This is a genomic window from Bradyrhizobium sp. UFLA05-125, from assembly GCF_059803515.1.
Genome location: NZ_JBANBJ010000032.1, coordinates 1 through 57,308, shown reverse-complemented (window position 1 = coordinate 57,308; position 57,308 = coordinate 1). Strand labels below are relative to the sequence as shown.

Here is a 57,308-nt window from a genome sequence, read left to right as displayed (position 1 = left end):
CGAAGAATCCCTCGCGGTTCGGCCGCGGCGCGATTGAAGGCGTAGCTTCGCCGGAGAGCGCCAACAACGCTGCGGCGCAGACCTCCTTCATCCCGCTGCTCACGCTCGGCATCCCGCCGAACGCGGTGATGGCGCTGATGGTCGGTGCGATGACCATTCACGGCATCGTGCCGGGCCCGCAGGTGATGCAGAAGCAGCCGGACCTCGTCTGGGGCATGATCGCCTCGATGTGGATCGGCAACCTCATGCTGATCATCATCAACCTGCCGCTGGTCGGCATCTGGGTACGCCTGTTGCGCGTGCCCTATCGGCTGATGTTCCCCTCGATCGTGATCTTCTGCGCGATCGGCATCTACTCGGTGAACAACGCGCCGGTCGACGTCATTCTCGCAGGCGTGTTCGGCCTCGTCGGCTACTGGCTGATCAAGCACGATTTCGAGCCGGCCCCGCTGCTGCTCGGCATGGTGCTCGGACCGCTGATGGAGGAGAACCTGCGCCGCGCGCTGCTGATCTCGCGCGGCGACTGGAGCGTGTTCGTGACGCGTCCGCTCTCCGCCGTGCTGCTCGCGATCGCGGCCGCCCTCCTGGTGCTCACGGTTTTGCCGGTGTTGCGCGCCAAGCGCGACGAGGTGTTCACGGAATCGGAGAATTGAGGCCGGCGGTTGCCAACTTGGCCAGTACTATCAAGAAGGTAGGGCAGGGGCGGGACGCAAGTTCCGCCCCTTGTCGTTTGTCGGCGGAACGCTCACTTTTCCGGGTATAATCTGCGCGAAGCAGCGAATCGCTGCTGTCGCAGCACGGGGCTGGCCGCTAAGTTCGCCGTCCCCCCAAAAGGCCCATAGCGCACGCATGCACCAATATCAGGACCTGCTCGAGCGGATTCTCTCAGACGGCGTCGAGAAGCGCGACCGGACCGGCACCGGCACGCTGTCGGTGTTCGGCCATCAGATGCGCTTCAACCTTGCGGCCGGCTTTCCGATGCTGACCACCAAGCGGTTGCCGCTGAAGGCGATCGTGCATGAGTTGCTGTGGTTCCTCAACGGCGACACCAACATCAAATATCTGCGCGACAATGGCGTCACCATCTGGGACGAATGGGCCGATGCCAACGGCGATCTCGGCCCGGTCTACGGCCATCAGTGGCGCTCCTGGCCGACGGCCGACGGCCGCAGCATCGACCAGATCGCCAACGTCGTCGACATGATCAAAAAGAACCCGGACTCGCGCCGGCTGATCGTCACCGCCTGGAATCCGGCCGACGTCGAGAAGATGGCGCTGCCGCCATGCCACCTGCTGTTCCAGTTCTATGTCGCGAATGGCAAATTGTCGTGCCAGCTCTATCAGCGCTCGGCCGACGTCTTTCTCGGCGTACCCTTCAACATCGCCTCCTACGCGCTGCTCACGATGATGGTCGCGCAGGTCACGGGGTTGAAGCCCGGCGACTTCGTGCACTCGCTCGGTGACACGCATCTCTATTCCAATCACCTGGAACAGGCGCGGCTGCAACTGACGCGGACGCCGCGTCCGCTGCCGGTGATGCGGATCAATCCGGACGTGAAGGACATCTTCTCCTTCCGCTTTGAGGATTTCGAGCTCGTCGGCTACGACCCGCATCCGCATATCAAGGCGGAAGTCGCAGTATAGATGTCGCTCAACATCCGCCGCGCGCGCCCAGGCGAGGCCGGGCTCGTTCTCTCCTTCATCCGCGAGCTTGCCGAGTACGAGAAGCTCACGCACGAGGTGGACGCGACGGAAGCGATGATCGCGGAGGCGCTGTTCAGCGCGAACCCGCGGCTCTTTTGCGCGATCACCGAATGGAATGGCGAGGCTGTCGGGTTCGCGGTGTGGTTCGTGAATTTCTCCACCTTCAGTGGCCGCCACGGCATCTATCTCGAGGACCTCTACGTGCGACCGTCGCATCGCGGCAAGGGCATCGGCAAGGCGCTGCTTACTTATCTCGCGAAGGACTGCGTCGAGAATGGCTGGTCGCGGCTGCAATGGGCGGTGCTGGACTGGAACGCGCCATCGATCGCGTTCTACAAGTCGCTCGGCGCCGTCATGATGGATGACTGGACGCTGTGCCGCGTCACCGGTGACGCCTTGACGCGGCTTGCAGGGAAGGCGCCCTGATGGAGATCGTCTTCGTCGTCGCCATCGCGGAGAACGGCGTCATCGGCGCCGGGAATGCGATCCCGTGGCGGCTGAAGTCCGACATGCAGCGCTTCAAGGCACTCACCATCGGCAAGCCCGTGGTGATGGGCCGCAAGACCTTCGAGTCGCTGCGCCGGCCGCTGCCCGGTCGCACCAACATCGTCATCACCCGCGATGTGAGCTTCCGCGCGGCGGGCGCCGTCGTGACCACGTCCTCGGCGGACGCCTATGCGATCGCACGTGGCGATGCCCTGCGGCGCTCGGTCGCCGAGATTGCGGTGATCGGGGGGGCCGAAATCTATCGCCAATGGCTCGATCGTGCCGATCGCCTCGAAGTCACCGAGGTGCATGCGCGGCCCGAGGGCGACACTGTTTTCGAGATCAACAAGGCAGAATGGGAGGAGGTCGCGCGTGTCCGTCATCCGGCCGCAGGCGACGACAGCGCCGATTTCTCCTATGTGACATATCGTCGGCGGCCGCAACATTAACCGCTTTCACCAATGTTTACATTGACATTTCCCCAGCGCGGCATAGCTCGGAGGCGGTCAGGCGTGCGTTGTAAGGGGGCAAAGCGTCCCCTATAAAGCCGGACCGGACAAAGCGGGCGGGGGCAATTCCAGACCCTGCCGAGGAGACTGTCGAATGCCGTGGAAGAATCAGGGCGGTGGCCCGTGGGGCTCGGGCTCGAAAGGGCCATGGGGCACAGGCCCGCAACCGGTCGGGCCGCGGCCGCCGGATCTGGAAGACCTTCTGCGACGCGGCCAGGACCGGCTCCAGCAGCTCCTGCCCGGCGGCTATTTCAGCGGCCTCGGCATCAGCGTCATCGTGCTGTTCATCGTCGCGATCTGGCTCGCCTCGGGCTTCTTCCGCGTGCAGTCGGAAGAACTCGGCGTGGTCCTGCGCTTCGGCAAGCATGTGCGCACCGTGCAGCCGGGCTTGAACTACCATCTGCCCTATCCGATCGAGACGGTGCTGCTGCCCAAGGCGCTGCGTGTCTCGACCATTTCCATCGGCATGACGCTGATCGATGATCCCTCCCGCCGCGGCCGCACCATCCGCGACGTGCCGGAAGAGAGCCTGATGCTGACCGGCGACGAGAATATCGTCGACGTCGACTTCACCGTGCTGTGGCGCATCAAGCCCGACGGCGTTGGCGACTTCCTGTTCAACATCCAGAACCCCGAGGGCACCGTGAAGGCGGTCGCCGAAAGCGCGATGCGCGAGGTGATCGGCCGCTCGCAGATCCAGCCGATCCTGACCGGCGCCCGTAATACCACCGAGCAGGGCGTGCAGGAATTGATGCAGAGGACGCTCGACGGCTACGGCTCCGGCATTCTGATCACCCAGGTGCAGATGCAGAAGGTCGACCCGCCTGCGCAGGTCATCGACGCCTTCCGCGATGTGCAGGCCGCGCGCGCCGACCTTGAGCGCAAGCAGAACGAGGCGCAGACCGATGCCAATCGTATCGTGCCGGTAGCCCGCGGCCGCGCGGCGCAGATCCTGCAAGACGCCGAAGGCTATAGGGAACAAGTGATCGCCGAGGCCAAGGGCCAGAGCGCGCGGTTCTTGAAGGTGTACGAGGAATACAAGAAGGCGCCGGACGTGACGCGTGAACGAATCTATCTGGAGACGATGGAGCGCGTGCTCGGCGGCTCGGAAAAGCTCGTCTATGACGGCGCCGCGACGGGACAAGGCGGCGTCGTGCCCTTCCTCCCGCTCAACGAGCTGACGCCGAAGCGGCCGCCGGCCACCTCCGGCCAGCAGGGCGGAGGCACCCGATGAGGTCTCCGGTTACAGGCATCGTCTCGCTGATCGTCCTCTTGCTCATCCTGATCGTGGCCTACAGCTCGGTCTTCACGGTGCAGCAGACCGAGCAGGCGCTCGTGGTCCGTCTCGGCGAGCCCGTCAAGGTCGTCACCGAGCCAGGGCTGAACTTCAAGGCGCCGTTCATCGACAGCGTGATCAGCATCGATAATCGCATCCTCGATCTGGAAAACCCGTCGCAGGAAGTGATCGCCTCCGACCAGAAGCGGCTCGTGGTCGACGCCTTTGCGCGCTACCGCATCAAGAACGCGCTGCGCTTCTACCAGAGCGTCGGCTCGATCCAGGCGGCTAACCTTCAGCTCACGACGCTGCTCAACGCGGCGCTGCGCCGCGTGCTCGGCGAGGTCACCTTCATCACGGTGGTGCGCGACGAGCGCGAGAAGCTGATGGGGCGCATCCGCGAGCAGCTCGACCGCGAGGCCGACGGCTACGGGATCTCGGTCGTCGACGTCCGAATCCGCCGCGCCGACCTCCCGGAGCAGAACAGCCAGGCGGTCTACGACCGGATGAAGACCGAGCGCCAACGCGAAGCGGCCGAGTTCCGCGCGCAGGGTGACCAGAAGGCGCAGGAGATCCGCTCCAAGGCCAATCGTGAGGCGACCGTGATCGTCGCGGAGGCCAACTCGCAGGCCGAACAGACCCGCGGCGCGGGCGATGCGGAACGCGCCCGGCTGTTCGCGGAAGCTTACAGCAAGGACCAGGACTTCTTCGCCTTCTTCCGTTCGATGTCGGCCTATGAGACCGGGCTGCGCTCGAGCGACACCCGCTATCTGCTGCGGCCGAACTCGGACTTCTTCCGGTACTTCGGTAGCCCAAGCGGCAAGGCGGGCGCCGAAGCGCAGGCGGCGCCGAAACAGTAAAACGAAGCAAGGGGCGGCGCCAACGCCGCCCCTTCGCGGAACAAGAACGGCACAAGGGGAGGTTCCAGTCCGATGAGGTCAATAGCGTTTGCCGACTTCCTCATCGGCTTGGGCATCCTGTTTGTGCTGGAAGGCTTGATGTTCGCGGCGAGTCCCGCCTGGATGCGCAAGGCGATGAAAAGTGCGCTTGCAACTCCCGATCACATCCTGCGTGCCGTGGGCATCGGCTCGGCCGTGGCCGGCCTGATCCTGATCTGGTGGATCCGACACCACTGAGCCCGGCACTTCCAACGCGAACGCTAAAGTGAAGCGAAGTCGCCGGTTTTTCGCCGTATTATCCGGGTCTTGAGGCCCGTTAACCTCCGTGCTTGCGCCGCCACCCCGTTCGAGCGCAGTCTGGAGAACGAATCCTTAATTCTCTTTCGGAGATCACAATGACCGCTGCCACCATTGCCAAGACCCGTTTGCGCCATTGCGTGCGAATTGGGCTGGCTGCGATCGCCATCGGCGCGTTCAGCGCATTCGGCTCGCCGGCTTATGCGCGCGGACCGGAAGGCATCGCCGACGTTGCCGAGAAGGTGATCGATGCGGTCGTCAACATCTCGACCTCGCAGACCGTCGAAGCCAAGGGCGGCGGCACCAACACCATGCCGCAACTGCCGCCCGGCTCGCCCTTCGAGGAATTCTTCGACGACTTCTTCAAGAATCGTCGCGGTCCCGGCGGCGGCAGCAAGGGGGGCGACAGAGGGGACAATGGTCCGCCGCGCAAGACCAACTCGCTCGGCTCCGGTTTCATCATCGACACGTCCGGCATCGTCGTGACCAACAATCACGTCATCGCGGATGCCGACGAGATCAACGTCATTCTCAACGACGGCACCAAGATCAAGGCCGAACTCGTCGGCGTCGACAAGAAGACCGACCTCGCTGTCTTGAAGTTCAAGCCGCCGAAGCCGCTGGTCTCGGTGAAGTTCGGCGACTCCGACAAACTGCGTCTCGGCGACTGGGTGGTCGCGATCGGCAACCCCTTCAGCCTCGGCGGCACGGTAACGGCTGGCATCGTCTCGGCCAAGAACCGTGACATCTCGTCAGGCCCGTATGACAGCTACATCCAGACCGATGCCGCCATCAACCGCGGTAATTCCGGCGGTCCGCTGTTCAACCTCGAAGGCGAGGTCATCGGCGTCAATACACTGATCATCTCGCCCTCCGGCGGCTCGATCGGCATCGGCTTCGCCGTGCCGTCGAAGACGGTCGCTGGCGTCGTCGACCAGCTTCGCCAGTTCGGCGAACTGCGCCGCGGCTGGCTCGGCGTTCGCATCCAGTCGGTCACCGACGAGATCGCCGAAAGCCTCAACATCAAGCCGCCACGCGGCGCGCTGGTCGCCGGTGTCGACGAGAAGGGCCCGGCAAAGCCCGCCGGCATCGAGCCCGGCGACGTCGTCGTCAAGTTCGACGGCAAGGACGTCAAGGACCCGAAGGATCTCTCTCGCGTCGTCGCCGATACGGCGGTCGACAAGGAGGTCGACGTCGTCGTCATCCGCAAGGGCCAGGAGGAGACCAAGCGCGTCAAGCTCGGCCGCTTGCAGGATCCCGACAAGGTCCAGGCGGCAGTGAAGACCGATGAGCCGGCGCCGGAGAAGCTGGTGACGCAGAAGGCGCTTGGTCTTGATCTGGCGACACTGAACAAGGATTTGCGCGCCCGCTACAAGATCAAGGACACCGTCAAAGGCGCGGTCGTGACCAATGTCGACGCCAATTCCGACGCTGCCGAGAAGCGGCTCTCGGCCGGCGACGTCATCGTCGAGGTGGCGCAGGAGGCCGTCTCCAGTGGTGCCGACGTCCAGAAGCGCATCGACCAGCTCAAGAAGGACGGCAAGAAATCGGTGCTGCTGCTCGTCTCCAACGGCGACGGTGAGCTGCGGTTCGTGGCGCTGAGCGTGCAGTAGTCGCGGCGCAATCCCGTAGGGTGGGCAAAGCGAAGCGTGCCCACCGTCTTTCTGACATCGCGGTAAGAGTGGTGGGCACGGCGCAAGTGCGACTTTGCCCACCCTACGGCCGCTGAGCGTGCAGCAAAAGAGGCTACGCCTCCACGAACTCCTCGCGCTTGTACCCTTGCGCATAGAGCAGCGCGGTGAGATCGCCGTGATCGATCCGCGCGGCCGCCGCAGCCGCCACGGCGGGCTTGGCGTGATAGGCGACACCTAGCCCTGCCGCCTGGATCATCGCGAGATCGTTGGCGCCGTCGCCGACGACCAGCGTATCGATGTCGTCGAGATCGAACGACTCCATCAGGTCGACCAGCGTCGCGAGTTTCGCCGCGCGACCCAAAATTGGTTCCTTCACTTCGCCGGTGAACTTGCCGTCGCGCACGATCAGCTTGTTGGCTCGGTTCTCCTGGAAGCCGATTTTCGCGGCGACCGCGTTGGTGAACAGCGTGAAGCCGCCGGACACGAGACAGGTATAGGCGCCGTGCGCGCGCATGGTTGCGACCAGCTCGCGGCCGCCCGGCGTCAGCGTGATGTGCTTGGCGAGCACATCGTCGACCACGCTAACGGGCAGGTCCCTCAGCAGCGCGACGCGCTCGCGCAGGGCGGGCTCGAATTCGATCTCGCCGCGCATCGCACGCTCGGTGATCGCAGCGACATGCGCCTTGCCCCCGACGACATCGGCGAGCTCGTCGATGCATTCCTGGCCGATCATGGTGGAATCCATGTCGGCGAGAAAAAGTCTCTTGCGCCGGAAGCCGGCAGGCTGCACGACGATGTCGATCGGCAGGTCGCCGCGCAGCTCGCGCAACCGATGTTCAATGGCGTGACGATCGCCTTCGAGGTTATCCTGCGCGCCGAAGGGTATGTCGACCGCGACGCCGTCGAACAGCCAATGCGCAGGCGCGGCCGAGGGCAGCACGGCACGTGCGCCGTCGACGATCGTGCTGTCGAGCGCGGGACTATTGGGGTTGCTGATCAGCGTGGCGACGAGGGACATTTGAGGTTTTCGTGAGCGAGGGGCAAGTGAGCAAGGCCGTGCTTATCGCAGGCCCGACCGCCAGCGGCAAGTCGGCGCTGGCGCTCGAGCTAGCGCTGAGCGCCGGCGGCGTCGTGATCAATGCCGATTCCATGCAGGTCTATCGCGATCTGCGTGTCATTACGGCGCGTCCCACGCGGGATGAGGAAGCGCAGGTCCCGCACCGTCTTTATGGCCATGTCGACGCGGCTCTGAATTTTTCGGCCGGCGCCTGGGTCGCGGATGCGGCGGCAGAGCTGGCCGAGGCGCGGGCGCAAGGCCGCCTGCCGATCTTCATCGGCGGCACCGGGCTCTATTTCAAGGCGCTGACGAGTGGCCTCTCGACGGTGCCGCCGATCCCCGCCGAGGTCCGGGAGGGCGTACGCGCGCGGCTCGATCAGGGCGGCGTCGAGGCGCTGCACGCGGAACTCGCTAGCCGCGATCCGGCCGCCGCCGGGCGGCTGAATGTGCGCGACCGCACCCGCATCGCACGCGCGCTCGAAGTGGTCGAGGCGACCGGCCGCTCGCTGCTCGACTGGCATCGCGAGAGTCAGCCGCCCCTGTTGCCCAAAGACAGTTTCAGCGCCCTGTTCCTCGCCCCCGAACGTGATGAGCTCTATGCCCGCATCGATGCCCGCTTCGACGCCATGCTTGGCGCCGGCGCGCTCAACGAGGTCGAGCTGCTCGCCTCGCGCAAACTCGATCCGTTGTTGCCGGCGATGAAGGCCCACGGCGTGCCCACGCTGATCCGGCACCTCCGTGGCGAGATCAGCCTGGACGAGGCGGCGGCGATCGGCCGAGCCGACACCCGCCATTACGCCAAACGTCAGTTCACCTGGTTCCGGCACCAATTGCCGGAGTTCGAATGGGTGAAGCCGGAGGAGGCGAGGAGGTGGCTCACGGCTGCCGTCGGTGCGGCGCGGCAAGCGGAATGACGCGCTTTTGTGCCGGCGCAGCAAATTCTCTCTCGCCGAACCGCCGGAACGCCGCTACACTCCTCGAAATCGCGCGAAAATGGCCGCATTGCCTTGACATCCGGGCTTTGGCCGCTATGGTTTGCGCAACCTTTGGGAAGCCGAGCCGACTTCATGCGTAATATTATTACCAAACTCCTTATCGTCGTCGTACCCAGGCGCATCGCCGGGGATGGCTAGCGGCCATCCAAAACCGAGCGGTGCGCATGGGGCCTCTTGGGGCCCTTTTTTATTTCCCGAACCAGACCTCGAAGAAGCCGCTGACAACAGCGCATCCGGAGCAAGACAATGACCGAGAACAGCCACGATCCGAACCAGATGACCGGCGCCGCGATGATCGTGCGCGCGCTCATCGATCATGGCGTGACGGATATTTTCGGCTATCCCGGCGGCGCGGTGCTTCCGATCTATGACGAGATTTTCCAGCAGAGCGAGATCCAGCACATCCTGGTCCGGCACGAGCAGGGCGCGGGCCATGCCGCGGAAGGCTATGCGCGCTCGACCGGCAAGCCGGGCGTCGTGCTGGTGACCTCCGGCCCCGGCGCCACCAACATGGTGACGCCGCTGACGGATGCGCTGATGGACTCGATCCCGCTGGTCTGCATCACCGGCCAGGTGCCGACCCACCTGATCGGCAATGACGCGTTCCAGGAATGCGACACCGTGGGCATCACGCGCCCCTGCACCAAGCACAACTGGCTGGTGCGCGACGTCAACGATCTTGCCAAGGTGCTGCACGAGGCGTTCTACGTCGCGACCTCGGGACGGCCGGGCCCGGTGCTGGTCGACGTGCCGAAGGACGTGCAGTTCGCGACCGGTACCTACCATCCGCCGCGCAAGTCCGACGTGCACGTCTCCTACGCGCCGCGCGTGAAGGGCGACGCGATGCAGATCCGCAAAGCCGTTTCACTGCTCGCCAATGCCAAGCGGCCGGTGATCTATTCCGGCGGTGGCGTGATCAATTCCGGGCCTGAGGCCTCAAAACTGTTGCGCGAACTGGTCGAAGTCACGGGCTTTCCGATCACCTCGACGCTGATGGGCCTGGGCGCTTATCCGGCGTCGGGCAAGAACTGGCTCGGCATGCTCGGCATGCACGGCACTTACGAAGCCAACATGACCATGCATGATTGCGACGTCATGCTGTGCGTCGGCGCGCGCTTCGACGACCGTATCACCGGCCGGGTCGATGCGTTCTCGCCGGATTCGAAGAAGATCCACATCGACATCGATCCGTCCTCGATCAACAAGAACATCCGCGTCGACGTGCCGATCATCGGCGATTGCGGCAACATCCTCGGCGACATCCTCCAGGTGTTCAAGGCGGAGGCGAAAAAGCCCGACATCAAGCCGTGGTGGCAGCAGATCGCGCAATGGCGTGCGCGCAATTCGCTGTACTTCAAGAAGAACAACGACGTCATTCTGCCGCAGCACGCGATCCAGCGGCTGTTCGAGCTGACGCGCGGCAAGGACGTCTACATCACCACCGAGGTCGGCCAGCACCAGATGTGGGCGGCGCAGTTCTTCGGCTTCGAGGAGCCGCATCGCTGGATGACGTCGGGTGGTCTCGGCACCATGGGTTACGGCCTGCCGGCCGCGGTCGGCGTGCAGGTGGCCCACCCGGACAGCCTCGTCATCGATATCGCGGGCGATGCTTCGGTGCAGATGACGATCCAGGAGATGTCGACGGCCGTGCAGTACGAGCTGCCGATCAAGATCTTCATCCTGAACAACCAGTACATGGGCATGGTGCGGCAGTGGCAGCAACTGCTGCACGGCAACCGACTGTCGCATTCGTACTCGGAAGCGCTGCCGGATTTCGTCAAGCTGGCGGAAGCCTATGGCGGCGTCGGCATTCAGGCGCATAAGCCCGCCGATCTCGACGGCGCGATCAAGGAGATGATCTCGGTCAAGCGCCCGGTACTGTTCGACTGCCGCGTCGCGGCTCTCGAAAATTGCTTCCCGATGATCCCCTCCGGCAAGGCGCATAACGAGATGCTGTTGCCGGAGCAGGCCAATGACGAGGCCACGGCAGTCGCGTTCGCCGGCGGCAAGGCGCTGGTGTGATGCGATGTTCGACCTGAAGGAGCTAGAGCGCGCACATGCGATCGTGGGGCAGGCGGTGCCGGCGACGCCGGCACACGCCTGGCCGCTGCTTGCTGAGCGGCTCGGTACCCGCGTCGTGGTCAAACATGAGAACCACACGCCGATCGGCGCCTTCAAGGTGCGCGGCGGGCTCGTCTATCTCGAGCGGTTGAAGCGCGAGCGGCCAAACACGCCCGGCATCATCTCGGCAACGCGTGGCAATCACGGGCAGAGCCTGGCGTTTGCGGCAAGCCGCCACGGCGTGCCCGCGGTGATCTACGTGCCGCGCGGCAACTCGGTCGAGAAGAACCGGGCGATGAAAGCCTTTGGCGCCGAGCTCGTCGAGCACGGCGAGGACTTTCAGGCCGCCCGCGAGCAAGCCGAGCGCCATGCGCAGTTCGCCGGCCTGCACATGGTGCCGTCATTCCACCCGGACCTCGTGCTGGGCGTTGCGACCTATGCGCTGGAATTGTTCCGGACGGCACCCGACCTCGACATTCTCTATGTGCCGATCGGCCAGGGTTCCGGCATCTGCGGTTGCATCATGGCGCGCGACCTGCTCGGCCTGAAGACCGAGATCGTCGGTGTGCAGTCGACCGAGGCGCCGTCATACGCGCTGTCGTTTGCGGCGGGCACAATCGTGACGACGGAGACCAGCAACACGCTCGCCGACGGCATGGCCACGCGCATTCCCGACGCGGACGCTCTCGCACTCATCCGCAAGGGTGCCTCGCGCATCGTGCAGGTTACCGACGACGAGGTGGGCGCGGCGATCCGCGCCTATTGGACCGACACGCATAATCTCGCCGAAGGCGCCGGCGCGGCAGCACTTGCGGCAGCGCTGCAGGAGAAAACCAAGCTCGGCGGCAGACGAGTGGGTCTCGTGCTCTCGGGCGGCAATATCGATTTCGATCTGTTTCGCCGTTGGGTCGGGACGGACGCGCCGATCGCCCGGCGGGCGACGGCGTGACGAAGAGAATAGAGGGGACGACAATGAACCAGCCCGCATCCGCCTATTTCCTCGAGGATCGTCACGATCCCAACGAGACGCATACGCTTTCGGTGCTCGTGCAGAACGAGCCCGGCGTGCTCGCCCGCGTCATCGGCCTGTTCTCGGGACGCGGCTACAACATCGAGAGCCTCACGGTCTCCGAGACCGAAGCCCAAAAACATCTCTCGCGCATCACCATCGTCACCACGGGCACGCCGATGGTGATCCAGCAGATCAAGCACCAGCTCGATCGCATGATCCCGGTCTATCGCGTCGTCGACATGACGCAGACCCGGCGCTCGATCGAGCGCGAGCTGGCGATGGTGAAGGTGCGCGGGGAGGGCGAGCATCGCGTCGAGGCGTTGCGGCTGGCGGATGCCTTCCGTGCTCGCGTGATCGACGCCACCACCGAGAGCTTTGTGTTCGAGATCACCGGCAATACGGACAAGATCAACCAGTTTATCGACCTGATGCGTCCCATCGGCCTTGTCGAGGTGTCGCGCACCGGCGTTGCCGCGATCGGTCGCGGGCCTGAAGGGATGTGAACCATGCTGGCGCGCGACTGGTACTACAACGAGCGCAACCGGATGGGCATCGAGCCCGCGGTCGCCTCGATCTACGACAACTACGATGACGCCGATCTGCGCGCGCGCGCCGCGCTGAAGATGCTCGGCGTACAGCGCGGCTGGCGCATCGCCGACATCGGCTGCGGCAACGGCGTGTTCGCGACCGAAGCCGCGCTGATGGGGGCCGAGGTCGACGCCATCGATATCTCGCCGGCGATGCTGGCGCTTGCCGAGATCTATGCCCGCGATCGCAAGGCCAAGGTCGCGACGCAGTCGGCGGGCCTGCTCAGCTTTGCCTACCGGCCCGAATCCTACGACCTGATCGTCAGCGAATTCACGCTGCATCATCTGCCGGATTTCTGGAAGGCAGTGGCGCTGTCGCGCATCTATCGTGCGCTGAAGCCGGGCGCGAGCTTCTATTTGCGCGACATCGTCTTCGTTTCGATGCCGGATGCGGCCGAGCGCGATGTCGAGCAATGGGCCGACTTCCAGATCAAGAACCACGAGTTTTCGCGCGAGAGCGTCGTCACGCATATGCGCGACGAATACTCGACCTTCGGCTGGGTGATGGAGCGGATGCTGACCGACGTCGGCTTCACGCTGATCTCGGCCGATTACCACGCTCCGATGCACGGCACCTATCTGCTGCGCAAACCCAACCCCTCCACGTAAGCGCCGGCGAGCAAGGCTGAACGACAAGAACACGCAACAGAACAGAGCCCGAAGAAGAACAACAATGAAGCCGGCCGACATCCTCATCGCCGTCATGGTGGCGATCGTCTGGGGACTTGCCTTCGTGGCGAGCCGGCTGGCGCTCGACGAATTGTCGCCGGCGCTGATGACGGCGCTGCGCTTTTCGATCGCCGCCGTGCCCTGCCTGTTCATCCGGAAGCCGAAGATCGCCTGGCCGCTCTTGATCGCGATCAGCTTCACCCTGTTCCTCGGCCAGTTCCTGTCGCAGGCCTATGGCATTGCCCATGGCGTGCCGGTGGGGCTCACGAGCGTCGTCGTGCAGAGCCAGGCGCTGTTCACCATCGGCTTTGCGGTGCTTGCCTTCGGCGAACGTCCGACGCCGGTGCAGACGCTCGGCATTGCAATTGCCGCGGTCGGCCTTCTCTTGATCTGCGGCACCGTCGGCTATGAATTCAGCGTCAGTGCCTTTGCGGTGCTGATGATCTCGCCGATCTCGTTCGCAATCGGCAATCTCCTGTTGCGCGGCGCCCGCGGCATGCCGATGTTCGACCTGTTCGCCTGGCTGTGCCTGACGTCCGCGGTGCCGCTGTTCGCGCTGGCGCTGATCGCCAATGGTCCAGCGCCGACCTGGCAAGCGCTGACGCAGATGTCGCTGACCACGGCCCTCTGCATGCTGGCGCTCGGCGGCATCTCGACGAGCATCGCCTATTGGCTGTGGGGCCGGCTGCTGCGCGACCATCCGGCTGCGCAGGTCGTGCCGTTCGCGCTGCTGGTGCCCTTCGTCGGCTCGGCCGCCTCCAGCATCGTGTTCGGCGAGCGGTTCGGACCGCTGCGGCTGGCCGGCATGCTGACCGTGATCGGCGGTATCGCGGTGATGCTGTTGACCAGGCGCCAACAAGTCTTGCCGAAGACAACGTGAGGTAAGGATGTCGCAGTCGCTTCTCTATGCCTTCATCGTCTTCGCGGTCGTGATGTACTTTACGCCCGGACCGAACAACATCATGCTGCTGTCGTCGGGCCTGACCTACGGCTTCCGCCGCACCATTCCGCACATCGCCGGGATCACCATCGGCTTTGCTTTCATGGTCGCGACTGTCGGTCTGGGGCTAGGGACGGTCTTTCTGGCCTATCCAATCCTCCAGACTCTGCTGAAATATGCCGGCGCCGCCTACCTGATCTATCTGGCGGCCGTGATCGCCTTCTCCGGCCCGGTAAAGTCGGGCGACGACAACGGGCGCGGCCCGATGACCTTCTTGGGCGCGGCCATGTTCCAGTGGATCAACGCCAAGGGCTGGGTGATCGTGATCGGCACCATCACCGCCTATGCGGCGATTGCCCAATTCCCCATCAATATCGCGATTCAGACCGTGATCAGCCTGATCGTCGGCACGGTCTCGACCGTGGTCTGGGCCCTGTTCGGGAGCGCGCTCCGGCCTGTCCTGACCTCCGAGCGGCTGGTCCGCGCCTTCAATATCCTGATGGCGGTCCTGCTGCTTGCCTCTCTCTACCCCGTTTTCATGGATGCATGATGTCGCGGATTTCCATGCAGAAACGGGTTTCCTTCGGGGCGGAAAATGCTCTAGACAGCCCCCGAAATCCGCAAATTTCACCTTCGGACCCTGACCATTGGCCGATTTTCGGCCCTCAATGAGGAAACGACTATGCGTGTTTATTACGATCGCGACGCCGACCTGAACCTGATCAAGGGCAAGAAGGTCGCCATCGTCGGCTATGGCAGCCAGGGCCACGCCCATGCGCTCAACCTGAAGGACTCCGGCGTCAAGGAGGTGGCGATTGCGCTGCGCAAGGACTCGGGCTCGGTCAAAAAGGCGGAAGCCGCCGGCTTCAAGGTGATGGAAGTCGCCGAGGCCGCCAAATGGGCCGACCTCGTCATGATGCTGACGCCGGACGAGCTGCAGGGCGACATCTACCGCGAACACCTGCACGACAACATGAAGAAGGGCGCAGCGCTCGTGTTCGCGCACGGCCTCAACGTCCACTTCAACCTGCTCGACCCGCGCGCCGACCTCGACGTGCTGATGATCGCCCCGAAGGGACCCGGCCACACCGTGCGCTCGGAGTATCAGCGCGGCGGCGGCGTCCCCTGTCTGATCGCGATCGCCAAGGACGTCTCGGGCAACGCCCATGACCTCGGCCTCTCCTACGCTTCGGCAGTCGGCGGCGGCCGCGCCGGCATCATCGAGACCACCTTCAAGGAAGAATGCGAAACCGACCTGTTCGGCGAGCAGGTTGTGCTCTGCGGCGGCTTGGTCGAACTGATCAAGGGCGGCTACGAGACCCTGGTCGAAGCCGGCTACGCCCCCGAGATGGCCTATTTCGAGTGTCTCCACGAGGTGAAGCTGATCGTCGACCTGATCTATGAAGGCGGCATCGCCAACATGAACTACTCGATCTCCAACACCGCGGAGTATGGCGAGTACGTCACCGGCCCGCGCATCATCACCGACGAGACCAAGAAGGAGATGAAGCGGGTTCTCAACGACATCCAGTCAGGCAAGTTCTCGCGCGACTGGATGCTCGAGAACAAGGTCAACCAGACTTCGTTCAAGGCGACCCGTGCCAAGCTCGCCGCACACCCGATCGAGGAAGTCGGCGCGAAGCTCCGCGACATGATGCCCTGGATCAAGAAGGGGGCGCTGGTCGACAAGTCGAAGAACTAACCACTGTCATTCCGGGGGCGCGAAGCGCAACCCGGAATCTACCTCTGGATTCCGGGTTCGCGACTGCGTCGCGCCCCGGAATGACGGGGAGCAATTGCTTCACCCGCCAAACCAAATCTTAAACCTTCGCGACTACAACCGGCGCGAGATCGCAAGCCGCGGTCTCGCGCTTTCCTACTCGGCGCCAAGCGCTGGTGCTTCATTCAAATTCTTCGATGTTGAAGCGCAGCCTGAAGATCAAGAACTGACGCTTAAAGCACATTCTTGATCTCGCGTGATTTCTGAGGATCTCACCTCGCCCTCCAATCATCAAAAGCCAAACCACTTCAGAGTCTAAGATTCGGCTCTTCATCCGGACTGTGATCATTCGCGCGAATGCACGAGGACGGCTTCGTGTGGCACATCATCTTAAGAGCTGACGTCTGATCGATATTCTTGCCGGCCATCGCAGATGCGAACGACAGACGCCTAAACCGGCGCGATCGGCCTCGGGCGTGAGATCGCGGCCATCGCGATCAGCCGCAGCGCGATCACGGCGAGAAGAGGGACGAGGAAGGCCGCATAGAGCGGCATTGCCGGCACCCGCTTGCCGAACGAGACCATGAACTGGAAGCAGAGATAGTAGCCGCCGACGAGGTGCAGGGCGCGCCAGGCACGGGCGCCGAGCAACTCGGCCGTGCGGTCGAAGGAGGTCGCCGCCATCGCGATGATGACGGCGTAGCCGATCCCGCCGAAGAGGTAAGACGCGGCCGAGGTCGCTGCGGCAAAACCGGCCGGATCCATCTTGGCGAAGACGATGATCGCAACCGCATGGAGGCCATGGGAGACGGCAAAGCCGAGGCCGAGATAGCGCCGATTGCGGCGCTGCCATCGCGTCCACGCGTTGGGCCAGAGCCGCGCCATGGCGGCGGCGCCGAAGGCGAGGCAGAACAGGAGGAGCGAACTGCGTGCGGTGAAGCGGATCGCCATCCGCACGCCCTCGACCTCGAACTGCCGCATCGTGGCGATCCAGAGGCTGAGCGCGAGCAGGCTCAGGCTGAGCAGCGAGAGCAGGCGCCAGCCCTCGAACCAGCTTTGACGTTGCGACATGACGACGGCCTCCTTCATTGTGTAATCACTGATTACATTTGGGGAGTCTGTTTTGGTCAATAGTGTAATCGCCGCTTACATTCACGTTCGGGTGATGCTAGGAGTTTCCGATGCCCGCCCGCGAAACTCCGAAGCGCCGCTCTCGCAATGCCGAAGCCCGGCCCTACCATCACGGCGATCTCCGCCGCGTGCTGATCGACGCTGCGCTGCAATTGGCGGCTGAGGGCGGCGACGTCTCCGTCCGCGAGGCGGCGCGGCGCGCGGCGGTGTCACCGGGGGCGCCGTTCCGGCATTTTCCCAACCGCGACGCACTGATGGCGGCGGTGGCGGAGGAGGCGCAGCGCCGGTTTCGTGCAGAGATCGATACGGCGCTGGCGCATGCGCCGCCGGCCGATCCGCTCGCTCGCTTGCGTGCCTTCGGCCTTGCCTATTTGCGCTGGGCGATGCGCAACCCCGCCCATTTCGAGATCATCTCGACGGGGCGCTACTTCGCCCATGGCAGCTCGCCCGAGCTCACCCGCGATAATGCAGAGCTGATCGCGCTGAGCGAGCGCATGCTGGGTGAGGCGGCCGAGCACGGCCTGTTGCGACAGGGCGAGCTGAAGCCGATCCAAATCGCCGCCCGCGCCCTGGTCTACGGTTTCGCCCGGATGAATCTCGACGGTCATTTCCCGCGCTGGGGCGTGGAGGACGGCGACATCGAGAAGATGGCCGAAGCGGTGATCGATGTCTTCATCGCTGGGATCGCCAGGCCCAAACGCGGCAGCTGACGCTGTCTAACCCTCATGGTGAGGAGGCGCGTAAGCGCCGTCTAGCGGACGATGCTTCGCATCGCCGCGAGAACCATAGAGGCCCGGCAGCCGGCCTCCCCTTCGAGACGCCTGCTTCGCAGGCTCCTCGGGGTGAGGGGATCGAGTAGGGCGCGCGCTTTGTTCGCCGCCCGCTAACATTAAGCGAAGGTCGGATGGCGCGTCGCGTTGCTTGCTCGTGACTGTTCCGTTACAATTTTATGACACGGCGCTCTCCGGCGGCGCCGGACGCCTGGCCGCCAGCAGGCCGGCCAGATGGCTTGGCATCACCGCGCCGGAGCGTGTTCAGCGTGTCGTCGATGGCGTCCGCGCCCAACCCAGGTCCTTCCGCCGCCACCGCCGTGCTGGCGAGCGTTGCCGCGATCGGCATCTGGCGCCTGCTCGCCGTCGCCGCGCCGCACCTGGCCGCACTTGCGCTGATGTACGAGACCGAGACCGACTTCAGCTCGCGCCTCGGCTTCGTGCTCAGCTGGGGCATCCTCAATTTCTTCTGGATCACGCTGCTCCGCCGCCCGGCGCTGTCGGGCGCGCTGTCGCTGACCATGGTCGTGGTGCTGGTGTTGCTGTCGCGGCTCAAGCACGACGTCGTGCAGATGACGGTCAACTTCATCGACCTGATGATGATCGACCGCGACACCGTCGCCTTCCTGTTCACGATCTTCCCGAACCTGCGCTGGTCGGTGATCGGCGCCTGCCTCATCATCCTGCCGCTGATGTATGCGCTGTGGTGGCTCGATCCGTTCCGCATCCGCCGCCTGCCGGCGTTTGCCTGCAAGCTCGCCTGCCTCGCCGCGCTGGTCGGCTATTCGCTGTACCATCCGGACGAAGCCTGGCGCGGCTATTACGACGACGGCTATCTCTCGAAGTTCTTCCGCTCCGGCGTCACCGCGGTCTCCGACTTCGTGCAATACGGCTTCATGGAGTCGGCCGCGTCCACCGGCGAGCATCTCAACGTGCCGCTGGTCGATGCCTGCCACCCGGCGGGGCGGCGGCCGAACATCATCATGATCCATGATGAATCCAGCTTCGACATCCGCGCCGCGCAAGGCATCAAGGTGCCGCCTGGCTATGGCAGCCATTTCAAATCCTGGGACGGCAAGCAGCGCATCTTCCTCGCCGAGAGCAATGGCGGGCCGAGCTGGTTCACCGAGTACAACGTGCTCGCCGGCCTGTCCTCGCGCTCCTTCGGCCGCTTCGCCTATTTCGTGACGCGCATCGCCTCGGGGCGCGTCGAGCGCGGGCTGCCGCTCAGCTTGCGCCGCTGCGGCTACGACACGATGTCGCTCTATCCGGCCTACGGCGCCTTCATGAGCGCGCGCAGCTTCCAGATAACGACCGGCATCGAGCGCTTCTATGATGCGAAGGACCTCGGCGCGAAGGACGTCGAGCCTGATTCCTTCTTCTACGACAAGGCGCTGGAGTTGATGGGCCAGCAGCCTCCCAACAAGCCGCTGTTCAGCTTCATCTATCTCGGCGCCAATCATTTCCCTTGGGAGACGCGTTTCCGTCCCGACCTGATGCCGGGCTGGCGCGCGCCGGGGAATGCGCCCTCGATCGACGAATATCTGCGCCGGCAGGCGATGAGCGCCGAGCAGTACCAGGCCTTCCTGGCCGGCCTGAAGAAGAAGTTTCCGAATGAGCCGTTCCTGATCGTGCGCTATGGCGATCATCAGCCGGAATTCGCGCCGCAGATCCTCGAGCCGGGTCTCGACGAAGGCAGCCTCGGCAAGAAGCTCGACGACTATGATCCGCGTCTCTACGCCACCTACTATGCGATCGACGCCATCAATTTCGAGCCGGTGAGAAGCGACGCCGTCATGGACACGATTGACGGTGCCTATTTGCCGCTGGTGATTCAGGAAGCCGCCGGCATTCCGCTCGATCCCTCCTTCGTCGCGCAGAAGGATGTCATGCTACGCTGCAGGGGCATCTTCTATGGCTGCAAGGACGGCGCGGAGGCACGCCGCCTCAACCGCCTGCTGATCAACGCCGGCATGATCCACGGGCTGTAGCGCGCGTATTCGACGTGTGGCGCTTCAACACGGTCATTGCGAGGAGCGAAGCGACGAAGCAATCCAGAGTCTCTCTGCGGAAAGATACTGGATTGCTTCGCTTCGCTCGCAATGACGATGCGGATGCAGGTGTGCAATTTCGCTCGCAAATCCACGTTGCCAACCTAGCCCGCTCACGTCGGTTTGAAGTCTCGCGCATTTTTCAAACTAAAGTCTGAGCCGAAAACGCCTGCAATCACCGACTTGTAACTGGCGCGGCGCTGGGCTTCCAAAACATCGTCACGATTGCTTCGATGATGCGACGCGCTGCCGCCAATGTCTTTTCGGCGGCACGATGCCCATCCGTGATCCAACTTTCCTTGCAAGGAGTATCGTCCATGCGAGCGCTTGATGCTGCGCGTCTTGCATTTATCCTCATCCTCATCAGTCCCGCCGTTCATGCCGCCGAGCCCGCGCATGACCACGACATCAAGGGCCTCTATCTCATGACCGACTATCCGTCGGTCACGGTGCGGCCGGGGACCACCACCAACATTTCGTTGCGCTTGCAGGACTACGGCCTGTCGCCTGAGCGCTATCAGCTTTCGGTCGCGGGCGTGCCTGCGGGGTGGACCGCAACGCTGCTTGGTGGCGGGCAGCCGGTCGGCGCGGCGATGCCTGCGCCCGACTCCAGTGTCGCGTTGCAGCTCAGGCTCGACGTCCCCGCAAACAGCGATCTCAGTCCGCAGACGCTCACGGTGAAGGCGCAAGGGCAGGGGACGAACGCGGAGCTGCCGATCGCGGTGTCGCTCGCCAAGGAACTGCCGGCCAAGCTCAGCGTGAAATCGAGCCTGCCATCGCTGCGCGGAAGTCCGAAATCCAATTTCGACTACACGCTCTCGATCAAGAACGACTCGGGCCGCAATCTCGTCGCAAGTTTTGCCGCGGAAGCGCCGGCCAATTTCGAGACCTCATTCACAGAGGCCTATGGCACGCAGGAGCTGTCTTCGATCCCCATCGACGCCGGCCAGTCCAAGGACATCAAGCTGAAAGTGCGGCCGCCCAGCACGATCGATGCCGGGCATTTCCCCGTGAAGGTGACGGTGAAGGCCGAGGACGTCTCTGCGTCCACCCAGCTCGCGCTCGACGTGGTCGGCCAGCCGCAGCTTCAGGTCTCCGGCGGCGACGGCCTGTTGAGCGCCCGCGCCGTCGCAGGCCAGCAAAGCTCGATCCCGATCGTCGTGACCAACACCGGCACGGCGCCCGCCGAGAACATCGCGCTTGCGGGCACTGCGCCGAGCGGCTGGAAGGTGACGTTCGAGCCGAAGGCCATCGAGCGCCTCGTCCCCGGCAAGGACGCCGAGGTGCAGGCGCTGGTGACGCCGAGCGACAAGTCGCTCGCCGGCGACTATCAGGCCACGATCCGCGCCACCTCACGCGGCGAAAACGCCTCGAGCCAGTTCCGCGTCACCGTCGGCACCTCGACGGTATGGGGCATGGCGGGCGCCGGTGTTATCGGCGTCGCGCTGTTGTTGATGCTGGGTGCGGTTGCGAGGTTCGGACGGCGATGAACAGCAATTCGCAGAACCAGACAGTGACTCCCGACGCTGTGATCAGCGCGCGCGGCCTGACGCGGCGCTACGACAAGACGGCGGTCGTGGACGCCATCGATTTCGATATCGCAAAGGGCGAAGTGTTCGGCCTGCTTGGCCCGAACGGTGCCGGCAAGACCACGACCATCCTGATGATGCTCGGCCTGACCGAGATTTCCTCGGGCTCGGTCAGCGTGCTCGGTTTCGATCCGGCGCGCCAGCCGCTACAAGTTAAGCGACGTGTCGGCTATCTGCCGGATGCGGTCGGCTTCTACGACCAGCTCACGGCAGCCGAAAACCTCGCTTACACTGCGAAGCTGATGGGCCTGTCGCGGGCTGAGCGGGCGCGGCGGATCGCGGCGGCACTTGCGCGCGTCGGGCTTGCCGAGGTCGCGGAGCGGCGGGTCGCCACCTTCTCGCGTGGCATGCGCCAGCGGCTCGGGCTTGCGGAGATCATCGTCAAGCGCGCCGAGATCGCGATCCTCGACGAGCCGACAAGCGGGCTCGACCCGCAGGCCACGCTGGAATTCCTCGCGCTGATCGGCGAGCTCAAGGCCGAAGGCATCACGGTGCTGCTCTCGTCCCACATGCTCGATCAGGTGCAGCGCATCTGCGACCGCGTCGCGCTGTTCCAGGCTGGACGCATCGTGCTGATGGGCTCGGTGCCGGAGCTGTCGGTCAAGGTGCTCGGCGCGGGGTTTGTGGTCGAGGTGGAGGCCGAAGGCGCGGGAATCGCGCGAAGGCTCGCGATGATTCCGGGCGTGACTCAGGTCGAGACGCTTGCCGCCGATCGCTTCCGCATGACCGCCGAGCGCGACGTGCGGCCGGACGCGGCGCGCGCGGTGGTCGCAGTCGACGGCGCGCTCAGGCGGCTGTCGGTCAACGAGCCGAGCCTGGAGGCAATCTATGCGCGCTATTTCCAGGCCCAGCCCACGGGAGACGTTCGTCATGCGGCGTGAGGGATCACCGTTCCAGGGCTTGTCCACGGTCTTCGTCAAGGAGCTGGCGGACCACATCTCCAGCGTTCGCATGCTGATGCTGCAATTGCTCATCGTCTTCACGGCGCTCGCTGCTCTCTACGAGGCGATCAACAGTCTCAGGCAGAACACGGCGGAAGATCCCTTCCTGCTGCTGCGCCTCTTCACCACCGACCAGGCGCCGCTGCCGTCCTTCGTCGCGATCCTCGGTTTCCTTATTCCGCTGATGGCGATCGGGCTTGGCTTCGACGCGGTCAACAGCGAGCACAACCGGCGGACCTTGTCGCGCATCCTGGCGCAGCCGATCTATCGCGATGCGCTGCTGATGGGCAAATATCTCGCAGCCCTCGCCACCATCGGCATCAGCCTTGCGGCGCTGTGGCTGCTGGTGATCGGTCTCGGCCTGATCTTCCTCGGCGTGCCGCCCGGCGGCGAGGAGATCGCGCGGTCGCTGGTGTTTCTGGTCGTGGCGATCTTCTATGCCGGCGTCTGGCTCTCGCTCGCCATGCTGCTTTCGATCGTGTTCCGCTCGCCCGCGACCGCTGCGCTGGTTGCCCTCGGCATCTGGCTGTTCCTGACCGTGCTGTGGCCGATGCTGGCGCTGGCCCAGGCCATCGCGCCGCCGGATCCGCGCTATGCGATGCTCGGCCTCAACGATCCGGTGACCGCAGTGTGGACGCAGGAGCTGTTGCGGCTGTCGCCGAACGATCTGTTCGGGGAAGTAATGCTGGCGGTGCTCTCGCCGACCACGCGTGCGTTGGGGCCGGTCTTCATCGACCAGCTCCGCGGCGCAGTGATGGGCGCACCATTGCCGTTCGGCGAAAGCGTCATGATTGCCTGGCCGCAGACCGTGGGCCTCGTCGCCGGCACCATCGTCCTGTTTGTCTTCGGCTACGTCCTGTTCCAGCGGCAGGAAGTGAGGGCGTGAGATAGCCGCGAGCAAGGTGAGAGGGGAGGGAACGGAGAGAGCCTGCGTTGGGCTTACGCTACCGTTTGCTGACTTTCTCCCAGAGCCACTTCGCCACCGCATCGGGCGATGAGTTCGCGTCATTGCCGCTGGCACGCAGATTGGCTTCGCGCATGTCGGCGATGTCGATCCGATCGATCAGCGGCTTCAGCGCGGCCTTGAGCCGCTCGTCGTTGGCGCGCTTGGGGGCGAGCAACAGAATGGCGTCGTAGGGCGGGATCGCGTTCTTGGGATCGTCGAGCGCCACGAGGTCGTATTTTGCGATCAGGCCGTCGCTGGTGTAGCCCGCAATGACGTCGACCTCGCCGCTCGCGACCGCTGCATACATGAAATCGGGCTGCATCTGCCGCTGGGCGCGGAAGACGAGGCCGTAGGCGTCGCGCAGGGCCGCCCATTCCGGGCGCGAGAAGAATTCGTAGTCGCCGGCAATCGACATGTCTTGCGCATGCGCGGCGAGGTCGGCGGCGGAGTGAATGCCGAGCGCCTCGGCGCGCTTGCGCGGCATCACCAGCGCATAGGCGTTCTCGAATCCGAGCTCGCCGAGCAGCGTGATGTTCTCTTTGGCCAGCGCGGTCTTCAGCTCCTCGATCAGCTCCTTGCGCGGCTTGATATCCGAGCGGTGCAACTGATTGGCCCAGAGCGTGCCGGAATAGTCGACATAGAGATCGATGTCGCCGGCCTTCAATGCCTCGAAGGCGACGTTCGAGCCGAGGCCCGAGCGCGTCGTTGCGGGCAGGCCCGCGGCCGCCAGGCGATCCCGAATCAGGGCCGACAGCACGTATTGCTCGGCGAATGTCTTGGCGCCGACGACGTAAGCCGGCGACGAGCGCCCGAGCGAGGGCACCAGCGTCGCGGCGACCAGCGCCGCAATCCCGACGCCGCCGAGCGTCGTGCGCAGGCGGCTGCGATTGCGCAAGCCGGTTTCGATCAGGCCGAGCAGTTGGTCGACGGCAAGCGCCAGCACGGCCGAGGCAAAACAGCCGAACAGCACGAACACCCAGTTCTGGGTTTGCAGGCCGGCGAAGATGTAATTGCCGAGGCTGGTCTGCCCGATCGGCGTCGACAATGTTGCCGTGCCGATCACCCACACGGCGGCGGTGCGGATGCCCGCCATCATCACCGGCAGCGCCAGCGGCAGTTCGACCATGGCAAGCGATTGTCGCGGCGTCATGCCGACGCCTTGGGCGGCTTCAAGCAAGGCTGGATCGATGCCGTTCAACCCGGTGATGCCGTTGCGCAGCACCGGCAGCATGGAATAGAGCGCCAGCGCCAGCATCGCCGGCAGGAAGCCGAAGGCCGAGAAGGATATGCCGAACCAGGCGAACGTCGCGGAGGCCGCGAGCAGCAGCAGCGGATAGAACAGCGCAAGCAGCGCCAGCCCCGGCACGGTCTGCACGATGCTCGCGAGCGCGAGCAATATGTTGCGCGCTACCGGGCGGTTGCGGCAGAGGATCGCGAGCGGCAGGCTCACGATAAGCCCGAGCGCGAGCGCGGCAAGACTCACCCGCACATGATTGCCGAGATAGTCCGGCAGATGCGCCAGCGCCTCGCCCCAGCGCGGATCGGAGAAGAGGCTCATGCCGCACCACCCTGCGGCAGCCGCTCGTTCAGCCGCGCGACCTGGCGCCGCGGCGTGCGCAACAGCTCCAGCACATACGCATCGTGGCTTCGTCCGAGCTCCGCGGGCGTGCCCTGTGCGAGCAGCTTCCCGGCGCGCATCACCGCGATGCGGTCGGCAAGCAAGATCGCTTCCGTCATGTCATGGGTGATCATGATTGTGGTCAGGCCGAGCTTGTGATGCAGTGCGCGATAGTCTTCGCCGAGCGCGTCGCGAGTCAGGGGATCGAGCGCGCCGAACGGCTCGTCCATCAGCACGATCCGCGGCCGTGCCGCGAGCGCGCGCGCCACCCCTACGCGCTGGCGCTGTCCGCCGGACAGGTCTTGCGGCAATCGATCGCGATGCTGGATGCGGTCGAGCCGCACCAGGTCGAGCAGCTCGTCCACGCGTGCGGCAATTTCCTCCTGCGGGATGCTCAGCAGCTTCGGCGTGATGCCGATATTGTCGGCGACGCTCAGATGCGGAAACAGCCCGCCGCTCTGGAAGACGTAGCCAATGCGCCGCCGCAGCGCGACCGGGTCGACGCGGCTGATATCCTCGCCCTCGACGTTGATCGTGCCACGGTCGGCCTCGATCAGCCGGTTGGTCAGTCGCAGCAGGGTGGTCTTGCCCGAGCCGGAGCCGCCGACGATGGCCAGAAACTCGCCCTCGGCGACGTCGAGCGAAACGCCGTTCACGGCCATGACCGGGCCGAAGCTTTTCGCGACATGCGCGTAAGCGATCACGGGTTTGGAGGCCATCGGTACCGACCCAGCCTTGCACTCCCGCAAGGGGAGATTGATGGAGGCGACCCCGCATGCGTACCACGCTTGGCCGCTCGATTGAACTTGCCGGCGCAAGCGGGTAAGGCATCCGCCAAGAGCTGGGAGGAAATCGGCATATGACAACGCCCACGGCGGTGGCGCTCGAGGATACGAAAGTCGCATTCCGGCTGGGCGACGGGCGCGTCTATACCGCGGTCGAAGAGGCGCGGCTCACCGTCGGCCAGGGTGAGTTCGTCGCCATCGTCGGCCCGACCGGCTGCGGCAAATCCACGCTGCTCAACGTCGCCGCGGGGTTGCTGAAGCCCGCCGCCGGCAGCGTCAAGGTGTTCGACCGGCCGCTTGCCGGCCTGAACCGGGATGCCGGCTATTTGTTCCAGGCCGATGCGCTGTTCCCCTGGAAGACGGCCATCGACAACGTCGCAATCGGCCTCGAGATCAAGGGCACGCCACGCCCCGAAGCGCTAGCACGCGCGCAAAAATGGCTGACCTTGGTCGGGCTCGGTGCGTTCGCTGGCCGCTACCCGCACATGCTCTCAGGCGGCCAGCGCAAGCGCGTGGCGCTGGCTCAGGTGCTGATCCGCGATCCAAAAATCCTGCTGATGGACGAGCCGTTTGGCCCGCTCGATGCCCAGACCCGGCAGGTCATGGGCAATCTCCTGCTCGAGCTCTGGAGCGCCGACCGCAAGGCGGTGCTGTTCGTCACCCATGACCTCGAGGAGGCGATCGCACTCGCCGACCGCGTCGTGATCATGTCCGCGGGACCGTCCTCGCGCATCATCGGCGACTGGCGCGTAGAGCTTGCACGCCCGCGCGACATTTTCGAGGTGCGGCTGGACAAGGAGTTCCATGTGCTCCATCGCGAGATCTGGAGCGTGCTCAAGGACGAGGTGATGAAGGGCTACGCACAATCCACCCAGGCGGAGGCGGTCTGATGTCGCGCCTCACGCTGCTCTCGCTGCAAATGCTGGTCGCCGTGGTTGCAATCGTGCTGTGGCAGGTGCTCTCTACCGTTCCGGTGTTCGGAAAGATCCTGTTGCCGCCGTTCTTCTTCTCCAACCCGGCCGACGTGTTCAGCCAGATCGTCAAATGGTTCGCGAGCGGCGTGATCTGGAAGCATCTCTGGATCACGCTCTGGGAGTCGATTCTCGCCTTCGTGATCGGCTCGCTCGGCGGCGTGCTGGTCGGCTTCTGGTTCGCGCGGCAGCCGTTGGTCGCCGCCGTGTTCGATCCCTACGTCAAGATGGTCAACGCCCTGCCGCGCGTGGTGCTCGCGCCGATCTTCGCGCTGTGGCTTGGCCTCGGCATCTGGTCCAAGGTCGCGCTCGGCGTGACGCTGGTGTTCTTCATCGTGTTCTTCAACGTCTATCAGGGCGTCAAGGAGGTCAGTCGCACGGTGCTGGACAATGGCCGCATGCTCGGCATGAGCGAGCAGCAGTTGATGCGGCACGTCTATTGGCCCTCGGCGCTGTCGTGGATGTTCTCCTCGCTGCACACCTCCGTCGGCTTTGCCGTGGTCGGCGCCGTGGTCGGCGAATATCTCGGCTCTGCCGCCGGCCTCGGCTATTTGATTCAGCAGGCCGAAGGCGTGTTCGACGTCGCTGGCGTGTTTGCAGGGATGTTCGTGCTGTCGGCCTTCGTTCTCCTGATCGACATGGGCGTGACGATGGTCGAGCGCCGGCTTCTCGTGTGGCGCCCGTCCGCCGCGGACGGGCGAGGCTAGTGATGTGATGGTGCGATCGTTGCCGGACCCGCGCAGGGATGCGGGCCCGGACATGTGCGTGAGCCTCTCCAGCTCAGTCCAGAAGCTTGGTGTCGTCGGGCGCCTGCGGCGGTGTCTTGATCGCGATCGCCTTGACCTGTCCGCTGATCGGCTTGGTGCCACCATGTGGCGTCCCCTTCGGGATGATCACGAGGTCGCCCGGCTTTACCGTTACCTCCTTGTCGCCGAGCCAGATCGTCCCGGTCCCGTCCAGGATGTACTGGATCTCGTTGGTGTTGGGGTGCAGATGCTTGGGCACGTTGCCGACCTGGATCGAGACGGTGGCGCCGTCTGCGGCCATGAACATCTTGGAGCGGTAGCCGACCTCGTTCGCTGGCCCGAGCGCATCGCCTTGCATCTCGCCGGTGTGGATGAGTTGCGCGGTGATGTTCTCGGCAGCCCACGCCGGCTGGAACAGGTAGGTCACGCCGCACCCTGCGGCGAAGGCGGCGGCGAGTGAGGCGGCGATTGCGATGCGGTTCATGGATGATTCTCCCGATAAAGGGTTGTTGTTGTGTCGTCATGCTATTGCGCCGAAAGTCCGATGGCCAGTGCGCTGGCCAGCGCTTCTCAAGCCAGTTCCGCTGCTCTAATGTGCCGCCAGCCGAACGGAGGAAACCAATGAAGAACACGATTGCCAGGCTCGCGGGCGCGCTGCTCGCGCTTACACTCACTACCGGATTCGCCGCAGCGCAGAGCAAGGTCACCATCGCGGTCGGCGGCGGCTCCTGCCTGTGCTACCTGCCGACGGTGCTGGCAAAACAGCTCGGCGAGTACGAGAAGGCCGGCGTCAATGTCGACCTCGTCGACCTCAAGGGCGGCTCGGATGCGCTCAAGGCCGTGCTCGGTGGCAGCGCGGACGTCGTCTCCGGTTATTTCGATCATTGCGTCAACCTCGCCGCCAAGAAGCAGGAGTTGCAGTCTTTCGTGGTCTATGATCGCTATCCCGGCCTTGTGCTGGTGGTCGCGCCCTCGCATACCAACGAGATCAAGTCGGTAAAGGATCTCGCCGGCAAGAAGGTCGGCGTCAGTGCGCCCGGCTCCTCGACCGATTTCTTCCTGAAATACCTCCTGAAGAAGAACGGGCTAGATCCCGCCGGCACCGCCGTGATCGGCGTTGGCCTGGGTGCGACCGCGGTCGCGGCCATGGAGCAGGGCCAGATCGATGCGGCCGTGATGCTCGATCCCTCCGTCACCGTGCTCCAGGGCAGCCACAAGGACCTGCGCATCCTCAGCGACACCCGTACGCAGAAGGATACGCTCGAGACGTTTGGCGGCGAATATCCGGGCGGCGCGCTGTACTCGACGGCGGCCTGGGTCGCCAGCCACGAGAAGGAGACGCAGGCGCTGACCAATGCGATGCTGAACACGCTCGCCTGGATCCATTCGCACTCGCCGGAAGACATCATGGCGAAGATGCCCGAGGAGATGGTCGGCAAGAACAAGGAGCTCTATCTCGCCGCGCTGAAGAACACGATCCCGATGTTCTCCGAAACCGGCAAGATGGACCCGAAGGGCGCAGACGCCGTGCTTGCGGTCTTCAGTGTCGGCTCGCCCGAGGTTGCGAATGCCAAGATCGACGTCAGCAAGACCTTCACCAACAAATTCGTCGAGCAGGCCAAGAAGACCACGGGGATGAATTCCAAGTAAATGCCAAGCAATTGACGTGAAGCGCTGATATGCAGGTGTCATGACGTCTCCCGCCATTCATCGCGTCACGACGCTTGATCTCACCGTGGAAGCGCAGGCGTGGCCGTTCGCACAGGAACGGAGCGCCGACATCGCGGGCCATTTTGCCGAGAAGCAGCGCGAGCGACCGCAGATCTGGAACGGCCGCATCCTGCTCGGGCGCGATCCCGTGCTGGCGGGCGGCCATTTCTCTGCGCGCTATTTCGAGGCAGATTTCGCCAGCTTTCTCGCCTGGCGCGATTGGGGTTTTCCCGACAAGGCCGTATTCAACGGCTTTGGCATGGGCGCGCTGCGCGCCAGCGATGGTGCCTTCGTGCTGGGCGTGATGGGCGAGCATACGGCAAATGCGGGGCGCATCTATTTCCCGTCGGGCACGCCGGACCTCGATGACATCAAGGACGGCGCGCTCGACATCCCCGGTAGTGTGGTGCGTGAGGTCGAGGAGGAGACCGGTCTCACGGCTGCCGACTACCAGGCCGAAACGCATTGGCATTGCGTGGTGTCGGGACCCGCGATTGCCCTGATCCGGATCCTGGACCTGAAGCTTCCGGGTGAAGCGATCCGCGCCCGGATCGAGGCCAACCTCGCCGCGCAGGAGCATCCGGAGCTTGCCGGTATTCACCTGGTCCGCGGGCTCGGTGATCTGACGCCGACCATGCCGCGCTTTGTCACGGCCTTCATCGAGCAGCAGTTCGGCGCGCGCTGACGCCTCAAGCCCGCGACGCTATTCGGCTTGACATCGCATCTCCCAGCCCATGTGATGGGCGAAAAGCAAAAGCAAGAAGACTGCAACGCACAATCGCCCAGGGAGGTTTTGATGCGCATGCGCATGGCTGCCCGCTTGGTACGTCACTTAGTACAAGGGCTGATGGTCGCGATCGCGGCGACGGGTTTGGCGGTGTCTGCCCAGGCCCAGGAGAAGAAGATCAAGATCGGCGTGATTTTCGACCTGACGGGCCCGCTCGCCGGCGGCGGCTCCGAGCTCGAGTATATCGGCACCAAGATCATCCTTGACCAGTTTTCCAATACCGGCGTCGAAGGCTACAAGGTCGAGGCCGTTTACGCCGATGCCCAGAGCAAGCCCGACGTCGCCATCAACGAATCCGTTCGCCTGCTCGAGCAGGAGAAGGTCGACATGGTGCTCGGCTTCTTCTCCTCCGCGCAATGCGTTCCGGTCGCGGCCCGCGTCGAACAGTTGAAGAAGTTCATGTGGATGACGACCTGCATCTCGTCCGCCGTGTTCGCCGACAAGAACTACAAATACGTGTTTCGCCCGCAGGCGAGCGGTGACCAGTTCGGCATGATGACGATGGACTTCATCGCGCAGAATTCCAAGGAGAAGTTCGGCAAGGAGCCGAAGGACCTGCGCGTCGCCATTATCCACGAGGACGGCTCCTACGGCGTCGACGTCGCCAAGGGCAACGAGGCCGGCGCCAGGAAGGCCGGCTTCAACGTCGTGCTGAAGGAGGGCTACTCCGCGACTGCGCCCGACCTTTCGGCGCTGGTCACGAAGCTCAAGCGCGCCAAGCCCGACGTGATTTTCCACACCGGCTACAATCCAGACATCACGCTCCTGCTTCGCCAGGCGCGCGAGCAGGGTCTGAAGTTCGGCGCGCTGATGGGGCATGGTGCGGGCTACGGCGTCTATGAGAAGCTGAAGGAGGGTATGGGGGCTGACGCCAACTACATCTTCAACACCGATCCGATCTCGATTTGGCTCGCCAATCAGAAGACCATGGACCCGAAGCTCACGCCCGTGATCAAGATGGTCGGCGAGGAGTTCGACAAGCTCAAGCCGGGCGTCGCAATCCGCTCCGCCCATGTCGGGATCGGTGCGTCCAACACCTACGTCTTCATGGCGGATGTTCTGCCCCGTGCGATCAAGAAGTATGGCGGCGTCGATCCCGACGCTTTGCGCAAGGCGGCGCTCGATACCGACATCCCCGAAGGCGGCACCATGCTCGGCTTCGGCGTGAAGTTTTTTGGCGAGGGCACGCCGATGGCGGGCCAGAACGAGCGGTCGTTCCCAGTCGTGATCCAGTATCTCGATGACAAATCCTATGTGGTGTGGCCCAAGAGCCAGATGCAGCGCGAGGCCGTGCTGCCGCTGCCGAAGGGCACCACCTACAGCAACCAGTAGCGCGAGACGCGGCGGAGGGATGCGGTGCTGGAAGTTAGCGGGCTGGTGAAACGTTTTGGTGGCTTCACGGCCGTCAACAACGTCTCCTTCAGGGTCGATCAGGGCGAGATCCTCGGCCTGATCGGTCCCAACGGCTCGGGCAAGAGCACCATCTTCAACATGCTCTCGGGCACGCTGACCCCGACTGCCGGCTCGATCCTGTTCGCGGGAGTCGAGATCGCGGGGCTCGCGCCGCACCGGATCATCAATCGCGGCATCGGCCGCACCTTCCAGATCCCGCGACCGTTTCGCCGCCTGACGATCTTCGAGAACGTCGCGCTCGCCGGCTATTACGGGCAAGATCGCCATAGCCGGGCCAAGGCCGAGGAGGCCGCCGAGCGCGCGCTCGCCATGGTTGGTCTGCCGACCGATCGGCGCGCGAGCGTCGATGGTCTGGGGGCCGCAGGGCTCAAGAAGCTCGAGTTGGCAAAGGCGCTCGCCACGGGACCAAAGCTGCTGCTTGCCGATGAAAGCCTCGGTGGCCTTGATGAAGCCGAGATGGACCAGGCCGCGGACATGCTGCGAAAGATCCGCGACGATCTCGGCATCACCATCATTTGGGTCGAGCACATCATGGGCGTTTTGATGCGCGTGGTCGACCGGGTGATGGTGCTCGATCACGGCGAGAAGATTTCGGAGGGGCTGCCGAGCGCAGTCGCCAGCGACGTGCGGGTGATCGAGGTCTATCTCGGCACCGACGCCGAGACCACGCAAGCCGCGGCCGCCGAAGCGCGCCGCCGCGCCGGAGGGTAAGCCATGCTGGAGCTTCGATCCGTCGACGCCGGCTATGGCAGCTTTCAGGCACTCTTCGGCGTCAATCTCGACGTCAAGGCCGGTGAGGCAGTCGGCGTGATCGGCCCGAACGGTGCTGGCAAGACCACCTTGATGCGGGTGATCTCGGGCCTGATCCGCCCCGTGCGCGGATCGATCAAGATGGAAGGCGTCGATGTCCTGACGACGCCGGCGCACCGCATCGTCAGTCTCGGCATTGCGCATGTGCCGGAGAACCGGCGGCTGTTTCCGCAACTGTCGGTCGACGACAATCTCAAGATGGGCGCTTTCATGAAGGAGGCACGCCACAAATACGCCGAGCGGCTCGAGATCGTCTTCGAGCTGTTTCCGCGCCTGAAGGAACGCCGACACCAGATGGCCGGCACCATGTCGGGTGGCGAGCAGCAGATGTGTGCGATCGGGCGCGCGCTGATGTCGGATCCAAAACTCCTGCTGCTTGACGAGCCCTCCGCGGGCCTCGCCCCCGTGGTCGTGCAGCAGGTGTTCGAGCTCGTGAAACGCATTCGCGCGAGAGGTCTGACGGTTCTGATCGTCGAGCAAAACGTCCAGCAGGTGCTGCGCGTGGTCGACCGCGCGTATCTGATCGAGGCTGGATCGATCCGCGCGTCCGGCAGCTCGGCCGCCATGCTGGCGAGCGACACGGTCAAGGAAGCTTATCTCGGGGTTTGAAGGAGCGGGCAGGGCAGATGCAGGCATTTCTTGATATCTTCGACATCTATTTGCTCGAGGCGGTGATCAACGGCATCCTGCTCGGCGGCGTGCTGGCGCTGCTCGCGCTCGGACTGAACCTGATCTTCGGGGTCATCGACGTGACCTGGATCTGTTATGCCGAGCTCGTGATGATCGGCATGTACGCCATGTACTTCATGGTCCAGTACTACGGCCTCAGCTATTTCATCGCCGCGCCCTTCACCATCCTTCTGGTCGCGCTGCTCGGTGCGGCGCTGCATTATCTCGTCATCGCGCCACTTTTGACCGCGCCGCCGATCAACCAGTTGCTTGCAACCGGCGGCGTGCTGTTCGTGCTCCAGAGCTTCGCGACCGTCGCTTTCGGCATCGATTTCCGCAATCTCGGCATCCGCCTGCCCGTGCTCGCCCTCGGCGACATGAATTTCAGCTATGCCCGGCTGTTGTCCTTCATCGCGGCGCTGGTCGGCATGGTCGCCGTCTATCTGTTCATGACACGCACCTTCACGGGCACGGCGATCCGCGCCATCTCCCAGGACCGCCAGATCATGGCGCTGATGGGCGTCGATACGAAGAGGATCTACATCGTCACCTCGGCGCTCGGCGGCGCGCTCGCAGGCCTCGCCGCCTGCCTCCTGGTGCTGCAATACGACGTACATCCCTTTGTCGGCCTGTCGTTCGGGCCGATTACCTTCCTGATCTGCGTGCTCGGCGGGCTCGGCAATTTCATCGGCGGCTTCATCGCCGCCTTCGTCTTCGCTGAGATCATCTCGCTTGGCGGACTGTTCTCCGACCTGGAATGGGGCTACGTGCTGGCGTTCGCCTTCTTCATCGTCATGATGTTCATCCGGCCCGCCGGCCTGCTCGCGAGGCGCCGATGACGAGACCGGCGCAGCTTGCCGCATGGGCGGTCGGTCTTGCGGCGCTCGTCATGCTGCCGTTCGTTTATCGCGATCCCTACCACCTGCACATACTGGTGCTGATCCTGATCTGGTCCTTTGCCTACACATCCTGGTCGATGATGGGGCGGTTCGGTCTGGTGTCGCTCGGCCACGGTGGCTTCATGGGGATCGGCGCCTATGTCACTGCGCTATTGTGGAATCATCTGGGGCTATCGCCCTGGATCGGCATTCCCGTCAGCATGGTGGCGGCCGGTGCGCTGGCGCTCATCGTCGGCTATCCCTGCTTCCGCTTCCGGATCACCGGACACTATTTCGTGCTGGTGACGCTCGCGCTCTCCGGAATCGTGCTCCAGGTCATTACAGCCACGCGCGACTGGACCGGCGGTTCACTCGGCTATACGCCCAACCGCGCGGCAGGCAACAGGCTTTGGGCGCTCCAGTTCGATGACAAGACGACCTGGTATCTGGTCGCGCTTGCGGTCTGGGTCGCAGGACTCGTGGTCTGGCACTGGATCGATCGCGGCATGGGCCGGTACGCGCTGGAGGCGATCTCGGAGGACGAGGACGCTGCTGCCGCCGTTGGCGTCAACGTCACCGCGGAGAAGCTGAAGATCACGCTGGTCAGCGCGCTGATGACCGCGCTTGCGGGCGCCATCTACTGCCAGTACCAGATGTTCATCACGCCTGATACGGTGAGCGGCATCGCGGTGTCGCTCCAGATGGTGTTCGCAGCCATCGTCGGCGGCCTCTTCGTCTCGCTCGGGCCGACGGTCGGTGCCATCATCACAATCCTGCTCGCAGAATCCTTGCGCATCGGATTTGGAACCAAGGCCGTCGGCTGGGATAATCTCGTTTATGGCGTGCTGCTCGTCCTTTTCATCATATTCCTCCCGAAGGGCATTCTTGGTAGCCTGCTGGAACGATTGAAGCCGCAACGCAAACCGTCTTCGAGCTCATGAACAAGAAACCGTCCAAAACGCTCGCCGCAGGGCTCGCCGAATTCATCACACCCTTCCGTTACGATGGATCGGGCAAGTTTCACCTGAAGGGCCACAAGACGAACGAGAACGGCGGTCTCGACAAGGACGAGGCGCAAAAAATACTCGAGGTCAACAAGAAGCATCTCGCCGATTTCCAGGAGAAGCTCTACGCGCAGGACCGCTGGTCGGTCCTGATCATCATCCAGGGCATGGACGCGGCCGGCAAGGACAGTGCGATCAAGGCGCTGTTCGAAGGCATCAACCCGCAGGGCTGCGAGGTTCATGCGTTCAAGGCGCCGACCAGCCACGAGCTCGACCATGATTTTCTCTGGCGCCACGTCGTTGCGCTGCCACCGCGCGGCCTGATCGGAATATTCAATCGCTCCCATTACGAGGAATGCCTGGTGACGCGCGTTCATCCGGAGGTTCTTGCCAAGGAGAAGCTGCCGCCCGGGCTCGTCACCAAGAACATCTGGCGCGAGCGGTTCGAGGACATCTCCGGCTTCGAGCGCTACCTCGTGCGCAATGGCACTGTCGTGCTGAAATTCTTCCTCAACCTGTCCAGGGAGGAGCAGCGCCAGCGCTTCCTCGACCGGCTGGAGGATCGCTCCAAGCAGTGGAAGTTCTCGATGGACGACATCAAGGAGCGTGCGCTGTGGCCGCGCTATCAGGCGGTGTATCAGGATATCGTCCGGCACACCGCGACACCCCATGCACCCTGGTATGTCGTGCCCGCCGATCACAAATGGTTCGCGCGCGTTGTCATCGGCTCCGTCATCGTCGCAGCGCTCGAGCGACTTGATCTGCAGTTTCCTCGGGCCGACAGGGCTTCGCTGCGGGAGTTCAAGGCTGTGCAGCACGCCTTGGAGGGTGAAGCGAAGGTAGGGAGGAAGCGGGCAAGGTGAGGGGCAACGGCAGCAAGAACGTCAAAAACGTCAACTTCGCGCTGCAGGGCGGCGGAGCGCACGGCGCGTTTGTGTGGGGCGTGCTCGACCTCGTACTGGAGGATGGAAGGCTCGCAATCGAGGCGATCAGCGCGACCAGCGCCGGCGCAATGAATGCGGTAGCGATGGCTTCGGGCATGGCGCTCGGCGGTGCCGATGCCGCGCGCGAGAATCTGCATCGGTTCTGGTACGAGGTTTCGCGCATGGACATGGTGTACGACCTGTTCTCGCCGCTCAACCAGTGGATCCAGGCTCTCAAGCTGCCGCCGGAGTATCATCCGGTGCACTCCTTCATCCATACCCTGACCCACACGGTGCCGCCGAACGTTCTCAACCCCTTCAATTTCAATCCGTTGCGCGCGCTGTTGCAGCGGGTCGTCGATTTCGACCGGCTGAATTCCTCGGCGGATGCGCCCCAGCTCTTCCTCACGGCCACCAATATCCGCACCGGCAAGATCAAGGTGTTCCAGCCGCCCCACTTGAGTGCGGACGCCGTGCTCGCCTCGGCCTGCCTGCCGCCCTATTTCCAGGCCGTCGAGATCGATGGCGAGCATTATTGGGACGGCGGCTATCTCGGTAATCCTGCGATCTTTCCCCTGATCTATCGCAAGGGCAGCCACGACGTCATCATCGTACAGGTGACCGCGATCCGGCGCGACGAGCTGCCGGCGAGCGCCGCCGACGTGCTCCACCGCATCAACGAGATCAGCTTCAATTCGTCATTGATGCGCGAGATGCGCGCGATCGCCTTTGCGACGAAGCTGATCGACAATGGGGAGCTCGACAAGGACACGCATAGCCGCATGTACATGCACTGGATCGGCAACGATCAGTTGATGTCGCAGCTCGGGACTGCGACGCAATTCCACCCGGAATGGAGCCTGCTGTGCCGCTTGCGCGACGAGGGCCGCGACGCGGCGCGGGGCTGGCTCGACAGGCACTTCGGTCAGATCGGCAATGCTTCGACCGTCGATCTGACCGAGATGTTTCTCTGAGCCTTCCCCAACGCAGGGAATCGCCGAGAGGTTGGCCCGGTCAATACCCGCGACCCCACCAGTAGCAGAAGCGCTCGACGTTGGCGGCAAGGCCGTTCTCGTAGTTTGCCCACTTCTCGTATTTCGGCAGCTTGACCTCCTTCATCGCGGTGTCGAAGCATTTGCCGGCATCAGCAGCCTTCTTCACCTCGGCGGAGAGATCTTCCATGTAGGCGATGTCGTCCTGCACGTCCTTCTTGGTGCCGAGGCGTCCGCCGGCATTGGGATGCCCGGGGATCATCCGCTCCCAGTCGAGCGAAGCGAGCTTCTTGAGCGAAGCGATATATTCCAGCGGCGAGGCGTTGTCGGGGATGTTGCGGAACTGGATTGATTCGATCGGCGCGAAGTCGACGACGAAGACCAGCTTCTCCTTCGGCAGCCGCATCACCAGCGAATTGTCCGAATGATTGCGGCCGACATAGATCAGCTCCAGCGTGGTGCCGCCGAGCTTGATGGTCTTCTTGTCGTCGACGACCTGATCAGGCATCACGACATCAGCTAGCAGCGCGTTCTGCTTCTTCAAGTCGAGCCAGCGCTCCTTCAGCCGCCGGTGCGCGATGAAGGTGGCGCCGAGGTCCTTGAACGCCTGGCCGCCCGCGGCGTGGTCGTAGTGATGATGGCTGTAGATGACGTATTTGATTGGCTTGTCGGTGACGGCCTTGATGGCGTCGATATAGGGCTTTGCAGGACGCTCATACGAGATCGGATCGGTGGCGATCACGCCCTGCGGGGTCACAACGAACATCGACTGGTGACCGCCGTAGCGGAAGATGTAGACGTTCTCGGTGCCCTCGACCTTCCTGGTCGAGACCTGCGGGGAATTTTGCGCGGATGCGGAGCCAATTCCGGTGAAGATCGCGGCTATGACGGCGAGGCGATGGACGATTTTCATCTGTGATTTTTCCGGCTGAAAATATCGGCGCAGGAGGAAGATGCTCTCGTCGATACAAACGCCGGTGGAACCGGTTTATTCCGATCATGGAACGTGCGCGCCATCACTTCACATTTGCCCACTGCGTCATCGTTCCCGCTTGACAGTTCTATGTCACGGGAGGAGCATGCGTATGGTCGCCGAGCGCGACGCGTAACGTCCATGTCATGAGCAAGGGGAGGTCTATGACACCACCTCCGCAAATCCAGCCGCGTTAAGTGCGATGGAGCTCGTTCGGACTATCGCATAGCGGCGAAATCCGCGAACGGCACGCCGGGTCAAGGTGAAGTGGGCCGCATCAGTGAGGCATGGCCCCTTACCGGCCCGGCGCTGTATTTTTGCGCATGCCCCAGCTTCTGTCGGCGATGAGGGCGCGGCCTTTCCCGGGCGAAACGCTGGACGTTTTACGTGCCGGGCAAATCACAGTGGTCTACGTTGCTTTGGAGACGGGGGCGCGGTCGCGCACGCGTCGACGGCGTGTGTCATGCGTCGCAGCAATGCCAAGAGAATGTCGCCGCGACGGCAAACTTCCGACACAGCACCAGAGCGAATAGCGATTATCCGACATGACTCGTACACAAAGGCGGTGCCGGTTCTGACACCGCCTTAGCCATTTCTGGGGACTCATCGTGTCGCAAAGACTGTCTTCGGCGCTTCTCGCTGCCTGCGTCTTCCTCGCGATCTCAACTCTTTCCGGTGCTCGCGCCGAACCGGCGCCGCCTGCGACCGGCAATGCTGCGACCCTCTCCCCTGAGCAGGCCCGGCGCGCGCTGGACACATTGCAGGACGATCAGAAGCGTGCCCGGATGATCGATACGCTGCGCGCAATCGCCAGTGTATCGGATCAGCCGCAGGCCACGGCACCCGCGCCCGAGCAGAAGCCGTCCGCTTCGCTGTCAGCCGACGGTCTCGGCGCGCAGCTCCTGCTGACGGTCTCGGAAGAGATCGGCGAGATCTCGCGTCAGGTTGCCGACGTGGCGCGGACACTCACGCATTTTCCGTCGTTCTACTATTGGATCGTGCGGACCGCGAATGACCCCGCCGCCTACAATCTGCTGATCGAGATCGCGTGGAAGCTGGCGTTGGTATTCGGTTGCGCCTTCTGCGCCGAGTGGCTGATTTTCCGCCTGATCAGGCGTCCGGTCGCATTCCTGGAGGCGCGCGTGCCGCAGACTCCGCACGTGCCCACGCAGGCGCTCCCCATCATCGAACCGCCATTGTCCGTGGCCGCCGAGCCTGAGCTGCATCGCCGCCGCGCCAGTCTGGCCCAGGCATGGCAGCTCCTGCTCCGTCTGCCCTTCGTGCTCGGCCGCCTTGTGCTCGAGTTGCTTCCGGTGTTCGTCTTTGTCGGCATCGCCACGACATTGCTGGGTACCGAGATCGGCGAGCCGGCAACCGTCCGCCTCGTCATCCTCGCCGTCGTCAATGCCTATGCCTTCTCGCGAGGACTGATCTGTCTGGTCCGGGCGCTGGCGAGCCCCTTCGGCCTCTTCCCGGTTCGCGCCGAGACCGCAGCCTATATCGAGATCTGGGCGCGGCGCATCGTCGGCGTCGGCGTCTCCGGCATTGCCTTTGCCAATGTGGCGCTGCTACTCGGGCTGCATCGGGCCGGCTATGCCGCCCTGCTGCGCATGGTCATGCTGATCGTGCATCTCTTCATCGTGGTCATCATCCTGCAATGCCGCCGTCCGGTTGCCGAGGCCATTCGCGCGCCGGCCGGCCGGCACGGCCTTGCGGCAAGGGTACGTAATCGCGTTGCCAGCTTCTGGCATTACCTTGCGATCGCGCTCGATCTCGCGCTATGGGCCGTCTGGGCGCTCAACATTCAAAACGGCTATTCGCTGCTGCTCCAATATTTTGTCGGCACCATCGTGGTTGCGTTGATCACGCGCGTCGCCATCATGGTGACGCTGAGCCTGATCGACCGCGGCTTCCGCATCAATCCGGAGATCCTCCAGCGCTTTCCCGGCCTCGAGATCCGCGCCAACCGCTATCTGCCGTTGCTGCGCAAGATCGTCTCGAGCGTCATCGCCTTTATCGGCCTCGTAGCCGTACTGGAGGTCTGGGGCGTGGATGCCATCGTCTGGTTCTATGGCGGTCAGATCGGCAGCAGGCTCTTGTCTGCGGTCGCGACCATCGGCGTTGCCGCCGCAATCGCGGCCGCGATATGGGAGGCCAGCAACGCGCTGATGGACCGACAGATCAACGCCTTGTCGCGCGAGGGCCATTATGCGCGCGCGGCGCGTCTGCGCACGTTTCAACCGATGCTGCGGACGGCATTGCTATGCTTGATTGCCACCGTCGTCGGTCTCACTGCGCTGAGCGAACTCGGCGTCAATGTCGCGCCGCTCCTGGCGGGGGCAGGCATCGTCGGCATCGCCATCGGCTTCGGCTCGCAAAAGCTGGTGCAGGATCTCATTACCGGCCTGTTTCTCCTGCTCGAGAATACGGTCCAGGTCGGCGACACCGTCAGCGTCTCCGGGCTGACTGGCGTGGTCGAAAACGTCTCGATCCGCACCCTTCGCCTGCGCGCCGGCGACGGATCCCTGCACATCGTGCCATTCAGCGCGGTGACCACCATTACCAATTCAAGCCGTGGCGCGGGCAATGCATCCGTCAGCGTCAATGTCGCCTACAAGGAGGATACCGATCGCGCCGGACAGATCCTCAAGGACATTGTCGATGAAATGCGTCGGGAGCCCGAATTTCGCGCCGCGATCCGCGGCGATCTCGAGCTCTGGGGCATTGACAAGGTGGACGGTTCGATGGTGTCGATCGTCGGCCAGATCCGTTGCACCGACAGTGGCCGTTGGCCAGTTCAGCGCGAGTTCAATCGCCGCATGAAGTTACGCTTCCAGGAAAACGGAATCGAGATCGCGTCCTCTGCACAGACCATCCTGATGCAGCTTGCCGGGCCGGCCGACGTGGCGTCGAACTTGACCTTACGGCGGGCGACCGGCTGATCTTCGTCCTTGCCTCCTGAACGGCGACGTCGTTCACTCCTCCCCACAAACATGTCGCCGGTCAACGGCGGGCGGAAGCGGGAGACCGGGAACGATGGGTGCATTGTCGGCGGGATTGCGCGGCTCCGTCACTGCGATTTGCACACTGATCGGACTTGTTGCGTTCGCCGCACCAGGGACGACGCAGCCATTCCCGTCACGGCCCATTACGCTGGTGGTGCCGTTTGCGGCGGGTGGGCCGACCGACACGCTGGCGCGGATTCTCGCCGAGCGGATGGCGGCCGATCTTCATGCAACCATCGTGGTGGAGAATGTGGTCGGTGCGTCCGGCAGCATCGCAGGCGCGCGCGTGGCGCGGGCAACCCCTGACGGCACCACGATCACTATCGGTCATTGGGGTACGCACGTGCTGAACGGCGCGGTCTACAAGCTCAGTTACGACGTGCTTGCCGATTTCGAACCGATCGCTCTGGTTGCCAGCGGGCCCCAGCTCATCGTTGGCAGGAAGACTCTGGCAGCCAGTAATCTCAAGGAGCTGATCGCCTGGCTGAAGGACAATCCGAACAAGGCGTCGGCCGGGACGGCCGGCGCCGGCTCCGGCGCGCACGTCGCCGGCGTGTTCTTCAAGACCAGAACCGGTACCGAATTCCAGTTCGTGCCCTATCGGGGCGCGGGGCCGGCCATGATCGACCTCGTGGCCGGCCAGATCGACCTGATGTTCGATCAGGCGTCGAATTCGCTGCCGCAGATCAAGAACGGCGCGATCAAGGCGTTTGCAGTGACTTCGCCGACGCGACTTGCCTCTGCGCCTGATATTCCGACGGTCGACGAAGCAGGACTCCCCGGTCTCTACATTTCCTACTGGCACGGTTTCTGGGCGCCGAAGGACACGTCCAGGGAGGTCGTCGAGCGGCTCAACGCCGCAATCGTCGCCGCGCTCGCCGATCCCACGGTCCGTCAGCGCTTTGCAGAGCTCGGTCAGGAGATCCCGCCACGCGAGCAGCAGGCTCCGGCTGCACTCGCAGCGTTCCAGAGAGCCGAGATCGACAAGTGGTGGCGCATCGTGAAGATCGCCGACATCAAGGCGGAATAGGCGCAGCATTAACCTTTGCGGCCGGCGCTGCGCGGCAGCCGACTGCATCATTCTTCGTCACTCGCGCGTCGCTGCGGTGCGAGATCACAATTGGGTCTTGACCTGCAACGTCCTTGATCTCAATCAAGGGGTGGCCGACAATGTTCGTTCTCTCATAAGAAACTCTCGGGGGAATTCGTGAATAGACCTGACCGGGTCGGCACCCACTCAACGCCTTCCAACTCGCCGCGTGGCATGACTCTGCTTCGCGATCCCTTGCTCAACAAGGGCACCGCCTTCACCGAGCAGGAGCGGGCCGCGTTCGGCTTGCGCGGCCTGTTGCCGGCGTGCGTGCTGACGATGCAGGACCAGGCGGAGCGTGTCCTGATCAATCTGCGCAATCTGCCGAGCGACCTCGAGAAGTATGTTGCGTTGAACTCGTTGCACGATCGCAACGAGGCGCTGTTCTTTCGCGTCGTCTGCGACAACATCGATGAGATCCAGCCGCTGATCTACACCCCGACGGTCGGCCTCGCCTGCCAGAAATTCGGCCTGATCTTTCAGCGTCCGCGCGGCATGTTCATCTCCTCGCGCGACCGCGGTCAGATTGCCGAAATTTTGCAGAACTGGCCCTATCCGGCGAAGCTGATCGTTGTGACCGATGGTGAACGGATTCTCGGTCTCGGTGATCTCGGTGCAAATGGCATGGGCATTCCGGTCGGCAAGCTCTCGCTCTATTCGGCCTGTGCCGGTGTGCATCCGGAGCAGTGCCTGCCGATCGTGCTCGACGTCGGCACCAATAATGAGGAGCTGCTGCACGATCCCTATTATCTCGGTTTGCGCGAACGGCGCCTGACGGGCGAAGCCTATGATAGTTTCGTCGACGAGTTCATGCAGGCCGCGCGCAAGACGTTTCCGGGTGTGCTGATCCAGTTCGAGGATTTTGCCAACCACTCCGCGTTCAAGCTTCTGCACAGATACCGGGACGAAGCCTGCGTCTTCAACGACGACATCCAGGGCACGGCGGCGGTCGCGCTTGCCGGCTTGTTCTCGGCACTGCGCGTCAGCGGCGGCAAGCTCAGGGATCAACGCATCCTGTTTCTGGGTGCTGGCGAGGCGGCGACCGGCATCGCCGATCTCGTGGTCTCCGCAATGATGGCGGAGGGCGCCTCCGAAGCCGAAGCACTCAGCCGTAACTGGCTGGTGGATTCCCGCGGCCTCGTCGTCAAGGGACGGGCCGGCCTGTCCGGTCACAAGCTGCGCTACGCCCATGACCATGGGCAGATCGCCGACTTCCCCGCTGCGATCGAAACGCTGAAGCCGACCGCGATCATCGGCGTCGCGGCAGTCGGTGGCGCATTCACGCCGGACGTCCTCAAGGCGATGGCGAAGCTCAACGCGCATCCGATCGTGTTCGCGCTCTCCAATCCGACCTCGAAGGCGGAGTGCTCGGCCGAGGACGCCTATCGCTACACCGAGGGCCGCGCGCTGTTCGCCTGCGGCAGTCCCTATGACCCGGTGACGCTCAACGGCAGGACCTTCGTCCCGCGCCAGGGCAACAACTCCTACATCTTCCCGGGCGTTGGCCTCGGCGTGATCGCCAGCGCTTCACGCCTCGTGACCGACGAGATGTTCATGGCCGCCGCGCATTCGCTCGCCGATTGTGTCGGCAAGGACGATCTCGACCAGGGCAGCCTCTATCCGGCGCTGCCCCGCATCCGCGAAGTCTCCGCCCGGATCGCCGCCGCGGTCGCGCAAGTGGCCTATCAGCGCGGCCTTGCGGAAGGGCCCGCGCCCAACGACGTGATGGCCCTCGTCCGGTCGCAGATGTACGAGCCGCATTACTGAGGGGTTTCGCCCCGCGGGGATCGGTCAGCACCACGGCTCCATCTGAGGTGGAAACGCCGTTGCGCTGCGCGTCAGTATATGCGACGATCTGTAACGTTACAAGAAATCTTCAGCCGCAAGGTCAGACACCATGGACGATCGTTTGCCCGAACTGGGCGACCTCGAGCGCGAGGTCATGCAATTGGTTTGGGCTCACGGACCGGTGACGGCCGAAGTCGTGCGTGAACGGTTGCCGCGACGTCTCAAGGAATCGACCGTCCGCACCGTCCTGCGCCGGCTGGAAGAAAAAGGTTACGCGCGGCACACCGTGGACGGACGGACCTACGTCTACCAGGCAGTCGAGCCCCGCGCGCGCGTCGCGGCCAAGGCGGTCCAGCGCATCGTCGACTGGTTCTGCAACGGCTCGATCGAGGAGGTGCTGGTCGGCATGGTCGACAATGCGATGCTCGATCAGCAACAGTTGCGCACGCTGGCTGACCAGGTGGCCAAAGCGAAAAAGGTGAGGGGAGTGAAGAAAGAATGATCGCAACTCTGGCAGAGGCGGCGCTGCGCTCCTTTGTACTGGGAGGCGTCGTCTGGTTTGGTCTTTATCTCTTTCGCGTGCGCAATCCGCACGTGCATATGACGGCGTGGGTCGTCGTGCTGCTGGCCTCGCTCGCGATGCCGTTCGTGATGCACTGGCCGACGCTCACCGTCACCCGCCTGGCGTTGCCGGTGGCAGCGCCGGACGATGTCTGGCCGGCCGAAGCGCCGATGGCCGAGTCCTTGCCGTCCGCCGCGCACGGCGCAGCCCTGGCGCCGCTGGCGAAGAGCGCGGCGCCGATCAACTGGTGGGCCATCGCCACGATGACCTATGCCGGCGTCGCCGGCTTGCTTTTGCTGCGGCTCCTCGTCGGCCTCTGGTTGACCTTTCGTCTGGCGCGGGCCGCAAAGCCGATGGGCGGCCCCCGGGTGGTCAACGCCGAGGTGCGCATCAGCTGCGACGTCGGCGGTCCCGTCACCTTCGGGTCGACCATTCTCGTGCCGCCGCAGTTTCTTGATTGGGATGCGCGCAAGCGGCTCGCGGTGCTCGCCCATGAGGGCGCGCATGTCGCCAACCGCGACTTCTACGTCCTGCTGCTCGCCTCGCTCAATCGCGCCGTGTTCTGGTTCAGCCCGTTCTCGTGGTGGCAGCTCGCGCATCTGGCGGAGCTTGCCGAGATCATCAGCGATGTCCAGGCGATCGAGGCGATCGAGGACAGGCTGTCCTACGCGGAGATCCTGCTCGACGTCGCGACCTCGGTGAAGCCGCGTCCGATGGAGCTCGCGATGGCGCGGGCATCGACGGTGCGCGCCCGCGTCGAGCGCATCATTGCGGCGGCGGCGATGCCCGCCGCAGTCGGCTGGCGCAAGCGAATCTGGATCGCGGCCATGATCGTGCCCGCCGTGATCGTCTCGACCGGCATGATCGCCTATCGCACGCCGGAAGCGAGCCCGACCGTGGAGGATGCCGGCGAGACGGGCAGCGGTCAGCACTACCGCGCGTTCGTCAATTTCTACGCGCTTGGCCCGACGTCGGTGTTCGCCATCTTCCGGGACGGCGATGAATTGTTCGGGCAGTGGACCGGGCAGCGCAAGCTGCGACTGACGGTGCAGGATGGCATGGCGTCCTATGTTGCCTCGTTCGGCAACATTACGTTCCCGGTCGATGCGGAGCGCCGGTCTTCGGAGTTGATGATGCGGGTGAACGGTCGCGACGTCCGCGCCACACGCCTCGCAGAGATGCCGGCTCCTGCCGCCGATGCAGCCTCGCTCGATCAGTATGCCGGCTGGTACAAGGTCGCACCCAACCGTGTGCTCACCGTCAGGCGCGACGGCAATCGGCTGCTGGCGCACGAGACCGGCCGTCCTGCCTTTGCCTTGATGGCCGAAGGGGCCGACGCGTTCTCGATCAAGGGGGACGATCTCGTGGTCTTCCTGCGCGACGACCAGGCCCGGGTGGCGCGCGTCCTCCTGCACAGCGCGGCATCAGGCCCGCGCTTGGCGGGGCGCATCGATGCGGCCGTCGCGGGCAGCATCGAGGCCGACTTCGTGCGGCGGATCGCAGAAGTTCCCGAGCGGTTCAGGGACCAGGTCCCGGCGCCGGGCAGCAAGGAGATGATCCTCCGCGGGATCGACGACATGCGTCGCGGCACGCCGAACTACGACGCCATGAGTGCGCCGCTGGCCGCCAAGATCCATCGTCAGGTCGGTGAATTGCACGCGACGTTTCTGGCTCTGGGGCCGGTGGAATCGATCTTCTTCCGCGGTGTCGGCCCCGGCGGCTACGACATCTATGGCGCGAAATTCGAGAATGGCACCGCCGAGTTCCGCCTGCTGATCGACCCGGACGGCAAGGCCGATGACGTGATCTTCCGGCCCGACGGCAACGACGAACTCGGCGGCATCGTCGCCTGTTCGGAACAAGCCGCGGTTCGCGGCCAGGCCGGCACCTCGCCGATCAGGATCATGTTCTACAACGACACCGGCGACGACATTCAGCTCTTCAACCTGGATGCGGACGGCAATCGGCGCGTGCAGACAACCATCGGCAACAGCATGACGTCGTCCTTCCTCACCACGGTCAACAGTCCCTGGGTGATCGCCGACCGGTCGGGACAATGCCGCGAGATCCTGCTGCCGGGACGGCAGACGCGCTTCTACAACGTCGACGCGCCGCATCCCGGTGCGCGGCTCGGGCGTGTGGCGCGTCGGAACATGCCGATCGCCAACGGCGAGGAGATGCTGCGGCAGTACATCGAGAGCGTCGGTAAGGGCAGTCCGGACTATGACCACATGACCACGGAGGTCGCCGAGCAGACTCGTCAGCAGCTTCCGTTCGACCAGGCCATCCTGACCCGGCTCGGCGCATTGCGCGCGATGTCGTTCCGCGGCGTCACCGCGCTCGACAGCGACATCTACATCGCGCAGTTCGCCAACGGCTCGGCGGAATGGCGGATCGGAGTCAAGAACGGCACCATCACGAAAATTGCGCTGGGGCCGAATTTCTAGCAACGCACGGATGCCACCTGGGTGGCAGCAAAGAGCGCGAACGAGAGCATCAAATGAGACGGCGCCAGTTTGTTTCGCTTCTCGGTGGAGCTGCACTGGTGCCGCTCACCACGTTGCCGGTGTATCCGGAGCCACCCGACGACTCCGGTGTTCCGGCCGCGCGAGGCGACGGCTGGCCCATAGCCTCCGCTAATGAGGATAAGCTCGTCGACCGCGCTGCACTGGGCAGGATGACCGAAAGGCTCACGGCAAGCGCTGCGAACATCCATTCGGTGGTGGTCGCACACGGTGGCAGGCTGGTGTTCGAGCGGTACTTCAAGGGTACCGACGAAATCAACGGCCGCCGGGTGGAAAACCTCGCCTTCGATGCCGATACACTGCACAACGTGAAATCGGTTTCAAAGAGTATCGCATCACTCGCCGTCGGGATCGCAATCGATCGCGGGATCATCGGCGGCCTCAATGAGCCCATCTTCAGTTTCTTTCCCGAGTTGGCCGATTTGCGTACCCCCGAAAAGGAAGGCATCCGGCTATCGCACCTGCTCACCATGTCCTTGGGTCTGAAGTGGGTGGAAGCGATCCCAAGCAACGAGAACGACAACGACGAGGTGCGCATGCATACGGCGCCGGATCCTTGTCGCTACGTCCTCGGTCTTCCGGCGACGGCTCTGCCAGGACAACAATTCTTCTACAACACCGGCGCGCTTACGCTCCTGTCGGCCATCATGCGCAAGGCCACCGGACGCCCCCTCGACGAGTTTGCGCGTGAGGCTTTGTTCGAGCCGATGGGCATCACCCACGTCGAGTGGACTCGGGTCAAGGGCGATAGCGATGCTGGAGGGGGATTGCGTTTGCGGCCGCGCGATATGGCAAAAATCGGCCAGCTCGTTCTCGCGGGCGGCCGGTGGAACGGTCGCCAGATCGTTTCGAAGGCATGGATCGACGCCTCGATGACACCGCAGCTGCCACGGGCCCCTACTTCTACGGCTATCTCTGGTGGCTAGGTCGCTCCCAGATCAATGGGCGTGACGTCCACTGGGTTGGCGCGCTCGGTCGAGGCGGGCAGTCGATCCGCATCGTCCCGGAGCTCGATCTCGTCGTCGTGGTGACTGCGGGATACTACCAGGACTACAGCCCGCAAGCGTTTCAATTGCAGCTTGGCGTTTTCAAGGATGTCGTGCAGGCGATTTCGCCTTCCGGCTGAAGGCCTTGATTTGCGGCGCGAGGTTGATGAGCACACGTCGCGGACCGCTCAATCGGAGCTTGCAGCCGTTAAGCGCAAGTGCTACGATCTGTAACATTACAGAGCGTCATGGTCGCTGAGCCTTGGCACAATGGTTCGGTTGACTGACATATCGGGCATCCGCCATGAGCAATTCTGCAAAGGCTGAAGCCGCGCTGGCGCTCCATCGTTTCGGCATGGGGCCGCGACCGGGGTCGATTGCCGCGATCGAGGCCGACCCACGCGCAGCACTGATCGCCGAGCTCGACCGGCCGCTGCTGCTGGCAGCCGCCGCGAGCCTACCCTCCAGCGCCAAGGCCTACCGCACCGTCGCGGACGCCAACGCCAAGCGTGCGGCGCGGGCCAAGCAGGAAGCCAAGAAGCAGCAGATGGCCGCGGCTCCCGTCATGGCGGAGGGGCAGGACACGAGCCAAGGAAACAACCAAACGCAGAAGCCAGGACAGACTCGAGCGCAGGGTCAGGGCGCGGAAGCTACCGAGATGGCAGCCAAGAAGGCCGCCGACACCGTTCCCGATCCGGGACGGCCGATCTATCTCGAGGAAGCAAAGGTGCGCACGGAGGCGGCGCTGGCTGCGGAAATCGGCTTTGCCGAGCGGCTGGTGTGGTTCTGGTCCAACCACTTCTGCATCTCCGCAAACAAGATCCAGAGCATGTCGGGTGCCTATGAGCGCGAGGCCATCCGCCCGCACGTGCTGGGCCACTTCAACGATCTCCTGCATGCTGCCGAAGGCCATCCGGCCATGCTGTTCTATCTCGACAATCTCGGCTCGATGGGCGCGAACTCGATCGCCGGCATCAACCGCAGCCGTGGCCTGAACGAGAATTTTGCGCGCGAGATCATGGAGCTGCACACGCTCGGTGTGCGCAGCGGCTACACGCAGGATGATGTCATCAGCTTCGCCAACGTTCTGACAGGCTGGACTCTGATTCCACCCGGCAACGATCCCGAGCGGGGCGGAGAGTTCACCTTCAACCCGCGGCTCCATGAGCCTGGCGGGCAGACGGTGCTCGGCAAGCTCTACGACCAGGACGGGGTGGAGCAGGGACGCGCCGTGCTGCGCGACCTCGCGGCCCATCCTGCGACGGCGACACACGTCGCGACCAAGCTCGCGCGCCACTTCGTTGCCGAGACACCACCACCATCGCTCGTCGAGCAGATGGCGAAGACATTTCGCGAGACCGATGGCGACCTCAAGGAGATCGCGAAGACGATGGTGTCTTCGCCCGAGGCCTGGAGCGAGCCGCCGTCCAAGCTCAAGCGTCCCGGCGAATGGGTCGTCGGTATGGTGCGCGCGACCGGCATCACGCAGGCCGATCCGACGCGCTTCACGGGAGGACAGGAACTGCTCGGCGAGGCACTGTGGCGGCCATCGGCGCCGATGGGCTATCCGGATGACGAGGCGAGCTGGATCGACGGCGTGGGCCGGCGGCTCGACGTCGCCAACTATTTTGCCGAGCGGATGGCCGGCCAGGCCGACCCGCAGGAGATCATCGAGACCGTCTACGCATCGCAGGTGTCGTCCGAGGTGAAACAGGCGGTCAATCGCGCCGAAAGCCGGCAGCAGGCGCTCGCGCTCCTGTTCATGTCGGCAGACTTCCAGAGGAGGTGAGCATGAGCTTCGCCAACCACCTGCCGACACGGCGTGAACTGCTGATCGGCTCGGGCGCGCTGTTTGCGTGGAGCCAGATGCCGAAGCTCGCGCGCGCCGAAGGGCGCGATCCGCGCCTGCTCGTCATCATCCTGAGGGGCGCGCTCGACGGCCTCGGCGCGGTCGCGCCGGTCGGCGATCTCGACTGGATCTCCTTGCGCGGCGAGCGCGCACTGGTACTCGACGGCAAGACGCCGGCGCTGCCGCTCGATTCCTTCTTCGCGCTCAATCCGGCGATGCCGAATCTGCATCGGCTGTACAAGAGCCAGCAGGCGCTGATCGTGCATGCCACGGCGACGCCCTATCGCGAGCGCTCGCATTTCGACGGCCAGGACGTGCTCGAGAGCGGGATCGCAAAGCCCGGCGCGATCGGCTCCGGCTGGCTCAATCGCGCGCTCGTCGCGCTGGAATCGGGCGGTCGCGTCGATCCACGCGGCAGCCGGGCGCTCGGCGTCGGTGCGGTGACGCCGCTCGTGGTGCGCGGCTCGGCGCCGGTGATGTCATGGGTGCCGCAAAAGCTTCTGTCGGCGAGCGAGGACACGCAGAACCGCCTGCTTGATCTCTATCAGCACACCGATCCGAAGCTTGCCGCCGTGCTCCAGGCGCGGATGAAGCTCGCTTCGCTCGGCGGCACCGCGGGGATGGGCGATCCGATGTCGGAGGATCCGACACTGGTGCCGCCCGGGATTGCGCGCGTGCGCGCCTATTTTGCGGAAGCCGCCGGCACCGCGGCGCGGTATCTCGCAAAACACGACGGCCCGCGCGTTGGTGCCATGGGTTTTGTCGGATGGGATACGCATATCGCCGAGGGCGCTGCCTCGGGTCAGCTCTTCAACCTGCTCGGTGCGCTCGACGGCGCGCTCGCCTCGATCGAAACCAACATGGGCGAGGCCTGGCACGACACCGTCGTCGCCGTCGTCACCGAGTTCGGGCGTACCGCGCGGATCAACGGCACGGAGGGCACGGACCATGGCACCGGCACGGTCGCATTCCTCACCGGCGGTGCATTGAAGGGCGGCCGCGTGATCGCTGACTGGCCGGGATTGAAGCCGGCACAGCTGTTCGAGGATCGCGACCTGGAGCCGACGACGGATCTGCGCGCCGTGCTGAAGGGGCTGCTGCGCGATCATCTGCGTGTCGAGGACACCGTGCTTGCCAGCACCGTGTTCCCCGACAGCGCCGATGTCACGCCGATGAGTGGACTTGTTGGTAGCGGATGAGGCGAAACGCGCGAGTTGCGGAATCGCGATTGGGGTCGTCATGTGCTTTTTGACCCAGCGAGAGATCGAGTTTCTGGCCGGCCTGCAACGGCGATGGCGCAAGCTCTATTGGCGTGAGCTCGCGCGGCTTCTCACGGAGAGCGCGGCGCGCGAAGCGCATTCCGTTTTCTGGCGAGAGATCCACGGTTGATGCGGCCGATTGGACGCGCTGTGTCTCGATTCGCGACGCGAGACGAGCTGTGATGGAATCGCAACAGCTCGGCTGAAACTGCATCCAGCCGCAGGCTGGCTTTTTTTCCGACAAGGTTCTGCCTCCATTGACCGACGGAGTAGAGGCCGATCGGAGGGACGTAATCATGTCTCGCTTCGAATGTGCCGGAACCGTTCACCAGAACGGCGTAAGCCAAGGTTCCCCGCGCGGGCAGGCTGCTCGACTTGTCCTCGCTGTTATCGGCGCCGCATCGCTCGCTGCCTGTGCGCAGTCCCCGGTGGCGCGGCAGAAAGCCGAATTCGCAACGTCAAGCCGGCAGGCCATGACCGAGCGCCGTCACGAGACCCGCAGGTTCGCAGGCGTCTACGCCCGGCCGCGGCATCATGCGCCAACACGCGCGGTCGAGACCCGGACGGCCTCGCAGGGTGTCGCAAGCTTCTACTCGGATGACCAGGAGACCGCGAGCGGGGAGAAGTTCGACAAGCACGAACTCACCGCCGCCCATCCGACGCTGCCGTTCGGCACGCGCCTGCGCGTGACCAACGTCTCTACCGGCCGCTCGGTGACGGTTCGCGTCAATGATCGCGGACCCTATGTCCACGGGCGCGTCGTCGACGTCTCCTATTCGGCCGCCGAGGCGCTCGGGATGGTCAACAAGGGCGTGGCCAACGTGAAGCTCGACGTGGTGCAGTAACCGCGTCGCGGGAGTCCCGCTCTGCGGTCGCACCCGCATACCGCGCTTAACCGGCTGTTAGTCTCCGCCGAAGCAAGATGGCGGGCTAGACGATTTCGACGGTTCGGGGAGGGCGCGTGAACACGATCCAGTATCTTGAGGACCAGGCTGCGCGTGCCGAGCGGCTGGCGAAACGGATCACGGATACGCTCACCGTCGAAAAGCTGTTGTCCTTCGCTGGCGATCGTCGCCGCGAGATCGAGGTGATGGCTGGCAGGCGGCGGCAGGCCTGATCACTTCCAACACCGTAAGCGATCTAGTGTGCCGCAATCCGCGCGCGAAGTGCCGCGTGCAGGCCGGGCGGGGTACAGGCGCTCGCGCAGATATTGCTCTCGACGAAATCCCGGAGATGGTCGGGCAGGTCGGTGCCATCGATGTCGCAGCGGGACTGGATTTCGAGGGCGACGTCGGCCGAGATGTCCTTGATCCAGTGCTCGAGCGTATTGAACGAAATCACCCGCACGGGATCGCTGAAGCAGCCGGCGATGAACTCGCCGATGGCCTGGTCGAGATCCGTGCGCTCGATGCGGATTTCCCTTGCACCGCTGATCCGGTCGATCACGACGAATAGCGTTTGATCCGCGCCATAGGGTACATCGGGGGATAACGGGACGGCTTCGAGCATCGTGGGCACTCACGCCTTGGTTCTCATCACCAACGGGAAAGTGCAGAAGAATGTTCCTCGCGATGTCATTCGTCGTCGCGCGGCGTCAGAGAAACTCCCGCAACCGGGACAGCTCGGCGATGTGCTCGGGCGAGAGAGTCGCCGTCACCAGCGGCGGTTGTGGCGATGTATGGATCTCATAGAGGTGCCGGGTTGCCAGCGGCTTGTCCATGAAGGCCGTGATGCATCGGTCCAGCGTATCTTCGAGCACGAGATAGGTCTCCCGGTCCTCGCGCCGCTGGTTTCCGAGCGAGGGCCATTTGCGCAAGCGCGCAGTTGCGCCGAAGTTCACCTTGGACTCGGAAGACATCTGCCCCTGCTGTGCGCTTACGCAAAAAGAACCCCGGCACGCATGGTCGCGTGCCGGGGCCCACACCTATCGCTGCATCTCAATGCCACGCGCTCAACGCCCGCGGCCAGGATTCGTTCCCCGTCGACGAAACCATTTTGACGCATCCTGCTGACCGGTCGAGGGCCACAGATCACGTCACCAAAGCCGCGATACGGCCATTAGCTCGCGGCGGCCGCGATCTTATGCGCGGGCGGCGCGTGACCGCGGCTCGCGTCATCGTCGCGCCGTGCCGCCGGCGGGAGGCCCGCAAAGCGGCGCAAGGCGTCCGCCATCTGCACCCGTCCACTGACGCCAGTGATCACCACGTCGACCATGGTGAAGGATGAATGGAAATGGCCACGCGCCTTCAACTGCTCGACCGGAACGCCCGCGGCTGCGAGCGCGTCCGCATAGGCGATGCCTTCGTCGCGCAAAGGATCGAACTCGCAGGTCACCACGAATGCCGGCGGCAGGCCGGAGACCTCGCCGCGCAGCGGCGAGACGCGCGGATCGGTGCGCTCGGCGGGCGAGCAGTAGATGTCCCAGAACCAGTGCATCAGCGAACGCGTTAAGAAGTAGCCGACCGCATTCTCCTCATAGGACGGACGGTCGAACGTGCAGTCGGTGACCGGGCACACCAGAAGCTGGCCGGAGATCTGCGGGCCTCCACGATCGCGCGCGAGCTGGCAGGTGACGGCGGCGATATTGCCGCCGGCACTCCAGCCTGCGACCAGAACCGGGCCAGGCGTGCCGCCGAGCTCGGCCGCATGCGCGGCGACCCAGCGCGTCGCCGCATAGCCGTCCTCGGCTGCCGCCGGGAAACGGTGCTCCGGCGCATGCCGATAACCGACGCTGACGAAGATCATATCTGTTCGCCGGCACATGTCGCGGCAGAACGGATCGTCGGACTGCTGGTCGCCGAGCACCCAGCCGCCACCGTGGAAATAGACCACGATCTGGTGTGGTCCCGGCGTCGCCGGCCGATAAAGGCGATAGGGCAGCGGAACGTCAGCGCCTTCCAGCGTGCCATCGAGGACCTCGGCGACAGGCCGGCCTGCGGGGCGGGCCTTGTTGAACTCGTTGACGAAGGCGCGTGCACCCAGTGCGCCCATCGATTCGATCGGCGGCAGGTTGAGCTGCGTCAGCATGCCGAGCACGATGCGAACGTCCGGCTGCAGGCGCACGATCTCGCCGTCATTGCATTGCGCGGCGACATTCGGGCCGGCGAGGCTGAAGCCGAGCATGCCGCGAGCAACGATCTCGTCGCAGATGCTGCGATAGGGGCCGACGCCGCCGTTATAGGGCATCAGGCCCTGCACCTTGCCGGGAACGTTGGCGCCCGTGTACCAGGTGTTGGCGAGCCGATGCAGCGTCAGCATCGAGCAGTCGGCCATGTGCTGACCCCAGCCGGCCTGCGCCCTCTCGGTCGCCTCGATGGTGGTGAAGCCGGCGTCGCGAAGCGCGGCCAGGCGCTCGACCACCCAATCGACATGCTGCTCGATCGATACCGCCATGTTCGACAGCACCGACGGGCTGCCCGGTCCCGTAATCATGAAGAAGTTAGGGAAGCCGGCGACCGTCAGGCCAAGATAGGTCTGCGGCCCGTCCGCCCAGACGTCGGACAGCGATTTGCCGCCGCGGCCGGTGATCGGATGCACGGCCCGGATCGCGCCGGTCATGGCATCGAAGCCAGTCGCGAACACGATGACATCCTCCTCGAAGCTGCGCTTGTCGGTGGTGATGCTGTCGGCGGTGATCGCCTTGATCGGTTCCTGTCGCAGATTCACAAGCGTTACGTTCGGTCGGTTGTAGGTCGCATAATAGTTGGTATCGAGGCAGGGCCGCTTGGCGCCGAACGGATGGTCGTGCGGCATCAGGGCTACGGCGGTTTCGGGATCCTTCACGACGTTGCGGATCTTTTCGCGGATGAAGTCGCCGATCAGCGTATTGCCCTCGACGTCGACACCCTGGTCGGCCCAGAGTTGCGTGAGGATGTAAACGAGATCGCCCTTGCCCCATGCTTCCTCGAACCGCGCGCGTCGCTCGGCATCGCTGAGCTGCCAGCTCACCGACGTCTGTTGCGGATAAGGCACGCCCGTCATCGACCAGCGCGCCTGCTCGCGATAGGCGGTACGGTCGCCTTGCAGCAAGCCGAGGCGGTCTGCCGGTGTAGGACCGTTGTGGGCGGGCAGCGCAAAGCCCGGCGTGCGCTGGAATATGGTGAGCTGTGCTGCCTGCTCGGCGACCAGCGGAATCAACTGGATGCCTGAGGAGCCCGTGCCGACCACGGCGACGCGCTTGCCTGAGAGATCGACGCCGTCATGCGGCCAGCGCCCGGTGAAATAGATTTCGCCCTTGAAATCCTTGACGCCGTCGATTTCAGGCGGCTTTGGCGCGGAGAGACAACCCGTCGCCATGATGTAGTGGCGGCAGGAGACGGCCGGGCCGTTGCTGGTCGTGAGCTGCCAGCGCCCAGCGGCCTCGTCCCACTGTGCTTCAATGACCTTGGTCTTGAAGCGGATGTCGCGCCGGAGATCGTAACGATCGGCGACGAAGCCGAGATAGCGCAGGATTTCGGGCTGGGTTGCGTATTTCTCCGACCAGGTCCAGGCGGTCTCGAGATCCGGATCGAACGTGTAGCTGTAGTCGATGGTCTGAATGTCGCAACGTGCGCCGGGATAGCGATTCCAGTACCAGGTGCCACCGACATCGTCGGCCTCTTCCAGCGCGACGCTCGTCAAGCCCGCCTTGCGCAGCCGGTAAAGAAGATAGAGACCGGCAAAGCCTGCGCCGACCACGGCGACGTCCACGTGTTGGGCTTTCCCGGTGGCCTCCGAAGCACGTGCTGCAACCATTGCCTCAGCCATGCGATTATCCTCCCGAGCATTTTGCTTTGTCGACAGGCTATCGCCGCAGCGGTGGTTTGTCATCAACGCAAATTCAATCTTGGGTAGCGAGCGGCGCGATGCGCTGCAGCAACGGCGGTGAGCGCTTGATTTTTCGAGGCAATCACGCTGTTGTTCCGAGTATGCTGAGTTCCGTGCCGAGACTCTGACCAACAAACGCCATGAAGAAGCTGAGCGAGCGAACCAAGGCGAACATGGACGTGGTGCTGGAGGAAACCTGCCGTCAATTGCCGCATGGCGGCGACCACGACAGCCGCAGGTTCATTGCCGAGCGCTTGATCAAGGCGGCAGAAGCCGGGCATTCGACACTCGGAGAACTCGGTATCGTCGCGCGCCGCGCGCTCGCGGAGCTGACCGGCAAGGATAGCCAAGGATAGCCAAGGATAGCGAAGGATAGTGCCAGCCGTAGACGAAACAGCCGGACCTGAGCGCCAGGTCCGGCTGCGGCAGTCTTGCGAGTGCGAAAGTCCCGAACGTTGTGGCGCCAGACCGCGCCTCAGGTCTTGCTTGCGTTGCGAGCGACGAGCTCGACCACACGGGCGCGTAGGACCCCATGCTCGGCGAGCAACTGCGCTGCAGGGCTTCGCGTCTCCGGAAATATACCGATCAGCATATTCGCGCCGGTCACCGCGGCGCGTCCCAGCTCATGCGCATGGATTTCCGCGCGCTGTTCTGCGCGTTCGAATGCGGCGGTGGGTTTGGCCTCCGCGCCATCCTGGGCGACGATGTTGTTGAGCCCGCGATCGACATAGGCCTTGAGGCTCGCTCTCATGGCGTCGAGGTCTGCGTTGCACGCCTGCATCACGGCGCAGGCATCGGCATCGTCGAGCAGTGCGAGCAGGAGATGCTCCAGCGTGGCGTATTGATGGTGCCTTTCCGTGGCACTGCCGACCGCGCGGAGCTTCGTTGCCTGGAGCGCCGGCGACAATGGGCGTCCAAAGTCCATGAACGCATCGACTTGCTTCAGCCGCGCCACAGGATCGATCGTTGCCAGCAGGCTCTGCTTGTCGCCCATCGGCAATCGCAGCCGCGTTGCAATGATGTCGGCGACGCGGCCGGGATCGCGGGTCTGTTCGAGCAGTGGCCAAACCCCGGGAATGCGGATGTCACGGGCCGCCGCGTAGCGTTCGAAGCGCTTGACCGCGCGAAGGATCAGTTCGGGCGCATCGGGGATCGGCCCCTCGCCGAGGGCGGCAACCTCCGCCTCGAATGCGCCGCTGCCGGTGACGAAGCGGTGGATCAGGACGCGGCGGTTGACCTGCGTCAGCACCTTCAGCGTCCCGTCAGGGAGCGATTCAAGCTCGAGCAGCTGGGCGAGAACGCCGATGGCATGGACATCCCCGTCTCCAGGCTCGTCGGTGCCCGACTCCTTCTGGATCGCCAGCACCACCTCGCGCTGTCGCTCGAACGCGTGGTCGAGCGCCTGCATGGTCTTTGGGCGCCCGACGAACAGGGGATAGGTCGCGGTCGGGAAGGGGACGAGGTCGCGCAGTGGAACGGCGGGGTAGCTTGCGATTCCGGTTTGCGGTCCAGTTGCCTGCCCCCCTGCGCGCGGCGTCGTGCCGTCGCGTCGATCGGCCTGGAGCAGCGCCGACATCGTGTTCCAATCGGCGACGCCGAACATCCTGGAGACCAGCTCCAGGCTCTCGCTGTGACTTATGCTGACGGCCTTGATCTGGAGGGAGTCGCGCAGGGTCTGCGCCATAGCTTTGGCATCGCGAAAATCGCGCATCAATGTCGTCCTTTGCAATGAGCGAACCAGGCGTGTCAGGTGGTTGCGTTGCTGACCCGGTCGCTCGGGCAAAGGGAGGCCGAAATGGGCTTCGATACGTTCACCGTCCCCTGGAGGGTGCAACCGGCAGGTCGTATCAACCGGACGAAAAAGTGACCCAAAGCGCGCTCGCTG

General features: G+C 64.2%; 53 protein-coding genes and 1 pseudogene (1 of these 54 running past the window's edge). 44 read left to right on the top strand and 10 right to left on the bottom strand.

The features are described 5' to 3' along the window. The 8 genes from SO156_RS25350 to SO156_RS25315 form a co-directional block, all read left to right on the top strand. Positions 1-653, top strand: the 3' end of a protein-coding gene (locus SO156_RS25350) for a tripartite tricarboxylate transporter permease (protein ID WP_458144166.1). The gene continues 865 nt to the left of window position 1, outside the view; 653 of the gene's 1,518 nt are visible here — the last part of the coding sequence; its start codon lies beyond the left edge, outside the window; it ends in the stop codon at positions 651-653. A gap of 196 nt (positions 654-849) precedes the next feature. Continuing rightward, positions 850-1,644 carry a thymidylate synthase gene (locus SO156_RS25345; protein ID WP_458144167.1) on the top strand — a complete coding sequence of 265 codons (795 nt, stop codon included), beginning with the start codon at positions 850-852 and terminating at the stop codon, positions 1,642-1,644. Beyond that, positions 1,645-2,130 (top strand): GNAT family N-acetyltransferase, encoded by a 486-nt coding sequence (locus tag SO156_RS25340; protein ID WP_498536629.1) that lies wholly within the window; start codon positions 1,645-1,647, stop codon positions 2,128-2,130. Next, the gene (locus tag SO156_RS25335; RefSeq protein ID WP_498536628.1) at positions 2,130-2,639 is read left to right on the top strand and encodes a dihydrofolate reductase; all 510 of its coding nucleotides are present in this window, start codon (positions 2,130-2,132) and stop codon (positions 2,637-2,639) included. The genes SO156_RS25340 and SO156_RS25335 overlap by 1 nt, the downstream gene beginning before the upstream one ends. A 154-nt stretch (positions 2,640-2,793) precedes the next feature. Next, positions 2,794-3,933 (top strand): FtsH protease activity modulator HflK, encoded by a 1,140-nt coding sequence (gene hflK / locus SO156_RS25330; RefSeq protein WP_458144170.1) that lies wholly within the window; start codon positions 2,794-2,796, stop codon positions 3,931-3,933. Then, positions 3,930-4,835: a protease modulator HflC gene (hflC, locus tag SO156_RS25325; protein ID WP_458144171.1), complete on the top strand. Its 906-nt coding sequence runs from the start codon at positions 3,930-3,932 to the stop codon at positions 4,833-4,835. The genes hflK and hflC overlap by 4 nt, the downstream gene beginning before the upstream one ends. A gap of 72 nt (positions 4,836-4,907) precedes the next feature. Next, the gene (locus tag SO156_RS25320) at positions 4,908-5,111 is read left to right on the top strand and encodes a DUF2065 domain-containing protein (protein WP_449379225.1); all 204 of its coding nucleotides are present in this window, start codon (positions 4,908-4,910) and stop codon (positions 5,109-5,111) included. Positions 5,112-5,269: 158 nt separating this feature from the next. Then, the gene (locus SO156_RS25315; protein ID WP_498536627.1) at positions 5,270-6,784 is read left to right on the top strand and encodes a Do family serine endopeptidase; all 1,515 of its coding nucleotides are present in this window, start codon (positions 5,270-5,272) and stop codon (positions 6,782-6,784) included. 133 nt (positions 6,785-6,917) lie between these two features. Here SO156_RS25315 and serB read toward each other — a convergent pair whose 3' ends face one another. Then, positions 6,918-7,823: a phosphoserine phosphatase SerB gene (gene serB / locus SO156_RS25310; protein ID WP_498536626.1), complete on the bottom strand. Its 906-nt coding sequence runs from the start codon at positions 7,821-7,823 to the stop codon at positions 6,918-6,920. Between the two features lie 11 nt (positions 7,824-7,834). On the opposite strand from serB, the gene miaA reads away from it, so the two are divergent. The 8 genes from miaA (at position 7,835) to ilvC (ending at position 15,828) form a co-directional block, all read left to right on the top strand. Continuing rightward, entirely contained in the window at positions 7,835-8,776 is a 942-nt protein-coding gene (gene miaA / locus SO156_RS25305) for a tRNA (adenosine(37)-N6)-dimethylallyltransferase MiaA (protein ID WP_498536625.1), read from the top strand. 327 nt (positions 8,777-9,103) lie between these two features. Continuing rightward, positions 9,104-10,879: an acetolactate synthase 3 large subunit gene (locus SO156_RS25300; RefSeq protein WP_498536624.1), complete on the top strand. Its 1,776-nt coding sequence runs from the start codon at positions 9,104-9,106 to the stop codon at positions 10,877-10,879. Positions 10,880-10,883: 4 nt separating this feature from the next. Further along, positions 10,884-11,867, top strand: coding sequence for a threonine dehydratase (locus SO156_RS25295; protein ID WP_498536650.1), 984 nt, complete (start codon positions 10,884-10,886; stop codon positions 11,865-11,867). Between the two features lie 23 nt (positions 11,868-11,890). After that, on the top strand, positions 11,891-12,433 hold the full coding sequence (gene ilvN, locus SO156_RS25290) for an acetolactate synthase small subunit (RefSeq protein ID WP_458144177.1): 543 nt from the start codon (positions 11,891-11,893) through the stop codon (positions 12,431-12,433). A gap of 3 nt (positions 12,434-12,436) precedes the next feature. Beyond that, positions 12,437-13,126 carry a class I SAM-dependent methyltransferase gene (locus SO156_RS25285; protein WP_498536623.1) on the top strand — a complete coding sequence of 230 codons (690 nt, stop codon included), beginning with the start codon at positions 12,437-12,439 and terminating at the stop codon, positions 13,124-13,126. Between the two features lie 64 nt (positions 13,127-13,190). Beyond that, entirely contained in the window at positions 13,191-14,066 is an 876-nt protein-coding gene (locus SO156_RS25280; RefSeq protein ID WP_458144179.1) for an EamA family transporter, read from the top strand. Between the two features lie 7 nt (positions 14,067-14,073). Next, positions 14,074-14,676, top strand: coding sequence for a LysE family translocator (locus SO156_RS25275; protein WP_458144180.1), 603 nt, complete (start codon positions 14,074-14,076; stop codon positions 14,674-14,676). Between the two features lie 132 nt (positions 14,677-14,808). Continuing rightward, the gene (gene ilvC, locus SO156_RS25270; protein WP_458144181.1) at positions 14,809-15,828 is read left to right on the top strand and encodes a ketol-acid reductoisomerase; all 1,020 of its coding nucleotides are present in this window, start codon (positions 14,809-14,811) and stop codon (positions 15,826-15,828) included. Positions 15,829-16,296: 468 nt separating this feature from the next. On the opposite strand, the gene SO156_RS25265 is transcribed toward ilvC, so the two are convergent. Beyond that, positions 16,297-16,917 carry a hypothetical protein gene (locus SO156_RS25265; protein WP_498536622.1) on the bottom strand — a complete coding sequence of 207 codons (621 nt, stop codon included), beginning with the start codon at positions 16,915-16,917 and terminating at the stop codon, positions 16,297-16,299. 110 nt (positions 16,918-17,027) lie between these two features. Between SO156_RS25265 and SO156_RS25260 the strand changes: the two genes are divergently transcribed. From SO156_RS25260 to SO156_RS25240, 5 genes are all read left to right on the top strand, one after another. Continuing rightward, entirely contained in the window at positions 17,028-17,687 is a 660-nt protein-coding gene (locus SO156_RS25260) for a TetR/AcrR family transcriptional regulator (RefSeq protein ID WP_458144183.1), read from the top strand. A 338-nt stretch (positions 17,688-18,025) separates the two neighbouring features. Then, entirely contained in the window at positions 18,026-19,738 is a 1,713-nt protein-coding gene (locus SO156_RS25255; protein WP_498536649.1) for a sulfatase-like hydrolase/transferase, read from the top strand. 377 nt (positions 19,739-20,115) lie between these two features. Then, a complete protein-coding gene (locus SO156_RS25250; RefSeq protein WP_498536621.1) occupies positions 20,116-21,288 on the top strand; it encodes a COG1470 family protein in 1,173 nt (390 codons plus the stop codon). Next, on the top strand, positions 21,285-22,268 hold the full coding sequence (locus SO156_RS25245; protein WP_498536620.1) for an ABC transporter ATP-binding protein: 984 nt from the start codon (positions 21,285-21,287) through the stop codon (positions 22,266-22,268). Before SO156_RS25250 ends, SO156_RS25245 begins: the two co-directional genes overlap by 4 nt. Next, positions 22,258-23,214: an ABC transporter permease gene (locus tag SO156_RS25240; protein ID WP_498536619.1), complete on the top strand. Its 957-nt coding sequence runs from the start codon at positions 22,258-22,260 to the stop codon at positions 23,212-23,214. Before SO156_RS25245 ends, SO156_RS25240 begins: the two co-directional genes overlap by 11 nt. Before the next feature lie 58 nt (positions 23,215-23,272). Here the strand turns inward: SO156_RS25240 and SO156_RS25235 are convergent, their stop codons facing one another. Continuing rightward, on the bottom strand, positions 23,273-24,832 hold the full coding sequence (locus tag SO156_RS25235) for an ABC transporter permease/substrate-binding protein (protein WP_458144187.1): 1,560 nt from the start codon (positions 24,830-24,832) through the stop codon (positions 23,273-23,275). Next, the gene (locus SO156_RS25230) at positions 24,829-25,611 is read right to left on the bottom strand and encodes an ATP-binding cassette domain-containing protein (protein ID WP_498536618.1); all 783 of its coding nucleotides are present in this window, start codon (positions 25,609-25,611) and stop codon (positions 24,829-24,831) included. Before SO156_RS25230 ends, SO156_RS25235 begins: the two co-directional genes overlap by 4 nt. A 140-nt stretch (positions 25,612-25,751) precedes the next feature. Here SO156_RS25230 and SO156_RS25225 point away from each other — a divergent pair, with 140 nt between their 5' ends. Together SO156_RS25225 and SO156_RS25220 are read left to right on the top strand one after the other, a co-directional pair. Further along, positions 25,752-26,567 (top strand): ABC transporter ATP-binding protein, encoded by an 816-nt coding sequence (locus SO156_RS25225; protein WP_498536617.1) that lies wholly within the window; start codon positions 25,752-25,754, stop codon positions 26,565-26,567. Then, positions 26,567-27,355, top strand: a complete 789-nt coding sequence (locus SO156_RS25220) for an ABC transporter permease (protein WP_458144190.1) — start codon at positions 26,567-26,569, stop codon at positions 27,353-27,355. The genes SO156_RS25225 and SO156_RS25220 overlap by 1 nt, the downstream gene beginning before the upstream one ends. A 73-nt stretch (positions 27,356-27,428) precedes the next feature. On the opposite strand, the gene SO156_RS25215 is transcribed toward SO156_RS25220, so the two are convergent. Continuing rightward, on the bottom strand, positions 27,429-27,878 hold the full coding sequence (locus SO156_RS25215) for a cupin domain-containing protein (RefSeq protein WP_458144191.1): 450 nt from the start codon (positions 27,876-27,878) through the stop codon (positions 27,429-27,431). Positions 27,879-28,015: 137 nt separating this feature from the next. Here SO156_RS25215 and SO156_RS25210 point away from each other — a divergent pair, with 137 nt between their 5' ends. The 9 genes and pseudogenes from SO156_RS25210 to SO156_RS25170 all read left to right on the top strand — a co-directional run bounded on the left by SO156_RS25210 (position 28,016) and on the right by SO156_RS25170 (position 36,562). Then, on the top strand, positions 28,016-29,044 hold the full coding sequence (locus SO156_RS25210) for an ABC transporter substrate-binding protein (RefSeq protein WP_458144192.1): 1,029 nt from the start codon (positions 28,016-28,018) through the stop codon (positions 29,042-29,044). Between the two features lie 40 nt (positions 29,045-29,084). Continuing rightward, complete coding sequence (locus SO156_RS25205; protein ID WP_498536616.1) at positions 29,085-29,789, top strand: NUDIX hydrolase; 705 nt, start codon at positions 29,085-29,087, stop codon at positions 29,787-29,789. A gap of 111 nt (positions 29,790-29,900) precedes the next feature. After that, complete coding sequence (locus tag SO156_RS25200) at positions 29,901-31,223, top strand: ABC transporter substrate-binding protein (RefSeq protein ID WP_498536615.1); 1,323 nt, start codon at positions 29,901-29,903, stop codon at positions 31,221-31,223. Between the two features lie 24 nt (positions 31,224-31,247). Further along, entirely contained in the window at positions 31,248-32,015 is a 768-nt protein-coding gene (locus SO156_RS25195; RefSeq protein ID WP_458144195.1) for an ABC transporter ATP-binding protein, read from the top strand. 3 nt (positions 32,016-32,018) lie between these two features. Beyond that, positions 32,019-32,723 carry an ABC transporter ATP-binding protein gene (locus SO156_RS25190; RefSeq protein ID WP_458144196.1) on the top strand — a complete coding sequence of 235 codons (705 nt, stop codon included), beginning with the start codon at positions 32,019-32,021 and terminating at the stop codon, positions 32,721-32,723. Between the two features lie 17 nt (positions 32,724-32,740). Beyond that, positions 32,741-33,622, top strand: a complete 882-nt coding sequence (locus SO156_RS25185; RefSeq protein WP_458144197.1) for a branched-chain amino acid ABC transporter permease — start codon at positions 32,741-32,743, stop codon at positions 33,620-33,622. Then, a pseudogene (locus SO156_RS25180) lies at positions 33,619-34,627 on the top strand (branched-chain amino acid ABC transporter permease); the annotation flags it as partial. The gene SO156_RS25185 and the pseudogene SO156_RS25180, both read left to right, overlap by 4 nt. Beyond that, positions 34,599-35,528 (top strand): polyphosphate kinase 2 family protein, encoded by a 930-nt coding sequence (locus tag SO156_RS25175; protein ID WP_498536614.1) that lies wholly within the window; start codon positions 34,599-34,601, stop codon positions 35,526-35,528. The pseudogene SO156_RS25180 and the gene SO156_RS25175, both read left to right, overlap by 29 nt. Then, the gene (locus SO156_RS25170) at positions 35,525-36,562 is read left to right on the top strand and encodes a patatin-like phospholipase family protein (protein ID WP_458144199.1); all 1,038 of its coding nucleotides are present in this window, start codon (positions 35,525-35,527) and stop codon (positions 36,560-36,562) included. Before SO156_RS25175 ends, SO156_RS25170 begins: the two co-directional genes overlap by 4 nt. Before the next feature lie 40 nt (positions 36,563-36,602). Here the strand turns inward: SO156_RS25170 and SO156_RS25165 are convergent, their stop codons facing one another. Next, positions 36,603-37,493, bottom strand: coding sequence for an MBL fold metallo-hydrolase (locus SO156_RS25165; protein ID WP_498536613.1), 891 nt, complete (start codon positions 37,491-37,493; stop codon positions 36,603-36,605). Between the two features lie 668 nt (positions 37,494-38,161). On the opposite strand from SO156_RS25165, the gene SO156_RS25160 reads away from it, so the two are divergent. The 11 genes from SO156_RS25160 (at position 38,162) to SO156_RS25110 (ending at position 51,734) form a co-directional block, all read left to right on the top strand. After that, complete coding sequence (locus tag SO156_RS25160; protein WP_498536612.1) at positions 38,162-40,495, top strand: mechanosensitive ion channel domain-containing protein; 2,334 nt, start codon at positions 38,162-38,164, stop codon at positions 40,493-40,495. 94 nt (positions 40,496-40,589) lie between these two features. After that, complete coding sequence (locus SO156_RS25155) at positions 40,590-41,588, top strand: tripartite tricarboxylate transporter substrate-binding protein (RefSeq protein ID WP_498536611.1); 999 nt, start codon at positions 40,590-40,592, stop codon at positions 41,586-41,588. A gap of 177 nt (positions 41,589-41,765) precedes the next feature. After that, positions 41,766-43,415, top strand: coding sequence for an NAD-dependent malic enzyme (locus SO156_RS25150; protein WP_498536610.1), 1,650 nt, complete (start codon positions 41,766-41,768; stop codon positions 43,413-43,415). Positions 43,416-43,545: 130 nt separating this feature from the next. Continuing rightward, the gene (locus tag SO156_RS25145; protein ID WP_027524466.1) at positions 43,546-43,938 is read left to right on the top strand and encodes a BlaI/MecI/CopY family transcriptional regulator; all 393 of its coding nucleotides are present in this window, start codon (positions 43,546-43,548) and stop codon (positions 43,936-43,938) included. Beyond that, positions 43,935-46,445, top strand: a complete 2,511-nt coding sequence (locus tag SO156_RS25140) for a M56 family metallopeptidase (protein ID WP_498536609.1) — start codon at positions 43,935-43,937, stop codon at positions 46,443-46,445. Before SO156_RS25145 ends, SO156_RS25140 begins: the two co-directional genes overlap by 4 nt. Before the next feature lie 53 nt (positions 46,446-46,498). Next, positions 46,499-47,449, top strand: a complete 951-nt coding sequence (locus SO156_RS25135) for a serine hydrolase domain-containing protein (protein ID WP_498536608.1) — start codon at positions 46,499-46,501, stop codon at positions 47,447-47,449. Further along, the gene (locus SO156_RS25130; RefSeq protein WP_498536607.1) at positions 47,380-47,649 is read left to right on the top strand and encodes a hypothetical protein; all 270 of its coding nucleotides are present in this window, start codon (positions 47,380-47,382) and stop codon (positions 47,647-47,649) included. The genes SO156_RS25135 and SO156_RS25130 overlap by 70 nt, the downstream gene beginning before the upstream one ends. Positions 47,650-47,813: 164 nt before the next feature. Further along, the gene (locus SO156_RS25125) at positions 47,814-49,298 is read left to right on the top strand and encodes a DUF1800 domain-containing protein (protein WP_498536606.1); all 1,485 of its coding nucleotides are present in this window, start codon (positions 47,814-47,816) and stop codon (positions 49,296-49,298) included. Positions 49,299-49,300: 2 nt separating this feature from the next. Further along, a complete protein-coding gene (locus SO156_RS25120; protein ID WP_498536605.1) occupies positions 49,301-50,557 on the top strand; it encodes a DUF1501 domain-containing protein in 1,257 nt (418 codons plus the stop codon). Between the two features lie 356 nt (positions 50,558-50,913). After that, positions 50,914-51,462, top strand: coding sequence for a septal ring lytic transglycosylase RlpA family protein (locus SO156_RS25115; protein WP_498536604.1), 549 nt, complete (start codon positions 50,914-50,916; stop codon positions 51,460-51,462). A 116-nt stretch (positions 51,463-51,578) separates the two neighbouring features. Further along, complete coding sequence (locus tag SO156_RS25110) at positions 51,579-51,734, top strand: hypothetical protein (RefSeq protein ID WP_458144209.1); 156 nt, start codon at positions 51,579-51,581, stop codon at positions 51,732-51,734. A gap of 23 nt (positions 51,735-51,757) precedes the next feature. Here SO156_RS25110 and SO156_RS25105 read toward each other — a convergent pair whose 3' ends face one another. From SO156_RS25105 to SO156_RS25095, 3 genes are all read right to left on the bottom strand, one after another. Then, entirely contained in the window at positions 51,758-52,126 is a 369-nt protein-coding gene (locus SO156_RS25105) for a hypothetical protein (RefSeq protein ID WP_498536603.1), read from the bottom strand. Between the two features lie 85 nt (positions 52,127-52,211). Then, positions 52,212-52,475, bottom strand: coding sequence for a hypothetical protein (locus SO156_RS25100; protein ID WP_498536602.1), 264 nt, complete (start codon positions 52,473-52,475; stop codon positions 52,212-52,214). A 200-nt stretch (positions 52,476-52,675) separates the two neighbouring features. After that, entirely contained in the window at positions 52,676-55,363 is a 2,688-nt protein-coding gene (locus SO156_RS25095; RefSeq protein WP_498536601.1) for a flavin-containing monooxygenase, read from the bottom strand. A 200-nt stretch (positions 55,364-55,563) separates the two neighbouring features. Here SO156_RS25095 and SO156_RS25090 point away from each other — a divergent pair, with 200 nt between their 5' ends. Further along, complete coding sequence (locus tag SO156_RS25090; RefSeq protein ID WP_458144213.1) at positions 55,564-55,779, top strand: hypothetical protein; 216 nt, start codon at positions 55,564-55,566, stop codon at positions 55,777-55,779. Positions 55,780-55,898: 119 nt separating this feature from the next. Here the strand turns inward: SO156_RS25090 and SO156_RS25085 are convergent, their stop codons facing one another. Beyond that, complete coding sequence (locus SO156_RS25085) at positions 55,899-57,134, bottom strand: LON peptidase substrate-binding domain-containing protein (protein ID WP_498536600.1); 1,236 nt, start codon at positions 57,132-57,134, stop codon at positions 55,899-55,901. Positions 57,135-57,308: the final 174 nt, after the last annotated feature.

Bases quoted from the DNA above. Each gene is read 5' to 3' on its own strand.
- SO156_RS25235 (WP_458144187.1), bottom strand. From the start codon at position 24,832: ATGAGCCTCTTCTCCGATCCGCGCTGGGGCGAGGCGCTGGCGCATCTG.
- SO156_RS25255 (WP_498536649.1), top strand. From the start codon at position 18,026: ATGGCGTCCGCGCCCAACCCAGGTCCTTCCGCCGCCACCGCCGTGCTG.
- SO156_RS25135 (WP_498536608.1), top strand. From the start codon at position 46,499: ATGAGACGGCGCCAGTTTGTTTCGCTTCTCGGTGGAGCTGCACTGGTG.
- SO156_RS25285 (WP_498536623.1), top strand. From the start codon at position 12,437: ATGCTGGCGCGCGACTGGTACTACAACGAGCGCAACCGGATGGGCATC.
- SO156_RS25220 (WP_458144190.1), top strand. From the start codon at position 26,567: ATGTCGCGCCTCACGCTGCTCTCGCTGCAAATGCTGGTCGCCGTGGTT.
- SO156_RS25095 (WP_498536601.1), bottom strand. From the start codon at position 55,363: ATGGCTGAGGCAATGGTTGCAGCACGTGCTTCGGAGGCCACCGGGAAA.
- SO156_RS25130 (WP_498536607.1), top strand. From the start codon at position 47,380: ATGGATCGACGCCTCGATGACACCGCAGCTGCCACGGGCCCCTACTTC.
- SO156_RS25265 (WP_498536622.1), bottom strand. From the start codon at position 16,917: ATGTCGCAACGTCAAAGCTGGTTCGAGGGCTGGCGCCTGCTCTCGCTG.
- SO156_RS25090 (WP_458144213.1), top strand. From the start codon at position 55,564: ATGAAGAAGCTGAGCGAGCGAACCAAGGCGAACATGGACGTGGTGCTG.
- SO156_RS25335 (WP_498536628.1), top strand. From the start codon at position 2,130: ATGGAGATCGTCTTCGTCGTCGCCATCGCGGAGAACGGCGTCATCGGC.
- SO156_RS25085 (WP_498536600.1), bottom strand. From the start codon at position 57,134: ATGCGCGATTTTCGCGATGCCAAAGCTATGGCGCAGACCCTGCGCGAC.
- SO156_RS25210 (WP_458144192.1), top strand. From the start codon at position 28,016: ATGAAGAACACGATTGCCAGGCTCGCGGGCGCGCTGCTCGCGCTTACA.
- SO156_RS25240 (WP_498536619.1), top strand. From the start codon at position 22,258: ATGCGGCGTGAGGGATCACCGTTCCAGGGCTTGTCCACGGTCTTCGTC.
- SO156_RS25320 (WP_449379225.1), top strand. From the start codon at position 4,908: ATGAGGTCAATAGCGTTTGCCGACTTCCTCATCGGCTTGGGCATCCTG.
- SO156_RS25105 (WP_498536603.1), bottom strand. From the start codon at position 52,126: ATGCTCGAAGCCGTCCCGTTATCCCCCGATGTACCCTATGGCGCGGAT.
- SO156_RS25185 (WP_458144197.1), top strand. From the start codon at position 32,741: ATGCAGGCATTTCTTGATATCTTCGACATCTATTTGCTCGAGGCGGTG.
- SO156_RS25200 (WP_498536615.1), top strand. From the start codon at position 29,901: ATGCGCATGCGCATGGCTGCCCGCTTGGTACGTCACTTAGTACAAGGG.
- SO156_RS25340 (WP_498536629.1), top strand. From the start codon at position 1,645: ATGTCGCTCAACATCCGCCGCGCGCGCCCAGGCGAGGCCGGGCTCGTT.
- SO156_RS25295 (WP_498536650.1), top strand. From the start codon at position 10,884: ATGTTCGACCTGAAGGAGCTAGAGCGCGCACATGCGATCGTGGGGCAG.
- SO156_RS25315 (WP_498536627.1), top strand. From the start codon at position 5,270: ATGACCGCTGCCACCATTGCCAAGACCCGTTTGCGCCATTGCGTGCGA.
- SO156_RS25245 (WP_498536620.1), top strand. From the start codon at position 21,285: ATGAACAGCAATTCGCAGAACCAGACAGTGACTCCCGACGCTGTGATC.
- SO156_RS25205 (WP_498536616.1), top strand. From the start codon at position 29,085: ATGACGTCTCCCGCCATTCATCGCGTCACGACGCTTGATCTCACCGTG.
- SO156_RS25300 (WP_498536624.1), top strand. From the start codon at position 9,104: ATGACCGAGAACAGCCACGATCCGAACCAGATGACCGGCGCCGCGATG.
- SO156_RS25100 (WP_498536602.1), bottom strand. From the start codon at position 52,475: ATGTCTTCCGAGTCCAAGGTGAACTTCGGCGCAACTGCGCGCTTGCGC.
- SO156_RS25250 (WP_498536621.1), top strand. From the start codon at position 20,116: ATGCGAGCGCTTGATGCTGCGCGTCTTGCATTTATCCTCATCCTCATC.
- SO156_RS25225 (WP_498536617.1), top strand. From the start codon at position 25,752: ATGACAACGCCCACGGCGGTGGCGCTCGAGGATACGAAAGTCGCATTC.
- SO156_RS25280 (WP_458144179.1), top strand. From the start codon at position 13,191: ATGAAGCCGGCCGACATCCTCATCGCCGTCATGGTGGCGATCGTCTGG.
- SO156_RS25230 (WP_498536618.1), bottom strand. From the start codon at position 25,611: ATGGCCTCCAAACCCGTGATCGCTTACGCGCATGTCGCGAAAAGCTTC.
- SO156_RS25155 (WP_498536611.1), top strand. From the start codon at position 40,590: ATGGGTGCATTGTCGGCGGGATTGCGCGGCTCCGTCACTGCGATTTGC.
- hflC (WP_458144171.1), top strand. From the start codon at position 3,930: ATGAGGTCTCCGGTTACAGGCATCGTCTCGCTGATCGTCCTCTTGCTC.
- SO156_RS25260 (WP_458144183.1), top strand. From the start codon at position 17,028: ATGCCCGCCCGCGAAACTCCGAAGCGCCGCTCTCGCAATGCCGAAGCC.
- SO156_RS25125 (WP_498536606.1), top strand. From the start codon at position 47,814: ATGAGCAATTCTGCAAAGGCTGAAGCCGCGCTGGCGCTCCATCGTTTC.
- SO156_RS25275 (WP_458144180.1), top strand. From the start codon at position 14,074: ATGTCGCAGTCGCTTCTCTATGCCTTCATCGTCTTCGCGGTCGTGATG.
- SO156_RS25140 (WP_498536609.1), top strand. From the start codon at position 43,935: ATGATCGCAACTCTGGCAGAGGCGGCGCTGCGCTCCTTTGTACTGGGA.
- serB (WP_498536626.1), bottom strand. From the start codon at position 7,823: ATGTCCCTCGTCGCCACGCTGATCAGCAACCCCAATAGTCCCGCGCTC.
- ilvC (WP_458144181.1), top strand. From the start codon at position 14,809: ATGCGTGTTTATTACGATCGCGACGCCGACCTGAACCTGATCAAGGGC.
- SO156_RS25145 (WP_027524466.1), top strand. From the start codon at position 43,546: ATGGACGATCGTTTGCCCGAACTGGGCGACCTCGAGCGCGAGGTCATG.
- SO156_RS25120 (WP_498536605.1), top strand. From the start codon at position 49,301: ATGAGCTTCGCCAACCACCTGCCGACACGGCGTGAACTGCTGATCGGC.
- SO156_RS25175 (WP_498536614.1), top strand. From the start codon at position 34,599: ATGAACAAGAAACCGTCCAAAACGCTCGCCGCAGGGCTCGCCGAATTC.
- SO156_RS25190 (WP_458144196.1), top strand. From the start codon at position 32,019: ATGCTGGAGCTTCGATCCGTCGACGCCGGCTATGGCAGCTTTCAGGCA.
- SO156_RS25215 (WP_458144191.1), bottom strand. From the start codon at position 27,878: ATGAACCGCATCGCAATCGCCGCCTCACTCGCCGCCGCCTTCGCCGCA.
- SO156_RS25345 (WP_458144167.1), top strand. From the start codon at position 850: ATGCACCAATATCAGGACCTGCTCGAGCGGATTCTCTCAGACGGCGTC.
- SO156_RS25115 (WP_498536604.1), top strand. From the start codon at position 50,914: ATGTCTCGCTTCGAATGTGCCGGAACCGTTCACCAGAACGGCGTAAGC.
- hflK (WP_458144170.1), top strand. From the start codon at position 2,794: ATGCCGTGGAAGAATCAGGGCGGTGGCCCGTGGGGCTCGGGCTCGAAA.
- ilvN (WP_458144177.1), top strand. From the start codon at position 11,891: ATGAACCAGCCCGCATCCGCCTATTTCCTCGAGGATCGTCACGATCCC.
- SO156_RS25165 (WP_498536613.1), bottom strand. From the start codon at position 37,493: ATGAAAATCGTCCATCGCCTCGCCGTCATAGCCGCGATCTTCACCGGA.